Annotated in this window: 50 protein-coding genes and 1 tRNA gene (2 of these 51 cut by a window edge); 17 read left to right on the forward strand and 34 right to left on the reverse strand. The window is 67.0% G+C overall.

All coding sequences use genetic code 11. From position 1 onward, the window contains the following. On the forward strand, positions 1–4 hold the 3' portion of the coding sequence (locus tag HCU76_RS13730) for a DNA topoisomerase III (protein ID WP_218509631.1). 2,954 nt of this gene lie to the left of the window's left edge; only the last 4 of its 2,958 coding nucleotides appear in the window; its start codon lies beyond the left edge, outside the window; it ends in the stop codon at positions 2–4. A gap of 81 nt (positions 5–85) precedes the next feature. On the opposite strand, the gene phaZ is transcribed toward HCU76_RS13730, so the two are convergent. The 4 genes from phaZ to HCU76_RS13750 all read right to left on the reverse strand — a co-directional run bounded on the left by phaZ (position 86) and on the right by HCU76_RS13750 (position 4,349). Beyond that, positions 86–976 carry a poly(3-hydroxyalkanoate) depolymerase gene (gene phaZ, locus HCU76_RS13735; RefSeq protein WP_256354165.1) on the reverse strand — a complete coding sequence of 297 codons (891 nt, stop codon included), beginning with the start codon at positions 974–976 and terminating at the stop codon, positions 86–88. Positions 977–1,035: 59 nt separating this feature from the next. After that, entirely contained in the window at positions 1,036–2,973 is a 1,938-nt protein-coding gene (locus tag HCU76_RS13740; protein WP_218509632.1) for an alpha/beta fold hydrolase, read from the reverse strand. A 53-nt stretch (positions 2,974–3,026) separates the two neighbouring features. Next, positions 3,027–3,281 (reverse strand): hypothetical protein, encoded by a 255-nt coding sequence (locus HCU76_RS13745; protein WP_218509633.1) that lies wholly within the window; start codon positions 3,279–3,281, stop codon positions 3,027–3,029. 180 nt (positions 3,282–3,461) lie between these two features. Next, positions 3,462–4,349 (reverse strand): gamma-glutamyl-gamma-aminobutyrate hydrolase family protein, encoded by an 888-nt coding sequence (locus HCU76_RS13750; protein WP_213957214.1) that lies wholly within the window; start codon positions 4,347–4,349, stop codon positions 3,462–3,464. 119 nt (positions 4,350–4,468) lie between these two features. Between HCU76_RS13750 and HCU76_RS13755 the strand changes: the two genes are divergently transcribed. The 4 genes from HCU76_RS13755 (at position 4,469) to dbpA (ending at position 8,166) form a co-directional block, all read left to right on the forward strand. Next, the gene (locus HCU76_RS13755) at positions 4,469–5,575 is read left to right on the forward strand and encodes a TonB C-terminal domain-containing protein (RefSeq protein WP_218509634.1); all 1,107 of its coding nucleotides are present in this window, start codon (positions 4,469–4,471) and stop codon (positions 5,573–5,575) included. 312 nt (positions 5,576–5,887) lie between these two features. After that, positions 5,888–6,133 carry a hypothetical protein gene (locus tag HCU76_RS13760; protein WP_218509706.1) on the forward strand — a complete coding sequence of 82 codons (246 nt, stop codon included), beginning with the start codon at positions 5,888–5,890 and terminating at the stop codon, positions 6,131–6,133. A 58-nt stretch (positions 6,134–6,191) separates the two neighbouring features. Next, positions 6,192–6,455 (forward strand): translation initiation factor IF-1, encoded by a 264-nt coding sequence (gene infA / locus HCU76_RS13765; RefSeq protein ID WP_213957216.1) that lies wholly within the window; start codon positions 6,192–6,194, stop codon positions 6,453–6,455. 325 nt (positions 6,456–6,780) lie between these two features. Next, positions 6,781–8,166, forward strand: coding sequence for an ATP-dependent RNA helicase DbpA (gene dbpA, locus HCU76_RS13770; RefSeq protein ID WP_218509635.1), 1,386 nt, complete (start codon positions 6,781–6,783; stop codon positions 8,164–8,166). A gap of 19 nt (positions 8,167–8,185) precedes the next feature. Here dbpA and HCU76_RS13775 read toward each other — a convergent pair whose 3' ends face one another. Continuing rightward, a complete protein-coding gene (locus HCU76_RS13775) occupies positions 8,186–8,326 on the reverse strand; it encodes a hypothetical protein (RefSeq protein ID WP_213957218.1) in 141 nt (46 codons plus the stop codon). A gap of 336 nt (positions 8,327–8,662) precedes the next feature. Between HCU76_RS13775 and HCU76_RS13780 the strand changes: the two genes are divergently transcribed. Next, positions 8,663–8,977, forward strand: coding sequence for a hypothetical protein (locus tag HCU76_RS13780; protein ID WP_218509636.1), 315 nt, complete (start codon positions 8,663–8,665; stop codon positions 8,975–8,977). A 25-nt stretch (positions 8,978–9,002) separates the two neighbouring features. On the opposite strand, the gene HCU76_RS13785 is transcribed toward HCU76_RS13780, so the two are convergent. The 6 genes from HCU76_RS13785 to HCU76_RS13810 form a co-directional block, all read right to left on the reverse strand. Then, positions 9,003–9,344, reverse strand: coding sequence for a DUF6176 family protein (locus tag HCU76_RS13785; RefSeq protein ID WP_218509637.1), 342 nt, complete (start codon positions 9,342–9,344; stop codon positions 9,003–9,005). A gap of 140 nt (positions 9,345–9,484) precedes the next feature. After that, positions 9,485–10,525, reverse strand: a complete 1,041-nt coding sequence (locus HCU76_RS13790) for a phosphotransferase enzyme family protein (RefSeq protein WP_218509638.1) — start codon at positions 10,523–10,525, stop codon at positions 9,485–9,487. A 65-nt stretch (positions 10,526–10,590) separates the two neighbouring features. Then, positions 10,591–11,469 carry a carbohydrate ABC transporter permease gene (locus HCU76_RS13795; RefSeq protein WP_213957222.1) on the reverse strand — a complete coding sequence of 293 codons (879 nt, stop codon included), beginning with the start codon at positions 11,467–11,469 and terminating at the stop codon, positions 10,591–10,593. Next, positions 11,466–12,374, reverse strand: a complete 909-nt coding sequence (locus HCU76_RS13800; protein WP_371319820.1) for a carbohydrate ABC transporter permease — start codon at positions 12,372–12,374, stop codon at positions 11,466–11,468. Before HCU76_RS13800 ends, HCU76_RS13795 begins: the two co-directional genes overlap by 4 nt. A 215-nt stretch (positions 12,375–12,589) precedes the next feature. Then, positions 12,590–13,921, reverse strand: a complete 1,332-nt coding sequence (locus tag HCU76_RS13805; RefSeq protein ID WP_218509708.1) for an ABC transporter substrate-binding protein — start codon at positions 13,919–13,921, stop codon at positions 12,590–12,592. 60 nt (positions 13,922–13,981) lie between these two features. Then, complete coding sequence (locus tag HCU76_RS13810) at positions 13,982–15,055, reverse strand: ABC transporter ATP-binding protein (protein WP_213957223.1); 1,074 nt, start codon at positions 15,053–15,055, stop codon at positions 13,982–13,984. A gap of 169 nt (positions 15,056–15,224) precedes the next feature. On the opposite strand from HCU76_RS13810, the gene HCU76_RS13815 reads away from it, so the two are divergent. From HCU76_RS13815 to HCU76_RS13825, 3 genes are read left to right on the forward strand one after another with little or no spacing between them, the layout of a single operon-like run. Further along, positions 15,225–16,007: a FadR/GntR family transcriptional regulator gene (locus tag HCU76_RS13815; protein WP_213957224.1), complete on the forward strand. Its 783-nt coding sequence runs from the start codon at positions 15,225–15,227 to the stop codon at positions 16,005–16,007. Continuing rightward, complete coding sequence (gene denD, locus HCU76_RS13820) at positions 16,004–17,020, forward strand: D-erythronate dehydrogenase (RefSeq protein WP_218509639.1); 1,017 nt, start codon at positions 16,004–16,006, stop codon at positions 17,018–17,020. The genes HCU76_RS13815 and denD overlap by 4 nt, the downstream gene beginning before the upstream one ends. Continuing rightward, entirely contained in the window at positions 17,020–18,885 is a 1,866-nt protein-coding gene (locus tag HCU76_RS13825) for an IlvD/Edd family dehydratase (protein ID WP_218509640.1), read from the forward strand. Before denD ends, HCU76_RS13825 begins: the two co-directional genes overlap by 1 nt. A gap of 169 nt (positions 18,886–19,054) precedes the next feature. Here the strand turns inward: HCU76_RS13825 and HCU76_RS13830 are convergent, their stop codons facing one another. The 4 genes from HCU76_RS13830 to HCU76_RS13845 form a co-directional block, all read right to left on the reverse strand. Then, positions 19,055–20,083, reverse strand: a complete 1,029-nt coding sequence (locus HCU76_RS13830; RefSeq protein ID WP_218509641.1) for a hypothetical protein — start codon at positions 20,081–20,083, stop codon at positions 19,055–19,057. Between the two features lie 212 nt (positions 20,084–20,295). Continuing rightward, positions 20,296–20,685: a hypothetical protein gene (locus HCU76_RS13835; RefSeq protein WP_213957228.1), complete on the reverse strand. Its 390-nt coding sequence runs from the start codon at positions 20,683–20,685 to the stop codon at positions 20,296–20,298. 7 nt (positions 20,686–20,692) lie between these two features. Beyond that, positions 20,693–21,268 carry a GAF domain-containing protein gene (locus tag HCU76_RS13840; RefSeq protein WP_213957229.1) on the reverse strand — a complete coding sequence of 192 codons (576 nt, stop codon included), beginning with the start codon at positions 21,266–21,268 and terminating at the stop codon, positions 20,693–20,695. 124 nt (positions 21,269–21,392) lie between these two features. Beyond that, positions 21,393–21,701 (reverse strand): UBP-type zinc finger domain-containing protein, encoded by a 309-nt coding sequence (locus tag HCU76_RS13845; RefSeq protein WP_213957230.1) that lies wholly within the window; start codon positions 21,699–21,701, stop codon positions 21,393–21,395. Between the two features lie 176 nt (positions 21,702–21,877). Here HCU76_RS13845 and glgX point away from each other — a divergent pair, with 176 nt between their 5' ends. Next, positions 21,878–24,019, forward strand: coding sequence for a glycogen debranching protein GlgX (gene glgX, locus HCU76_RS13850; protein WP_218509642.1), 2,142 nt, complete (start codon positions 21,878–21,880; stop codon positions 24,017–24,019). Between the two features lie 19 nt (positions 24,020–24,038). On the opposite strand, the gene HCU76_RS13855 is transcribed toward glgX, so the two are convergent. From HCU76_RS13855 to HCU76_RS13870, 4 genes are all read right to left on the reverse strand, one after another. Then, positions 24,039–28,178, reverse strand: coding sequence for a chemotaxis protein CheB (locus tag HCU76_RS13855; RefSeq protein ID WP_218509643.1), 4,140 nt, complete (start codon positions 28,176–28,178; stop codon positions 24,039–24,041). Positions 28,179–28,300: 122 nt separating this feature from the next. Further along, a complete protein-coding gene (locus HCU76_RS13860) occupies positions 28,301–29,263 on the reverse strand; it encodes a tripartite tricarboxylate transporter substrate-binding protein (RefSeq protein WP_218509709.1) in 963 nt (320 codons plus the stop codon). Between the two features lie 38 nt (positions 29,264–29,301). Further along, complete coding sequence (locus HCU76_RS13865; protein WP_218509644.1) at positions 29,302–30,504, reverse strand: M20 aminoacylase family protein; 1,203 nt, start codon at positions 30,502–30,504, stop codon at positions 29,302–29,304. Positions 30,505–30,693: 189 nt separating this feature from the next. After that, the gene (locus tag HCU76_RS13870) at positions 30,694–31,452 is read right to left on the reverse strand and encodes a hypothetical protein (protein WP_218509645.1); all 759 of its coding nucleotides are present in this window, start codon (positions 31,450–31,452) and stop codon (positions 30,694–30,696) included. A 201-nt stretch (positions 31,453–31,653) separates the two neighbouring features. On the opposite strand from HCU76_RS13870, the gene HCU76_RS13875 reads away from it, so the two are divergent. The 3 genes from HCU76_RS13875 to HCU76_RS13885 are packed head-to-tail and all read left to right on the forward strand — an operon-like array spanning position 31,654 to position 37,863. Next, entirely contained in the window at positions 31,654–33,258 is a 1,605-nt protein-coding gene (locus HCU76_RS13875; RefSeq protein WP_256354167.1) for an efflux RND transporter periplasmic adaptor subunit, read from the forward strand. Beyond that, on the forward strand, positions 33,255–36,437 hold the full coding sequence (locus HCU76_RS13880) for an efflux RND transporter permease subunit (RefSeq protein ID WP_218509646.1): 3,183 nt from the start codon (positions 33,255–33,257) through the stop codon (positions 36,435–36,437). Before HCU76_RS13875 ends, HCU76_RS13880 begins: the two co-directional genes overlap by 4 nt. Next, a complete protein-coding gene (locus tag HCU76_RS13885) occupies positions 36,424–37,863 on the forward strand; it encodes an efflux transporter outer membrane subunit (RefSeq protein ID WP_256354168.1) in 1,440 nt (479 codons plus the stop codon). The genes HCU76_RS13880 and HCU76_RS13885 overlap by 14 nt, the downstream gene beginning before the upstream one ends. A gap of 91 nt (positions 37,864–37,954) precedes the next feature. Here the strand turns inward: HCU76_RS13885 and HCU76_RS13890 are convergent, their stop codons facing one another. The 14 genes from HCU76_RS13890 to mnmH all read right to left on the reverse strand — a co-directional run bounded on the left by HCU76_RS13890 (position 37,955) and on the right by mnmH (position 52,945). Continuing rightward, positions 37,955–38,350 (reverse strand): DsrE family protein, encoded by a 396-nt coding sequence (locus HCU76_RS13890; RefSeq protein ID WP_218509647.1) that lies wholly within the window; start codon positions 38,348–38,350, stop codon positions 37,955–37,957. Further along, the gene (locus tag HCU76_RS13895) at positions 38,347–38,784 is read right to left on the reverse strand and encodes a glycine cleavage system protein H (RefSeq protein WP_218509648.1); all 438 of its coding nucleotides are present in this window, start codon (positions 38,782–38,784) and stop codon (positions 38,347–38,349) included. The genes HCU76_RS13890 and HCU76_RS13895 overlap by 4 nt, the downstream gene beginning before the upstream one ends. A 145-nt stretch (positions 38,785–38,929) precedes the next feature. After that, positions 38,930–39,025 (reverse strand) — tRNA-Sec (locus HCU76_RS13900). A gap of 43 nt (positions 39,026–39,068) precedes the next feature. After that, positions 39,069–41,033 (reverse strand): selenocysteine-specific translation elongation factor, encoded by a 1,965-nt coding sequence (selB, locus tag HCU76_RS13905; protein ID WP_218509649.1) that lies wholly within the window; start codon positions 41,031–41,033, stop codon positions 39,069–39,071. A 2-nt stretch (positions 41,034–41,035) separates the two neighbouring features. Beyond that, positions 41,036–42,253: a ferritin-like domain-containing protein gene (locus HCU76_RS13910; RefSeq protein WP_218509650.1), complete on the reverse strand. Its 1,218-nt coding sequence runs from the start codon at positions 42,251–42,253 to the stop codon at positions 41,036–41,038. Beyond that, complete coding sequence (locus tag HCU76_RS13915) at positions 42,219–43,079, reverse strand: phosphate/phosphite/phosphonate ABC transporter substrate-binding protein (RefSeq protein ID WP_218509651.1); 861 nt, start codon at positions 43,077–43,079, stop codon at positions 42,219–42,221. The genes HCU76_RS13910 and HCU76_RS13915 overlap by 35 nt, the downstream gene beginning before the upstream one ends. A gap of 11 nt (positions 43,080–43,090) precedes the next feature. Continuing rightward, a complete protein-coding gene (locus tag HCU76_RS13920) occupies positions 43,091–44,206 on the reverse strand; it encodes an acyl-CoA dehydrogenase family protein (protein WP_218509652.1) in 1,116 nt (371 codons plus the stop codon). 24 nt (positions 44,207–44,230) lie between these two features. Continuing rightward, a complete protein-coding gene (gene selA, locus HCU76_RS13925) occupies positions 44,231–45,679 on the reverse strand; it encodes an L-seryl-tRNA(Sec) selenium transferase (RefSeq protein WP_218509653.1) in 1,449 nt (482 codons plus the stop codon). Next, positions 45,679–46,701 carry a formate dehydrogenase accessory protein FdhE gene (gene fdhE / locus HCU76_RS13930; RefSeq protein ID WP_218509654.1) on the reverse strand — a complete coding sequence of 341 codons (1,023 nt, stop codon included), beginning with the start codon at positions 46,699–46,701 and terminating at the stop codon, positions 45,679–45,681. The genes selA and fdhE overlap by 1 nt, the downstream gene beginning before the upstream one ends. Further along, the gene (locus tag HCU76_RS13935; protein ID WP_218509655.1) at positions 46,698–47,348 is read right to left on the reverse strand and encodes a formate dehydrogenase subunit gamma; all 651 of its coding nucleotides are present in this window, start codon (positions 47,346–47,348) and stop codon (positions 46,698–46,700) included. The genes fdhE and HCU76_RS13935 overlap by 4 nt, the downstream gene beginning before the upstream one ends. A gap of 11 nt (positions 47,349–47,359) precedes the next feature. Further along, positions 47,360–48,301 carry a formate dehydrogenase subunit beta gene (fdxH, locus tag HCU76_RS13940; RefSeq protein WP_218509656.1) on the reverse strand — a complete coding sequence of 314 codons (942 nt, stop codon included), beginning with the start codon at positions 48,299–48,301 and terminating at the stop codon, positions 47,360–47,362. A gap of 14 nt (positions 48,302–48,315) precedes the next feature. After that, a complete protein-coding gene (gene fdnG / locus HCU76_RS13945) occupies positions 48,316–51,387 on the reverse strand; it encodes a formate dehydrogenase-N subunit alpha (RefSeq protein ID WP_218509657.1) in 3,072 nt (1,023 codons plus the stop codon). An 81-nt stretch (positions 51,388–51,468) separates the two neighbouring features. Further along, complete coding sequence (locus tag HCU76_RS13950) at positions 51,469–51,771, reverse strand: hypothetical protein (protein ID WP_218509658.1); 303 nt, start codon at positions 51,769–51,771, stop codon at positions 51,469–51,471. 115 nt (positions 51,772–51,886) lie between these two features. After that, positions 51,887–52,945, reverse strand: a complete 1,059-nt coding sequence (mnmH, locus tag HCU76_RS13955) for a tRNA 2-selenouridine(34) synthase MnmH (protein WP_218509659.1) — start codon at positions 52,943–52,945, stop codon at positions 51,887–51,889. Between the two features lie 18 nt (positions 52,946–52,963). On the opposite strand from mnmH, the gene selD reads away from it, so the two are divergent. Genes selD through HCU76_RS13975 form a run of 4 tightly spaced genes read left to right on the forward strand, consistent with a single transcriptional unit; the run spans position 52,964 to position 55,349 of the window. Next, a complete protein-coding gene (gene selD, locus HCU76_RS13960) occupies positions 52,964–54,019 on the forward strand; it encodes a selenide, water dikinase SelD (protein WP_256354169.1) in 1,056 nt (351 codons plus the stop codon). Positions 54,020–54,077: 58 nt separating this feature from the next. After that, a complete protein-coding gene (locus HCU76_RS13965) occupies positions 54,078–54,554 on the forward strand; it encodes a peptidylprolyl isomerase (protein WP_218509661.1) in 477 nt (158 codons plus the stop codon). A gap of 23 nt (positions 54,555–54,577) precedes the next feature. After that, entirely contained in the window at positions 54,578–54,841 is a 264-nt protein-coding gene (locus HCU76_RS13970) for a hypothetical protein (RefSeq protein ID WP_218509662.1), read from the forward strand. 25 nt (positions 54,842–54,866) lie between these two features. Next, complete coding sequence (locus HCU76_RS13975) at positions 54,867–55,349, forward strand: GNAT family N-acetyltransferase (RefSeq protein ID WP_218509663.1); 483 nt, start codon at positions 54,867–54,869, stop codon at positions 55,347–55,349. Between the two features lie 130 nt (positions 55,350–55,479). Here HCU76_RS13975 and HCU76_RS13980 read toward each other — a convergent pair whose 3' ends face one another. Beyond that, positions 55,480–55,880, reverse strand: partial view of an aspartate dehydrogenase gene (locus HCU76_RS13980; protein WP_213957253.1) — the 3' portion only. The gene runs 379 nt beyond the window's last position; only the last 401 of its 780 coding nucleotides appear in the window; the start codon falls outside the window, past its right edge; its stop codon occupies positions 55,480–55,482.

The following is a 55,880-nucleotide window of genomic DNA, read 5'->3' on the forward strand; positions in this document are numbered from 1 at the left end:
CTGACGCGCCAGGGCGCACAAGGCAAACGGGCCCCGATCGCGCTGATCGGGGCCCGTTGTTCTTTGCGGGTCTGCCTGGTCGCCGCTACCGAAGGAACTCGCGAACCACCGGTGCCACCTCGGTCGCCTTGTTCATCAGGAACAGGTGGCCGTCATCCACGATGTGCAGTCTTGCATTGCGCATGAGCGAGGCCTGCAGGCGCGCATTGACCAGCGGCACCAGCGGATCGTCGCTCCCTGCCATCAACAACGTCGGATGGTGGATGCGCCACAGGAACGGCAGGCTGCTCCACGCTGCCATGGCCAGCAGCTGGTAGCGATAGCCCTTGGAGTCGCCGCCGCGCGCATGGTCGGTGAAAAGCTTGATGGCATCGGGGTCGGCGCGCAACGAGCCACCGTAGATGTCGGGCGCGATGCTCTTCATGTAGCCCTTGTCCCGGTAGCGCTTCGGATTGATCATTTTCCAGAGCACGCTGGGCTTGCCGGGCAGCATGGTTTGCCCGCCCATGGTCGTCGCCGCGAGCACCAGCCTGCGCACGCGCGCCGGAAACTGGATGGCGAACTGCTGTGCGAGCCCGCCGCCCCATGAAACCCCCAGCACATCGACCTGGTCGTAGCCCAGTTCGTCCAGCACATTCGCGGCGAGGCGCGCCATCATGAACAGGCGGTACGGCCCCTTGGGTGCCGGCGACTTGCCGGCGCCGGGCACGTCGAAGATCACCGTCTCGGTGTCGCCGAGTTCGGCGATGAAGGGGCTGACCAGTTCGAGATTGGCGCCGATCCCGTTGAACATCAGCAACGGCTTGCCTGTGAGCGCGCCACCGACGCGCGCGCCGGGCCGGATGCCCACGCGCAGCAGCTGTTCGCCGATCGTCAGGGTGCCGATGTACATCCCCGATTTGGGATCGAACTGCACGTCCTTGAGCCGATCCTGGGGCGCTGCGACCGCAACGCTGGTTTTCTTGGCGGTGCCCATGAGTGATGTAGCCCAGTTCGCGAGGCGGAGCGGCGCACAGAGGCGCAAGACGGCGGCGCTCACTTTTGCATGACGTATTCGCCCGGCGCAGCAACGCCCGGCTTGTTCTTCGCGCTGCCAAGCTTGGCGGGCGCCCGCACCTTGTCGCCGGAGCGCCGGTGCATCCAGTCCATCCAGTTCGGCCACCAGCTTCCGTCGATGCGCGTCGCACCCGCCGTCCACGCCTCGGCGTCCGGTCCGCCGACCTTGCCGGTCAGAAAGAAGGACTTGGCCGCGCCGGGCGGATTGAGCAGGCTCTGCAGGTGGCCGGCATTGACCAGCGTGAACGTGCTCTTGTCGCCGTAGATGCGCGCCGTCGGGTAGCACGCCTTCCAGGGCGTGATGTGGTCGGTGATGCCGGCCACGATGTAGGCGTCGACCTTGACCTTGCGCATGTCGATGGGCTCACCCAGCACCTTCAGCTTGTTGGCATGGATGAACGGGCTCTCCTGCATGATGTCCAGCAGGTCGGCATGGAACGCGGCCGGCAGGCGGGTCGTGTCGGCATTCCAGTACAGGATGTCGAAGGCGGGTGGGTCGTTGCCCAGCAGGTAGTTGTTGACCCAATAGCTCCAGATCAGGTCGTTGGGGCGCAGCCAGGCAAACACGCGCGCCAGCGCCTCACCGTCGATGTAGCCCTTGGCCTTGGTCGCGGCCTTGATGGTGGCCACGCTTTCGGGCGTCATGAACAAGCCCATGCTGGTGTCCGACACGTTTTCCGGATCCAGCGTGCACACCGGGCTGACCACGTTCGCGACCTTGCTTTGCCCGGTGGCGGCGAGCCAGCCGACATAGGAAGCCGCGGTCATGCCGCCCGAGCAGGCGCCCCACAGGGTGATGTCGGGACTGCCGGTGATGTCGCGCGCGGCATCCACCGCTTCGTCGAGTGCCTTGCAATAGGTCGACATGTCCCAGTCGCGCTGCTTTTCGCCGGGATTGAACCAGCTCACGCAGAAGATCTGGACACCCTGCTCGACGACGAACTTGACCAGGCTCTTCTCCGGCGAGAGGTCCATGGCGTAGAACTTGTTGACCTGCGGCGGGCAGATCACGAGCGGACGGGTGTAGACCTCGGCGGTTTGCGGCTTGTACTGGATCAACTCGAGCACGTCGTTCCTGAACACTACCTGGCCCGGCGTCAGGCACAGGTTCTTGCCGAGTTCGAACTTCGACTTGTCTACCGACGATGGCAAGCCACCGTTGTCGCGCCAGTCGCCCACGAGGTTCTTCATGCCCTTGACCAGGCTCTGGCCGCGCGTTTCCTTGGCGCGCTTGATTGCGGCAGGATTGATCAGGGCGTTGCTCGGCGCGATCGCGTCGATGTAGATGGAGGCCACCAGCTGGGCACGTGCCTTGTCGCGCGGGTCCATCTCGATGGCATCGAGGTAGTTGTTGATGACGCTGCCGGTGGCCGCATGCGCCTGGAGCAGGCGCTTGAGCAGGCCACTGCTGCGCCAGGCCGGATCCGCGAAGCGCTTGTCCTTGGGATAGGGCTCCGCGTCGGATGCGCCGGAAACGACCTTGCCCAGTTCGAGCGCATAGGCAGCCCAGTGCTGCGCGACCTTTGCCGGCTGCTGGACGGCCGAGCCGAACAAGGCCTTGACGCCTTCGCCGAGGTCCTCGAAGCGCAGCCCGATGAACGGGTTCACGGCCAGGGTGTTGTTGGCAGCGTCTTCGGTCAGCCGGCTGACCAGTTCTGCGGAGTTCGCTGCTTCGGCAGGCGCGGCTGGCTTGGCACGCGTGTCTGGCTTGGCTGCCTTCGGCTTTGCGACGGCCGGCCGCTTCGCCACCGCCTTCGGCGCCACAGGCGCGGCCCTGGCCACCTTGGTCGCTTTCACAGCGGCCTTCTTCACAGGCTTGGCTGACTTCGCGGCCACTTTCTTGACCGGGACAGTGGTCGTGGCCTTGGCACGCTTGGTTGCCGCAGCCTGCCTCTTCGGATTTGTCTCTTCGCTCATCAGGTTCTCCGCGCTTTGCGCACCGTTGAATGCTTTCGTATCGACAGGGTCGCTCATGCCGCCCCCGCCAGTACAACCAGCGTCTCGGCGATCAAGGCAGGCTTTGCCTCGCCCTCGATCTCCACCGTGTTAACCATCGTGACCGGATGCCTTCCTTTGCCCTGGTCCACGACGGATCCCATTGTCACCCGAGCCCGCACACGCGAACTCACCTTGACCGGTGCGATGAATCGGACCTTGTTCAAGCCATGGTTGAAAGAGGCGAACGACGGCAACGTCGCGATCGAAAACTCTGTCCCTGTTGTCATCTGGTATCCCTGTACCTGCGTGAAGTCACTATGCCACCCGGGCCTGCGCGATGCGGCCAGCGCGCCCCGACGTTTGACGCCCATTTCGAGAATAGCGACCGATTTGCAGCCCCCGTCTACGGAAAACCCTGTTCCCGATGCGCAAGGACGGGGCGGTGTCGCCAAGGCGTCTGCATGGGGCTATCGGCGCAGCAGCGCCTGACGCAGCAACCGCGCGGCGCGGTCGCGGATCTGCCCCGGCATGCGATGGCGCCAACGTTGCGGCTGACGCCTGCCGGCCGCGCATGCATTGAGGAAGTCGTTGAGGATCGGCGTGTCGTCGACCGTGGTGATCACGCTGCCGCTGCCATGGAACTCCGGATGCCATTGCGTCGCCGCGATGTAGCCATGGCCGCCGCGGGTGGTCGTGCGGCGAATGGCTTCGGGCACGTGGTCCGGATAGCTCCAGGCCTCGATCTCGAAACCGGGCGCCAGGTCCTTGATGCCCTGGTGGTGGATGCTGTTGACGCGCGTGTGCGTGACGCCGGGGTACATGCCGGCCAGCCGCGTGCCCTCGACCAGCACCAGGTCGTGGTAGTTCTTGTCGTAGCTCACCGCATCGCGGTGCGTGAGCGCGCCGGCATGCTGGGTCTCGATGTCCTGGTAGAGCGTGCCGCCGAAGGCCACGTTGATGAGTTGCAGGCCGCGGCATACGCCGAAGATCGGCTTGCCGACCTGCTCGAAGGCCTCGACCAAGGCCAGGTCATAAAGATCGCGGATGCGGTCGCCGATCCAGGCCTCCTTCAGCGGCGTTTCGCCATAGCTGCCTGGCCACACGTCGGCGCCACCGTGCATCACGACGCCGTCGAGCCACTCGGCGTAGTGCGAGAGCCGGGTGTCGCCGCGCGCCGTCTCGCCGGTAGGGCACGGCACCATGACCACCATCGCCCCGGCCGACATGAGCCAGTGCGCGATCGACTGCTCCACGTACTGCAGCGTCTTGTTGGTGAACAGCGAGCGCGTGGGGTCCGCATGCTGGAAACAGGCGGAGAGGCCGATCTTGAGGCGGCCGGCAACGGTCTTGGGCATGGCGGGTCGATACCTGCAGGGCGAGGAAGTTCATTGTGCACACTCACTTCACCGATGGCGACCCGCCAGCCGATAAGCTTTGCGTTTCTCGCGCACATGGCCGCCTGCCTCACGAATTCATGAAGACCTTGGTATTGCTTCTGGCGCTCTGGAGCGCGACCACGTGCGCCATCGCGCAAGAATCGACCGAAGCGAAGGCGCAGGAACTGGCTCGATTGCGAGCGCAGATCCAGGAAAGGCTCCAGGAACCACTCGACAAGGCGCCCGGGCCGCGGCGACGAGGCAAGTACGTCGTGTATGGCGGCACGGCCGCCGACACGTCCTACGCGGCATGGCTGCGGGGCACGTATTGCCGCATCGTCGCCGTGCACGCGAGCCTGAACGCGCCGGGGTCGCTGCCGAAGGGCCCCGGGCGCGGACGGCTGATGCTGACTGTGGAGCGTTCCGGGGACCTGCAGGCGGCGAGCATGCCGGTGTCGTTGGGCGACGCGCGGCTGGATGACTCGGTCATTGCAGCGGCGTCGCGGGCAGCGCCCTTTCCACCGCCGCCGCCGGAATCCGACGGCAAGGTCGATCTGCTCTGGACCGATGCAGTGATCGTCTACGGCAATGACGGGCTGGGGGCTCCCGACGAATGTGCTGCGGAAGTCCAGCCCGGTGCGCTTCGCTTCGCGGACCGGGATTCCAGGAGTGCAGGCGCCTGCTATGCCAAGGGGTTGCCGGCCGCGCGCACCGACGAAGACCTGCGCAGCCTGGTCTCCCGCTGCGGCGACGAACGCGGCTACTTCGCGGCGCTGCGCCAACTCAACGCATTGCCGCTCCCCAAGGCTGCCACCCTCCGGCTTCGGCCTGCCGGCCAGGAGCAGAACACGGTGCGCGTCAGCCTCGAGGCCGACGTGTTCTTCAACCTGCACCAGACCCGCACCCTGCCGATCGGTTTCGAGAAACTGGACCAGCTGATCGCACGCCTTGGCAAGGAGACGCGCGTCGAAGCGATCCGGATCGCCGGCGGCAGCGACAGCTACGAAGCCGCGTTGGGCGACGGCGAACACCTGGCTCGCGCCCGGGCCGAAATGGTCCGCGCCTACCTCGCATCCGCGGGCCTGGACTCCGCGACACCCGTGGCGGTCACCCGGCGCGAGGGCTACGGCCCGTTCACGGCCGAGGGCCGTGCCCGCGACCGCTCGGCGCGCATCACGGTGCAAGCCATCGGCGAGCGGCCCTGAGGACACGTTTTGCACGTGTTCTAGCAACCATTGTGCCTATCAGGCTATAATCGAGGGTTCGCTGACACGACGAAGCACTTTTCGTCATACCGCCGGTTGGCCCGCATCCCGGGCCTCTGACTTCCCTGAAGCCGGCCCTCACAGTGCGTTGGAGCGCCAGACCGGGCGCCCATGATTGCCACCACTGCCTTCTGTCTTGTAAAGCGAATTTCGCGCCTTGTCGGCCGACCTTTCGTCGGCAACGCCGCGCGCCGTTTTCAAACATTTTTCAGGGTGCGTCACGCAAAGCGTGGCCATCGGGCATTGCAATTCATGGATCTCATTCACACCACTGTCGCAGTGGGCAAGTACCTTATCTCGCCGCTGATCCGGCACACGGCTGACGGCGATTACGCCGCGTCCGTCTCCATCAGCTCCGGCCGTGGCCGGGGCATGCACGACCGCGTGATGCGGTTCACACCACGCTTCGACAGCCATGCACAGGCGCAGCGCTACGCAACCGAACAAGGCCTGGGCTGGGTACGCGAACGCACGGCCTCGCGCGTTGTAGTGGCGTGACACCGGTCTAAGCCTTTTTCAGCACAATTCACGATAATCACGCAGAGGTAAATCATTCATGGCCAAGGAAGAACTGATTGAAATGAACGGTGCAGTCACGGAAGTGCTGCCCGATTCACGCTATCGCGTCACGCTCGACAACGGGCACCAGCTCATCGCCTACAGCGGCGGCAAGATGCGCAAGCACCACATCCGCATCCTGGCGGGTGACAAGGTGTCGCTGGAGCTGTCGCCCTACGATCTGACCAAGGGCCGCATCACGTTCCGCCACCTGAACGGTCGCGGCCCGATGCCGCCGTCGAACACGACTCCCCGTCGCTGAAGCGTGCCGCCAGCCCCCGTGCTGGCGCGCGTCGAACCGGCCTCCGGGCTCCCGTTGCTATCCGCGGATAGCTCCTGCACAAGCAGCACGGGCGCCGGGGGCTTTTTATTTTCCTGAGGCAGCCCTCCCGCACGCGCCGTGACCCGCAGCGCCGCGACCCGGCGAGGCCCTCGACAAGTCCCGCGCGATGCGCACCGTGAAGACTTGCCCAGCGCCGCCCACAGGGCTCCGATTCCTGCAGCGCACTGTTCGCCGCCATGACGCCGCTGCCGGGTCGGGGCGCATTGACCCGCTACGCCGCCTCGACCCCACACTTCGCTCCATCATGACGACAGACACCCACGACTTCAGCACGTTGCCGCTTTCCCCGCAGGCACTGGCCAACCTCACGCAGCTCGGCTACACGCGCATGACGCCGATCCAGGCCGCCGCGTTGCCGCTGGCATTGCTCGGCAAGGACCTGATCGCGCAAGCCAAGACCGGCAGCGGCAAGACCGCCGCGTTTGCGCTGGCGCTGCTGGCCAACCTGAATGCGCGCCGTTTCGCGGTGCAGGCGATGGTGCTGTGCCCGACGCGCGAATTGGCCGACCAGGTGACGACCGAGATCCGCCGCCTGGCGCGGGCCGAGGAAAACATCAAGGTCGTCACGCTGTGCGGCGGCGTCGCGCTGCGCGGGCAGACCGCCAGCCTGGAGCACGGCGCGCACGTCGTGGTGGGCACGCCGGGCCGCATCATGGACCACCTGGAGCGCGGCAATCTCGACCTGGAAGCACTCAACACGCTGGTGCTCGACGAAGCCGATCGCATGCTCGACATGGGCTTCTTCGACGACATCGCCAAGGTGGCGCGCCAGTGTCCCGCCAATCGCCAGACGCTGCTGTTCTCGGCCACCTACCCGGAAGGCATCGCGAAGCTCAGCCAGCAGTTCATGAAGGCCCCGCAGCAGGTGACGGTGCAGGCCCAGCACGAGGCCGGCAAGATCCGCCAGCTCTGGTGGCAGGTCAAGGAGAGCGAGCGGTTGCATGCGGTGAGCCTGCTGCTGAACCACTACCGGCCCGAGAGCACGCTGGCCTTCTGCAACACCAAGCAGCAGTGCCGCGAGCTGGTCGAGGTGCTGCAGGCGCAGGGCTTCAGCGCGATGGCGCTGTTCGGCGAGCTGGAGCAGCGCGAGCGCGACCAGGTGCTGGTGCAGTTCGCCAATCGCAGCTGCTCGGTGCTGGTGGCGACCGACGTGGCCTCGCGCGGGCTCGACATCGCCCAGCTCGAAGCGGTGATCAACGTCGACGTGACGCCCGACCCCGAACTGCACATCCACCGCATCGGCCGCACCGGCCGGGGCGATGCCGACGGGCTGGCGCTGAATCTCGCCAGCATGGACGAGATGGGCTACGTCGGGAAGATCGAGCAGTTGCAGGGCCGCGAGTCGGACTGGCAGGCGCTGTCGAACCTCACGCCCGCGGGCGGCGGCCCGCTGCAGCCGCCAATGGCCACGCTGCAGATCGTCGGCGGACGCAAGGAGAAGATCCGCGCCGGCGACGTGCTGGGTGCGCTCACCGGCGAGGCCGGCTTCACGCGCGAGCAGGTCGGCAAGATCAACGTGAACGAGTTCTCGACCTATGTGGCGGTGGATCGGCGCATCGCGGAGCAGGCGCTGCGCAAGCTGTCGATCGGACGGGTCAAGGGCAAGAGCGTGAAGGTGCGGCTGCTCTGATGCAGGGCGCTGGACGGGTTCAGAGTGTTCCGGCGATGGTGGTCGGGCCGAAATCCATGGCGGCATGCTCCGAGATCCGGCCCTGGCGACCGGACGTGACGCCGGCGCGCTGTTCGAGCGCGGCAATGCCGGCCATCACGGCCAGTCCGTAACTCGGCATGGGGCGCTCCGCCCGATCCAGCTGGGCGTCCCGCGCAGCGCGGACCTGCTGTTCTTCCAGGACCCAGTAAAACTGACCGGGAGACGGTTCTTCCACGATCAAAGCAATGCCATTCGCGACCAAAGTAATTCTTTCAAAATGCAAACTGTAGGCGCCATTTGTAAGCGAACGTCGCCTTTCAGCCCGTGCACAAAGTCACGACTGCACCAAGCCTGCACGGCAGCCACGAATGTTCGTGCGATTTCACCGGAATGACGCGGCGCGCTTGCGACGCGGCGCACCGGCCGGGAACTTTCCCTTTGCAACCTTTGTTGAATTTCCTCTGAAGCAGGCCTCATGTCGGACGACAACCAGATCGAAGTCCCCCCGTCCTTCCTGGCGGTCTATGCCGACGCGCGCCAGCGGCTGAGCGAACCGATCGGCATCGTGCGTGCGCGCTACGAGTTGTGCGAGGACCTCGCCACGCTCCTCGTCGAGCAGGCGCAGAGGCTGCACCACATGGCCGTGCCGTCCGAGGACGAGATCCTGCATCGCTGCCGCGACGGGCTGCTCACGGCCGAATCGGGGGTGTCCGCGGTGGAGGCGACGTGGATCGTGCGGCGGCTGGCGGAGTTGCTGAACTGGCGTTGTCCGACGTTCGAGGACGCGTAGAAGACGAGCCGGCGCGGCGCGGCCGTCAACCCGTATCGCGGCGCAGGTCCAGCAGCAGTTCGAGCCGTTGCGCGGCCCCCCAGGTCTCGCGCTGGAAGAGCTTGTGATACCGGTCGAGTTCGGCCGCGGATTGCGCGGCGACCCGGTGCGCCTCCTCGTGCGAGGCGGCGCGCATGTAGTAGACAAGATATTCGCCCTCGGTCGTGACGTCGAGGAACACCGACTCGATCGACACCCCCTCGGCGACCAGACGCTGCAAGGCATCGGCACGGTGCGCCGACATGTGCGCTGCCCATTCGCGCACGCGGGGCAGCACGCCGTTCTTCAGGCGGATCCGTGCACAGACTGGGACGTGGGTCGAATTCATGGAGTGCATCGCTGCTTGGGCCCGTCTATGGGCCTGTGGCTCCCTGCGCATCCCGAAAGTGTCGGAAGGTGTGGATGAATCCGGCGTGGCCGAGCGGGCATGGCGGGTTCGTCTACACCTTCTCAGTGCAGTGTTCCACGTCAAGCCGGTGTCTGCAACGACTCCCAGGCGATCATCTGGTCGACCTGCTTGCGCAGCCACGAGGATGGCATCGTCTGCGTACCCCATTCAGCCATGCGGCTCGCGTATTCGCCCATGAACCAGGTATGGCGCACGGGGACGAAGCGTGCGATGGCGTCGAACTCCTGCGCATCGATTTCGCGAACGCTCTGGTAGCCGTGCAGGAAGCGGCGCCATCGCTCCAGCGCGGCAGCGTCCGGGCCCGCCGGGCCGGCGCGCAGCAGCAGGCTCCAGAGCCATGTGGCCAGGTCGTAGGCCAGGCAGCCCGGCCCTGCGTCGTCGAAGTCGAAGAAAGAGGCGACGCGCCCGCCCGCGGGGTCGTCGGCGAGGTGCATGTTGCCGGCGTGCGCGTCGCCGTGGCAGGCACCCTCGGGGAGCCGCGCGAGGCCGTCGATGCGCGCGCGCAAGCGCTCGCCGATGGCGGTGAAATCCGCGCGCAGGCCGGCGTCCAGCGTCGGCGCCGCGAGCAGCCAGCGCAGGGGTTGGTCCAGCAGGTGCGGCAAGGCGAGTGCGTAGAGGCTGGGCGGGCCGCTGTAGTGCTGGCTGGCGACGTGGATGCGGGCGAGGTCGCGGCCGGTCGCCTCGATGTCGGCCAATACATCGCCGGGCGGTTCGCCGGGCAGGAAGTCGAACAGCATCAAGGTTCGCATGCCTTCCGGCGCCGCGAGTTCCCCGGCGCTGGCGCCTGCGCACGTGCGCAGGCTGGCCGCCACGGACGCGCCCGCGCGCTGAAGGTGCGACAGCAGCCCGGCCTCGTAGTCGACGTTGGCCGGGCCACGGGCGCGCCTTGCGCTCAGCCGCGCCACCCGTTGGCCGCCAGCCTTGAACTGCACAGCGTAGACGTCGTTGAATCCGCGCCGCAGCAGGCGGCAGCCTTCAACCGGGCCGAGCGCTGGCCAGTGCTGCGCCACGGCCTGCGCGATGGCCGTGCCAGTGGGCGTGGAGTAGACCGTGCTCGCGGGCGGTTGCGGCTGCGGCTCGACGATGGTCGACGGGTCCATGACGTTCGGGGTGATGCGTGACGGCCGCGATTGTGCCGGGGGCGCCGTCCGCGAGCTGGGCAGCGCTATTCCTTCACCGACCCCGTCATCCCCGACACGTAGTACTCGACGAAGAACGAGTAGATGAACGCCACCGGCAGCGAGCCCAGCAAGGCACCGGCCATCAGCGGCCCCCACTGGTAGACGTCGCCCTGCACCAGCTCCGTGACGACGCCGACCGGAAGCGTCTTCACCTCGGAGGAGGAGATGAAGGTCAGCGCATAGATGAACTCGTTCCACGACAGCGTGAACGCGAAGATGCCGGCGGAGATGAGCCCCGGCACCGCCAGCGGCAGCACGATCTTCACGAGGATCTGCCAGCGGTTGGCGCCGTCGATCAGCGCGCACTCCTCCAGCTCCGCCGGGATGGAGCGGAAGTAGCCCATCAGCAGCCATGTGCAGAACGGGATCAGGAAGGTCGGATAGGTGAGGATCAGCGCCCAGCGCGTGTCGAACAGGCCGAGGCTGAACACCACGTTGGCCAGCGGAATGAACAGGATCGACGGCGGCACCAGGTAGGCCAGGAAGATCGACAGGCCGACATGCTTCGCACCCTTGAAGCGCAGCCGCTCGATGGCATAGGCGGCGAACACCGAAGCCGCCAGCGAGGCGAAGGTCGAGACCACCGACACCAGCACCGTGTTCCACAGCCATTGGGGATACGAGGTCTCGAACAGCAGCTTGTGGAAGTGCGCCAACGTCGGGTGGATGACCCAGAACGGATTGCCCTCGCGCGAGAGCAGTTCGGCCTCCGGCTTCACCGAGGTGATGGCCATCCAGTAGAACGGGAACAGCAGCACGACCAGGAATACGAGCAGCGGCACGTACACCGTCACCACCTTGCGCGGCAGCGAGTCGAGGAAGCTCATGCCGACCGTGTCGACCTGGCCTGGATTGCTGCTCATTTGTCGGACCCTCCCTGTTGCCACGCGCGGCGCTGCAGGCCGAAGAAACTGAACATCACGCAGGCCAGCAGGAAAGGCACCATCGCGATGGCGATGGCCGCGCCTTCGCCGAGCGCACCGCCCGAGATCGCGCGCTGGAACGAGAGCGTCGCCATCAGGTGCGTGGCGTTCAGCGGGCCGCCGCGCGTGATGACGTAGATGAGCTGGAAGTCGGTGAAGGTGAACAGCACCGAGAAGGTCATGACCACCGCGATGATCGGCGTCAGCAGCGGCATCGTCACGTGGCGGAACTGCTGCCACGGCGTGGCGCCGTCGATCGCCGAGGCTTCGTAATAGGAGGGCGAGATGGTCTGCAGGCCGGCCAGCAGCGTGATCGCCACGAAGGGCACGCCGCGCCAGACGTTGGCGATGATCACCGCGATGCGCGCGTTCCACGGCGAGCCGAGGAAGTCGATGTAGGTGTCGATCAGCCCCATCTTCACCAGCGCCCAGCTGATGATCGAGAACTGCGAGTCGTAGATCCACCAGAAGGCGATGGCCGACAGCGCCGTCGGCACGATGTAGGGCAGCAGGATGACGGCGCGGAAGAAGGTCTTGAAGCGGATGTTCTTGTTGAGCAGCAATGCGAGCCACAGGCCCAGGAAGAACTTGAAGACGCTCGCCACCGCCGTGTAGAAGATCGTGTTGAACAGGGCCAGCCGCGTGACCGCGTCGCCCCACAGGAACTCGTAGTTCTCCAGCCCGATCCACTCGCCCGGGCGGCCGACCTTGGCGTCCGTGAAGCCGAGGTAGGTGCCCAGGCCGAGGGGATAGGTCAGGAACAGCAGCAGCAACACCGCCGCCGGCAACATGAACATGAGGCCGAGGGCGTTGCGACTGTTCTGGATTCGCTGAATCAGTGTCATGAAGCCTCGTTAAATGCCAGTGAGATCACCAACTCTTTTCCAGAAACTCCGCGAATCTGACAGGCGAGCGGCGCGGGCTCGGAAGTGCCGCGCAGAAGGCGTGAAGCTTTCGTAGCGAGGGCATCGAGGTCGGGTTGAGGAGCGGAGCCGTACTCCCGTACGGCGAGCACCGCAGACCCGAGATCGGTGGCCGCAGTAGAAAGATTCACACCTTCTTAGACCTTGTAGTAACGCTCGGCGCGCTTCTGCGCACGCTCGGCGGCTTCCTTCGGCGTCTTCGAACCGCTCGCTGCTTCCGCCACCATGTTCGGAATGATGAAGTCCGCCGCGACGCCGGCCGAGGCATAGCCCAGCTTGCCGTCGTAACCGGCCGGGCGCAGGTTCTTGACCGAGTCGCGGTAGGGCGTGTTCTTCGGGTCGGAGGTCCAGATCGAATTGGCCTCGTAGGCGCGCAGCGGTTGCGCGACGTAGCCGCCGGCGCCGATCAGCCAGGCGTCGAACTGCTCCTTCTCCATCATGAAGCGCAGGAACTCCTTGGAGGCCTGCGGGTACTTGGTGTACTTCATGATCATCTGGTTGAAGAACAGGTGCGACTCGGTCGGCACGCCCACCGGCCCGACCGGGAAGACGGCATGGTTGATGTCGGCCGCCATTTCCTTGACCTTCGGGTCCGGCGAGTTCTTGGCCGCGTAGTAGACCGAGATGCCGTTGTTGGTGACGCTGATCTGCCCGTCGAGGAAGGCCTTGTTGTTGTTCGGGTCCAGCCAGGACAGCGTGCCGGGGATGAAGTTGGCGTAGAGCTCCTTGGCGTACTCCAGCGCCTTCAGGGTCTCGGGGCTGTCGAGGACGACCTTGTTGCTCTTGTCCACCAGCTTGCCGCCGAAGGCCCAGGTGAGCCAGTTGCACCAGGTACTGTCGCCGGTGGCGTTGCCGAGCGCCATGCCGCCCGGCGTGCCCTTTTCCTTCAGGGCCTTGTACATCTTCAGGAAGTCGTCGGTGTTCTTGGGGAAGGCGTCGTAGCCGGCGGCCTTGAGCATGCTCTCGCGATACACCATGAGCGAGCCCGAGGCGCCCAACGGCAGGCCCAGCCACTTCTTGCCGTCGGGGCGCATGAAGGCCTCCGCGGCGGGATACCAGCCGCCGTATTTCTTGCCGAGGTATTCGGCCAGATCGGTGCAGTCGAGCAGCTTGTCGGGGTAGAGGTTGGCGTCGTCGTTGGTCGACAGGATGATGTCCGGGCCGGCGCCGGTGTTGGCGGCCACCGCTGCCTTGGGGCGCACGTCTTCCCAGCCTTCGTTGTCGACGCGCACCTCGATGCCGGTGGCGTCCTGGAACTTCTTGACGTTGGCCATGTAGGTGTCGATGTCGCCCTGCACGAAGCGGCTCCACCGCAGCACGCGCAACTTGGCGCCCTTCTCGGGCTTGAAGGTCATGTTCTGCGCCTGCGCCAGCGACGAGAACAGCACGGAGCCGGTGCCGACAGTGGCTGCGGCAGCGAAGCCGGCCGAGCCTTTGAGGATCTTGCGGCGGTTGTTGAAGTCACTCATGGATGTCATGTCGTCTCCTGGGGGTTTGACGTGCCGGTGGAAGTGGAACTGTCGTGGTGATCAAGCCACGAGCCTGTGCCCGTTGCTCGCGTCGAAAAGGTGTGCGCGCTGCAGGTCCGGCTGCAGCAGGATGGTGCTGCCGGGTGCGAAGTCGTATCGCTCGCGGAACACGGCGGAGAGGTCGGCGCCTTCATGCCGGCAGGCGACGAATGTGTCCATGCCGGTCGGCTCCATCACCACCACCTGCGATGGAATGCCGCCCGAATCCGCCAGCGACAGGTGTTCCGGCCGCGTGCCGTAGACGACCGGCTGGCCGTCGATGCCACCCGCGCGAACCGGTGCGTCGAGCCGCGTGCCGTCGTTCAGTTCCACATACGCGCCGCTGCCATTGCGATGCAAGGTGCCCGGCAGGAAGTTCATCGCCGGCGAGCCGATGAAGCCCGCCACGAACTGGTTGGCCGGGTTGTCGTAGAGGTCGAGCGGACTGCCGGTCTGCTCGATGCGGCCGTCGCGCATGACGACGATCTTGTCGCCCATGGTCATGGCCTCGATCTGGTCGTGCGTGACGTAGATCGAGGTGGTCTTCAGGCGCTGGTGCAGTTCCTTGATCTCGCTGCGCATGGCCACGCGCAGCTTGGCGTCGAGGTTGGACAGGGGCTCGTCGAACAGGAACACCTGCGGGTCGCGCACGATGGCCCGGCCCATGGCGACGCGCTGGCGCTGGCCGCCCGACAACTGGCGCGGATAGCGATCGAGCAAGGGCGTGAGCGCGAGGATCTCGGCGGCGCGCTTCACCTTGGATTCGATGGTCGGCTTGTCGGTCTTGGCCAGCGCGAGCGCGAAGGCCATGTTGTCGCGCACCGTCATGTGCGGATAGAGCGCGTAGTTCTGGAACACCATTGCGATGTCGCGTTCCTTGGGCGGCAGATCGTTGACGCGCTTGTCGCCGATACGGATCTCGCCGCCGTTGATCTGCTCCAGCCCCGCGATCATGCGCAGCAGCGTGGACTTGCCGCAGCCCGACGGGCCCACGAGCACGGTGAAGGAGCCGTCCTGGATATCGATGTCCACGCCATGGAGGATGGGCACCTCTCCGAAGTTCTTCTTCACCGACTGGATCGTGACACTGGCCATGCACTGGGTCCTGAAAGTTCGCAAGTCAATCGTCGGCAACCGATAACGGGTTGGCAGCCGCGCAGTATTCGCGGTGCGACTTGGCAGCGCTATCAGGGCAAACCGTTACGCACTAACCCCCGGAAATTTGTATGATGACCACATAACTACGTCCATTTCCTCCGCGCCCATGCGGACCTCTGCTCTTTCCGCCCCTCCCCCGCTCACCGTCGATCGCCTGTCAGACCGGCTGGCCGCGCGCCTGAGCGCGCAGATCGATACGGGTGTGCTGCGCCCCGGCGACCGGCTGCCGACCGAGCAGCAACTCGCGCTGGCGCACGGCGTGTCGCGCACGGTGGTGCGCGAGGCAGTGCACCAGCTCAAGTCCCGCGCCCTGGTGCAATCGCGCCAGGGCTCGGGCGTGTTCGTGGCGCCGAGCCCCGTCAACCAGCCCCTGATGTTCGACCCGACCGTGCTCGACTCGGTGCAGTCGGTGGTGCATGTGGTGGAAGTGCGGCGCGTGCTGGAGGGCGAGATTGCCGCGCTGGCGGCCGAGCGCGCCACGCGCAGCCAGATCGCCGCCCTGCGCCGTGCGCTCAAGGGCATCGACGACGCCGTGGCCGCGGGGCAGGATGGCGTGGCGGAAGACCTTGAATTCCATCGGGTCATTGGCGAATCGACCGGCAACCCGCAGTTCCGGCTGCTGCTCGGCTTCCTGGAGCAATACCTGCGCGAGGGCATGCGCATCACGCGCGGCAACGAGGCGCGGCGGTCCGACTTCATGGTGGCCGTGCAGGCCGAGCACCGGGCCATCTACGAGGCCATTGCGGCGCGCGACCCGGTGGCCGCACGCCACCACGCAAACGAACACCTGATCCGCGGCGAGCAACGGCTCGTCGAGGGCGGAATCATCCACGGCAGGCGCCGGCAGGCCGCCGCCAAGGCAACCCATCAACACAAGGAAATCCCATGAAACTGATGATCACCGGAGGCGGTGGCTTCGTCGGCGCACGGCTTGCGCGCACGCTGCTGCAACGCGGCACGCTGGCCGGCCAACCCGTCGACCGCATCGTGCTGACGGACATCGCCCCGCCACCGGCCGACCTGCTGGCCGATGCCCGGGTCGAGGCCCGCACCGGTCCGTTGCTCACGCAAACCGACGCGCTGCGCACGGAGTCCTTCGATGGGATCTTCCACCTGGCGTCGGCCGTGTCGGGCGAGTGCGAACTGGACTTCGACCTCGGCATGCGGTCCAACCTCGACAGCACGCGCGCCCTGCTCGACGCGATCCGCGCCAACGTCACCGCGGGCGGCAAGGTGCCGCGCTTCCTGTTCTCCAGCTCGGTGGCGGTGTTCGGGCCGGACGCGGCCGTGCCGATGCCCAAGCTCGTGGCCGACGACACGCTGCCGGCGCCGCAGACCTCCTATGGCGTGCAGAAGCTGATCTGCGAACACCTGATTGCCGACTACACGCGCAAGGGTTATGTCGACGGCCGCGCCGCGCGACTCATGACCGTGACGGTGCGTCCGGGCCGGCCAAATGGCGCGGCCTCCTCCTTCTTCAGCGGCATCATCCGCGAGCCGCTGGCCGGTGTGGAAGCTATCTGCCCGGTGTCGGCCGACGTGTCGCATCCGATGTCCTCGCCGGGCCGCACCATCGATGGATTGATTGCCGTCTACGAAGCCAGCCGCGAGGCCTTCGAGGGCCGGCTCGCGCTCAACCTGCCGTCGATCAACGTGCGCGTGGGCGACATGCTCGACGCACTCGAGGAAGTGGCGGGCGCCAAGGTGCGCGGGCTGGTGCGCTTCGAACGCGACGAGCGCATCGCCGGCATCGTGGCCAACTGGCCCACGGGCGCGACCGCCGCGCGCGCGGGCAAGCTGGGCCTGCATCCGCACGACAACTTCGCCGACATCATCCGGCAGTACGTGGCCGACTGCGCGGCACTACCCAACGCGAACGAAACCCTGAAGGGAATGAACTGATGAAAACCGACAAGTCCGACAAGAAGGCCAAGGCCACCGCCAAGGGCGCCTCCAAGACCTCGAAGGCCAAGGCCGTCAAGGGCAAGCCCACCGGCCTGCGCTCGCAAGCCTGGTTCGACAACCCCAACAACGCGGACATGACCGCGCTCTACCTCGAGCGCACGATGAACTTCGGCCTGAGCTTCGACGAGTTGCAGTCGGGCCGGCCGATCATCGGCATCGCGCAGACCGGCTCCGATATCGCGCCGTGCAACCGCCATCACATCGTGCTGGCCGAGCGCGTGCGCGAGGGCATCCGCGACGCGGGTGGCATCGCCTTCGAATTCCCGATCCATCCCATTCAAGAGACTTGCAAGCGCCCGACCGCCTCGCTCGACCGCAACCTGCAATACCTCTCGCTGGTCGAGATCCTGTACGGCTATCCGATTGACGGCGTGGTGCTGACCACCGGCTGCGACAAGACCACGCCGGCGCAGATCATGGCCGCGGCCACGGTCGACATCCCGGCGATCGCACTGAACGCCGGGCCGATGCTCAACGGCTGGTTCAATGGTGAGCGCACCGGCTCGGGCACCATCGTCTGGCGTGCGCGCGAGATGATGGCCGCAGGGGAGATCGGCTACGAAGGCTTCCTGAAACTGGTGGCTTCGTCCGCGCCGTCGACCGGCCACTGCAACACCATGGGCACGGCCTCGACGATGAATTCGCTGGCCGAGGCACTGGGGCTGACATTGCCGGGCAGCGCCGCCATTCCCGCGCCGTACCGCGACCGGCAGGAGATGGCGTACATGACCGGCAAGCGCATCGTCGAGATGGTGCGCGAGGACCTCAAGCCGTCCGACATCCTCACGCGCGAAGCCTTCGAGAACGCGATCATCGTGAACTCGGCGATCGGCGGCTCGACCAACGCACCGATCCACCTGAACGCGATCGCGCGGCACATCGGCGTGGAGCTGAGCACGGACGACTGGGAAAAGCACGGCTACAAGGTGCCGTTGCTGGTGAACCTGCAGCCCGCAGGCGAGTACCTCGGCGAAGACTTCTATCGTGCCGGCGGCGTGCCCGCCGTGGTGGCCGAACTCGTTGCCAAGGACAAGATCAAGCCCGCGATGACGGCCAACGGCAAGACGCTCAAGGACAACTGCGAAGGCCAATTCACCAGCGACCGCAAGGTGATCTTTGCCTACAACAAGCCGATGAAGAAGGATGCCGGCTTCCTCAACCTCAAGGGCAACCTGTTCGACTCCGCGATCATGAAGACCAGCGTGATCACCGACGAATTCAGGAAGCGCTACCTCGAGGACGAGAAGGACCCGATGGCTTTCGAGGGCACCGCCGTCGTGTTCGACGGCCCGGAGGACTACCACCACCGCATCGACGACCCGAAGATGAAGATCGACGCGCACAGCGTGCTGTTCATGCGCGGCGTGGGGCCGGTCGGCTATCCGGGCGCGGCGGAAGTGGTCAACATGCGCGCGCCGGACTACCTGCTGAAGAAGGGCATCACCGCATTGCCTTGCATCGGCGACGGTCGGCAGTCGGGCACCTCGGGTTCGCCGTCGATCCTCAATGCCTCACCCGAAGCGGCGACCGGCGGCAACCTGGCGCTGGTGCAGACCGGCGACCGCATCCGCATCGACCTGAAGAAGCGCACGGCCAACATGCTGGTGTCGGACGAGGAACTGAAGTTGCGCCGGGAGAAGCTCGACGCGGCCGGCGGCTACAAGTACCCGCCGAGCCAGACGCCGTGGCAGGAGATCCAGCGCAGCGTCGTGGCCGAGTTGTCGGAGGGCATGGTGCTGAAGCCGGCGGTGAAGTACCAGCGCATCCACGCCACGTTTGGCGTGCCTCGAGACAACCACTGATGAAGGCGTGAAGATTTCGTAGCGAGGGCGCCGAGGTCGGGTCTGCGGCGCGGAACCGCACTCTCGGCGGTGACAACGCAGTTGCGGCATAGGCTGACAACTGCGCAAAGCGCTTGTCACGCCGGAGCCAACACTGCGGACCCGAGATCGGCGGCCGCAGTAGAAATATTCACATCTTCTTCGGGCGCAGCAGCGCTTCGATCGGATCGCAGGTCGCCGCGATGCTGTGCCCCTGGTACCAGTCGAAGGCCGCCCGCGACATGCGCGCGACCTCGGCGGGGGACTGATCGGCAGGCGGGATGCCCTTGAGGTACTGCACGCCGGGCGCCAGGCCGTCGTAGGCACCGGTGTTGGGCGACAGCAGCACGGGCACCGCGCCGTGCGCGCAATAGGACCCGAAGATGCCGCTCTTGGCCACGTCGTGTGGCGAGTAGGCGACCACGCCGTAGGTTGCGGTGCGCATCAGCGCGGATATCGCCTCGACCGACAGCCGACCATGCTCGATGACGCCATGCGACTTCAACAAGGCTGCGATTTCCGGGTCTTTCACCGGCGATCCGATGTCATGGATTTCCAGCCCGCTCGCGGCGGCCCAGCGAAACAGCGCCTCGCCACCCGCGCGCCAGGTGTTGACGCGCACGGGCGCCGTGCCGAACACGATCAGTTTCTTCTCGCGCACCGCCGGCAACCCGGAAAGCTCGCCGACCGTGGAATAGATCGGCATCCACAGATGCGGCAGGTGACCGGCCTGCGTCTCCAGCCAGTCGTGGATGTAGTGGGTGTTCGAGATCCAGAACTCGGATTCCCTGGCCAGTTGGCTCGCGATGTAGCGCTGCGCGCGCCAGACCCAGAACACGGACGAAGTGATGCGGTTGCTGACGGCGTAGGCCTCGTGCATGAAGACGCCGAAGCGCTTCATGCGCGGCTTGTTGCGCTTGACCCAGTTCAACAGGTGGAAGGGGGCGCCGTAGCGCGAGTAGCCGTACCCGCTGACATGCAGCAGCACGGCGTCGCCGTCGACCTCGAGGTCCTTGCGGTACCCGAGCACGCGGGCATTGCCCATGCGCTCGGCCATCGCGTGGGCATAGTCCATCACCCCGCCGGCCTCGTCGGGGATGACCATCGAGATGCGGTCAGCGGTACTGTCGTGCGTGGGCATGCCGGTGAGTGAAAAGTGGGGGTTCTGAAGGTCGGGCACGTTTACCGGGGGTGTTCTGCGCATCCGGGGCACGGACATGCGGCTGGGGCACCGTCGGCCGTGGCTGCGTGCTCCCTTGGGAAGCGGGAAATGATAGCCGCAGCCCCCGTCTGCCGACCACCATGGCCCGCAGCCCGGACCCCGGTTCATGACAAAAGTTTGGCCTGCAACGGGCGCGTGGATCCGGCGGACCCAATGGGCTGGGCACGCCGTTATTCCGCCGCACCCAATTGCCCCACCACCCCTTGCAGTTCCTGCGAGAAAGCCACCACCTGCCGGGCATCCAGCGAATAGGCCATCGTGGTCGCGCCGACCTGCAGCAGCACCAGCGCGCGCCCGGGTTCGCCTTTCATCACGGCCATCGCGCTGGCGTCGACCGGGCGCAAGGTCAGTGTGCCGTCCCCGCCAAAGTGCCGCGGCAGCGCCCGGATCTCGCCGGAGGCAATCGACACCTTCGCCAGCATGTGCGTGAGCTTGCTGATTTCAGCCACAGGCACTTCGAGCGGGACCGCGCCATCCTCCGTATCGATGGTGATGTTGAAGGTCAGCCCATCGTCATGCAGCGAGGCATTGCTGAGGCCGGTGTACTTGCGAGTTTGCATTGAGCAATCAATGGTCGCGCCGCGGCGCCGGCGTTGCGGCCGCGGCCGCCGCGTCTCGCTCGCGAACCTCGTCGATGCGGCGTGCCGTGAACTGCGCCGACATCTCCAGCTTCTTGAGGTCCCGCTGCGTGAGCGCATCGTTCTCTGCGAAGCTGAAGCAGCAGAGCGTGCCGTAGACGTTCCCGTCGCGCAACACCACCGGCACGCTGAGATAGCTGCCGATCGGGAAAGGCAGCTTGGGCATGCCCTGCGTGGCCGGATCGGTCGACCAGTGCTTGACCATCTGCGGCAGCCTGCCGTCGACCACGCGCTGGCAGAAGGTGTATTCGAGCGGATGCGACTGCCCCTCCTCGAACACGCGCTTGCCGGCATCGGCCTCGACGCGGCGGAACACGCGGTGACCGTCGACGAACTCGGAGACGAACACCACGTCCATGTTGAGTTTCTCGCGCAACAGTTGCAGCACCTCGGTGACGGCGCTGCTGATGAGCGCGTCGCCACCCTCGGCGGTGGCAACGAGCAACTCGGAAACCCGGACCTCGAAGGCATCGGGCGCGTAGTCTGCAGAATGTAATGCGTACATATTGATTTTCGGGTTGACCACCAGTGGCAAACGCTCAGCCAGCCCTTTTGTTCCTCCCTTGAATCCCACGTTTGCCGAACAAGCACTGTAGCCTGACCAGCGCAGATGCGCGCATGCCCCTGACTCACACGTAACGCGGAATCGGCCCGTTCTGCGGCGTAGTGTCCTCGCCCAGGTCCAGCGCCACGCGGTCGACGAAGCACCATCCCCAGCCCTCGGGCGGGTCATAGCCTTCGATGATCGGATGCTGTGTTGCGTGAAAGTGCGCAGTGGCGTGGCGATGGGGCGAGTCGTCGCAACAGCCGACGTGTCCACATGTGCGACACAGGCGCAAGTGCACCCAGCGGCTGCCGGCCTTCAGGCATTCCTCGCAACCCGGGGCGCTCGGCACCACGCGCGTGATGCTGCCGGTGTGCGTACAGTGCTTGCTCATGACGTTTCTCCCGTGCGTCGGAGGCGACATGTTCCCATGGAGACCGCGACCCTGCCAGTCAATTCGGGCGGGCACGCGCCTTGCAGATGGCTGTTGGCCTACGTAAAGTCCGGCGGGCCGTCCATTCCGGCTTTTGCCGCAATACTGCAAAGTACTGCTCTTTGCCTGGAGCCTCGATGCCAGACCCCGGTTACCGCCACGCGCTCGAAGAAGGCGCACCGCACCCGCTTGGCGCCACGTACACCGGGCGGGGCGTCAACTTCGCCGTGTTCTCCGCGCACGCGACCAAGGTACAGGTTTGCCTCTACGACGAGTCGGGCACCAACGAGACGGAATGCATCACGCTGCCCGAATACACGGACGAGGTCTGGCACGGCTTCGTGCCGGGCCTGTTGCCGGGCACGCGCTACGGCCTGCGCGTGCACGGCCCGTATGAACCCGCGAAGGGCCACCGTTTCAACCACCACAAGCTGCTACTCGACCCCTATGCCAAGGCGCACATGGGCGAGCTCAAGTGGGGCCCCGAGGTGTTCGGCTACACCGTCGGCCATCCGGACGGCGACCTGAGCTTCGACGAGCGCGACAGCGCACCCTTCATGCCCAAGTGCGTGGTGGTGGATTCGCGCTTCAAGTGGACGCAGACGGATGCGGTGCGCGTGCCGTGGAACCAGACCGTGTTCTACGAGACGCATGTGCGCGGCTTCACGATGAAGCATCCCGGCGTGCCGGAGCACATGCGCGGCACCTTCGCCGGACTGGCACGCGACGAGGTCCTCGGCCCGATCCGCGAGCTGGGCGTGACCAGCGTGGAACTGCTGCCGATCCAGATGTTCCTGAACCAGCCCTTCCTCACCGAAAAGGGACTGATCAACTTCTGGGGCTACGACACCATCGGCTTCTTCGCGCTCGACCAGCGCTACCTGGACGGCCCGAACATCGACGAGTTCAAGCACATGGTCGACCGCTTCCATGCGCACGGGCTGGAGGTGATCCTCGACGTGGTCTACAACCACACGCCCGAGGGCAACGAACTCGGCCCGACGCTGTCCTTCAAGGGCATCGACAACGCGAGCTACTACCGCCTGATGCCCAACCACGACGGCCCCGGCCCGCGCTACTACATCAACGACACCGGCACCGGCAACACCGTCAACCTGAGTCATCCGCGCGTGCTGCAGATGGTGACCGACAGCCTGCGCTACTGGGTGACCGAGATGCGCGTCGACGGCTTCCGCTTCGACCTGGCCACGATCCTCGCGCGCGAACCGCATGGCTTCGACGAGGGCGGCGGCTTCCTGGACAGTTGCCGGCAGGACCCGGTGCTCTCCAGCGTCAAGCTCATCGCCGAGCCGTGGGACATCGGGCCCGGCGGCTACCAGGTCGGCCGCTTTCCGCCGGGCTGGGCCGAATGGAACGACAAGTTCCGCGACAACGTGCGCGCCTTCTGGAAGGGCGACGAGGGCATGGCGCCAGCGCTCGCGCAATGCCTCACCGCCAGCGGCGACTGCTTCAACCACCGCGGCCGCAGGCCGTGGGCCAGCGTCAACTTCATCACCGCGCACGACGGCTTCACGCTAGCCGACACTGTGAGCTACAACGACAAGCACAACGAGGCCAACGGCGAGGACAACCGCGACGGCCACTCGCACAACCGCTCCTGGAACTGTGGTGCCGAAGGCGTCACCGACGACGAAGAAGTGCTCACGCTGCGCGCGCGCCAGCAACGCAACCTGCTGGCCACGCTGCTGCTCTCGCAGGGCACGCCGATGCTGCTCGCCGGCGACGAGTTCGGCCGCACGCAGCAGGGCAACAACAACGCCTATTGCCAGGACAACTTCATCAGCTGGGTCGACTGGGACGCGGCCGGCGAGGCGCCCAGCAGGGCGTTGAGGCAGTTCGTGCAGCACCTCATGCATCTGCGGAAGACGCTGCCGGTGCTGCGCCGCAACCGCTTCCTGACCGGCAAGACCGTCGAAGGCACCCGCCTGCGAGACGCGACCTGGCGCCTGCCCAGCGGCGCCGAGATGCACGCGAGCCACTGGCACGATCCTCAGACCCGTTGCTTCGGCTTGCTGCTGGAAGGCAGCGTGCCGGGCTCGTCGCTGCCCCAGCCAGTGGCCGATGCGAGCGTGCTGATGGTGTTCAACGCGTGGGAAGGCGCGCTCGAATTCAGGCTGCCGTCACGCGGCAGGGCCAGGGGCAAGGTCTGGACGCGCGTGGTCGATACGGCGCTGGAGGTGCAGGAAGAGGATGTGTTCCGGCCGGGGCATCGCTACATGGTGACCGGGCGGTCGATGCTGGTGTTCCACTCGCCCTGAGCCCGCCGGGCCGGGGGCGTCAGAGCCGGCCCAGCACCGCCTTCAGTTCCTCGACCGAAGCCGGCTTCGGCACGTGCGCGTTGAAGCCGGCGTTCAGCGCCCGCCGCGCATCGGCGCGGCGACCGTAACCGGACATCGCAATGGCGGGAATATCGGCGCTGGCCGGCCGACGACGGACCTCGGCGATGAGTTCGTAGCCGTCCATGCCCGGCATGCCGAGATCGGAGATCAGCAAGTCGTACTTGTTGGCTTCGAGCATGGCGAGCGCACTCTGGCCGCTTTGGGCAACGTCGACGATCGCGCCTTCGAGGCGCAGCACTTCCGCGAACGGCATGAGGCCTTCGGCGTAATCGTCGACGGCGAGCACGCGCCAATGGGCGAAGCTCACGGCCTTCGCGGGCTGCTCCGGCGTGGCTTGCGCCAATCCCTCCTGCAATGGAAAACGCACCGTGAAGGTGGCGCCCTTGCCCAGGCCATCGGACGCCACCGCAACCTCACCGCCATGCGCGTGCGTCAGTTCCTGCACCAGCGCCAGCCCGATGCCCAGCCCCGTATTGGCCGCCGTGTCCTCGCCGCCTGCCTGGTTGAACATGCCGAACACATGCGGCACGAACTCCGGCGCAATGCCGGAGCCGGTGTCGGACACCGAGATCCGCGCCATGTCGCCCTCGCGTACCGCCTCGACGGTGATGCGGCCGCCTTCGGGCGTGAACTTGACCGCGTTGTTGATCAGGTTCCACACCACCTGTTCGATACGCACCCGGTCACCGTGGCAGACCAGGCCTTCCTCCGCATTCACTTCCAGCGCCAGCTTCTTGCGTTCGAGGTCGGCCGACCCGGCATGCGCCAGCGTGTGCGCCACCTCGTCGAGTGCCACCGCCGTGCGGTTCAGGCGCAGCTTGCCGGTGCGGATGCGCGACAGGTCGAGCAGGTCGAGCAGGTCGTTGATGATCTTGCTCTGGCTGCCGACGGCGCGCTTGATGGTCTCGCCGATGCGCCGTACGCCCGGATGCCCGGCGACCTCGGGCAGCCGCGTGAGCAACTCGGCATTCATCTGGATCAGGTTGAGCGGCTGCTTGAGTTCGTGCGACATCACGGCCAGGAACTTGTCCTTCAGCTCGTTGGCGGTCTGCGCGTTGAGGCTGGCGCGCTGCTCCTTGTACAGCAGGTGCTCCTGCGCCATCTCCTGCTGCTTGGTGCCGGTCATGTCGCGCGCGATCTTGGCGAAGCCCTTGCCGACATCGCTCTCCAGCGGCGTGGTGACGCCACTGCAGAACAGGCGGCTGCCGTCCTTGCGTTGATGCCAGCGCTCGTCTTCCGAGCGGCCTTCCTCGCGGGCCTTGCGCAGCTCCGCTTCGGGCACGCCCTTGGCCCGGTCTTCCGGCGTGAAGATGGCCGCGAACGGGCGGCCGATCATCTCGTCGTCGCGGTAGCCGAAGATGCGTTGCGCACCCGCATTCCAGGTGACGATGGCGCCGCCCTCGTCGGTGGTGATGATCGCGAAGTCGCGCGTCGTCGATGCGGCCACGCGCAGGCGTTCCTCGCCGGCGCGCACCTGCTCCTCGGCCCGGCGCAACTCCGTCACGTCGAAGAAGTTGAGCACGGCACCGTCGATCTTGTCGCCGGCGGTGCGGTACGGCAGGATGCGCGCGACGAAGTGCCGGCCATCGGTGCTCTGGACGCGCCGCTCGATGGCGCGCAGCTTCTGGAAGGCTGCCTCGGCGTCTTGCGCCAGGTCGGGATAGTCGAGGCGGCTCGTCATGTCGAACAACGGCCGGCCGAGGTCCGATGGAATGAGGTTGAAGAGGGTGCTCGCATGCGGCGTGTAGCGCTTGATGCGCATCGCCTGGTCGACGAACACGGTGGCGACTTCCGACGATGCGATCAGGTTCTGCAGGTCGTCGTTGATGTTGCCGCGCTCCTCGACCTTGACCTTGAGCTCGTAGTTGACGGTGATGAGTTCCTCGTTGATCGACTGCAGCTCTTCCTTGCTGGTTTCCAGTTCCTCGGTTGCGGAGCGCAACTCTTCGTTGATGGCCTGCAGTTCCTCGTTGGACGCCTTGAGTTCCTCGGTCGAGCTTTCGGAACTTTCGAGCGTGTTCTGGAGATGCAGCTTGAGTTGGCGGATCTCTTCCTCGAGCTGGCTGACCATGAGCTCGCGCGCGACGTCTGGCGCGGCGTCCTTGTCGACGCCCAGGCTCTCATCGACCTCGTCGAACACCACCAGCATCAGCGGCGGACGACCTTCATCCTGCTCGAGAGGACGCACCGTGAGATTGAGATAGACCTTGCGGCCATCGCCGCGCTTCTGGGCGATGCGCGTCTCGACGCTGCGGTTGGTCTGCGCGGCGCGGAACAGCGCGGTGCGCAGTTCGAGCCGGATGTCCGGGCGGACGTTGTGAAGCAGGTTGTGCGACGGCTCGCCGCCCGCGCGTTCGAGGAAGCGGCCGACGCCGTCGGAAAGATGCAGCACGTTGTGATCGGCATCCAGCAGCACGCTCGGCGGCGACAGTTGCTCCAATGCGCGCAGGTGGAGCTCCGCAAAACCCGGACGCTCGTGGCGCACCGCATTCGGATGCAGGCCCGTGCGTGCGACCTTGGGCCGGTCGCCGGGCAGGTCGCTGATCAGCGGCAGATGGCGCGCATGCGTCGCCTGCGGATTGGCGCGGAAGATGCGGTGCTTCTTGTCGACCGCGGTGAACAGGTTGCCTGCCGCGTCGGCCGATTCGGATGAGCCGAGGAACAGGTAGCCGCCCGGGCGAAGCGCCACGCGGAATATCTCGAGTGCACGCGCCTGCGCCTCGCGATCGAGGTAGATCAGCAGGTTGCGGCAGCAGATCAGGTCGAGCCGCGAGAACGGCGGGTCGCGCAGCAGGTCGTGCACTGCGAAGAGCACCTGCTCGCGCACCATGCCGGCGACGCGGAAGCGGTCCTGGTCCTTCAGGAAGTACTGGCGCAGCCGTGCCGGCGAGATGTCCGCGACGATGCCTTCGGGGTAGCTGCCCTTGCGCGCGACTGCAATCGCACGCTCGTCGATATCGGTGGCGAATACCTGCACCTCGACCGGCTTGTCGTGCAGCTCGGCCGCCTCGCGCAGCAGCACGCTGAGCGAGTAGGCCTCTTCGCCGGTGGCGCAGCCGGCGGCCCAGGCGCGCACCTGCTCGCCCGGCTCCTTGTCCGTGAACAGCGCGGGAATCGCCTCGCGCTCCAGCGCCTCGAAAGCGTCGCGGTCGCGGAAGAAGTTGGTGACGCTGATCAGCATGTCCTGCAGCAGCGGGACGGCTTCTTCGGGGTGGTCGCGCAGGTGGTCGCGGTAGGCGGGCAGGTCGGCGAGGCGGTTGACCTGCAGCCGCCGCTCGATGCGGCGCAGCACGGTGGCGCGCTTGTAGTGGCGAAAGTCGTGCCGCGTATAGCCACGCAGCAAGCCCATCACTTCCTGCAAGGCCTGCTCGGCCTGCTGGGCGGCGGCGGGGCCGGCGGGCGGTTCGATGAAGGGCGCGATGTCCTCCGCGTCAGGCAGGCGGATATTTCGCGCGTTCTGCCACAGGTCGACCAGGCGCTGCGGCATGTCCACCGCCGGCAGCACGATGTCGACCATGCCGGTGGAGATGGCCGCGCGCGGCATGCCTTCATGGGCCGCGTCGTCGGGCGTCTGCGCCATCGCGATGCCGCCGTGCTCCTTGATGCGCGTGAGGCCGACGGATCCGTCGCTGCCCGTGCCCGAGAGCACGATGCACACTGCGCGCTCGCGATGGACCTGCGCCAGCGTGCGGAAGAACACATCGATGGCCATGCGAGGTCCGCCCGTGCCCTGGCTGGGCTTGGGCTGCAGGTAGCCGTCGTTCATGAGCAGGTCGACGCCCGGGGGGATCACGTACACGTGGTCGGACTCGATCTTCGTCGGCTCGGTGACCTGGCGCACCGGCATCCGGGTGGCGCGCTGCAGGATCGCCGCGGCGCTGCTTTCGTGCTTGGGCGAGAGATGCATGATCGCCACGAAGGCCATGCCGGCGTGGGCGGGCATCTGTTCGAAGAATCGCAGCAGGGCTTCCAGCCCGCCGGCGGAAGCGCCGATGCCGACCACGGGGAAATTCAGCGAACTGCGGGCCGGGCCTGCCGCGGCGGGCGCGTCGGATGAAGAGGGTGTCGTTGTCGACATGTGATGTATGGCGTTGGCCCGGCGTTGTTGTCCGGCGGCTGCCGCCCGGATTCTGCCCACGAATCGCGTGCGAGTGTGTCGGACGGGGACGCTCGTTCCAGACCGCCCCGTGGCCGCCCTCTTCAGTCCACCTTCGCGCCGGACGCCTTCACCACCACGCCCATCGCATCCCAGTCGCTGCGCAGCAGTTGCTGGAACTCGGCCGCCGTCTGCGTGCGCGGCTCGACGCCGAGGCGCGCGAAGCGCTCCTGGATCGCCGGATCGGCCAGCACCTTGTTGACGGCGGCGTTGAGCCTCTCGACCTCGGCCTTGGGCGTGGCCGCTGGCGCGAGCAGGCCGATCCACGAGTCGAAGGAATAGCCGGGCAGGCCGCTCTCCGCCACGGTCGGCAGGTTGGGCAGGAAGGGGCTGCGCCGGATGCCGGTTGTCGCCAGCAGCTTGATGCGCGCATCGGTCTGGAAGCCGATCACGCCGATGCTCGACGAGATCACCGCCTGCACGCGGCCGGCCAGCAACTCGTTGACGGCCTCGCCGGTGGACTTGGTCGGGATGTGCGTCATCTGCAGGCCGGCCCTGGCAAGGAAGGACGCCATCGCCAGGTGCGTGGCGCTGCCGTTGCCGGCCGAGGCGTAGTTGTACTTGCCCGGGTTGGCCTTGACCTCCTTGATGAAGTCCGCCGTGGTGCCGACGTTCATCGCGCTCGACACCGCCAGCGCATAGCCCGCATTGCCGAGGTTGGCGACGCCGACGAAGTCCTTCAGCGGGTCGTAGCCGAGCTTGCTGTAGAGGTGGCCGGCGATGTGATGGCTGGCAGCGGCGAGGACCAGCGTATTGCCGTCGGCAGGGGCCTTGGCCACGAGGGCCGCGCCCACGCTGCCGCCTGCGCCTGCGCGGTTCTCCACGATGGTCGTTGCGCCCAGCGCCACGCCCAGTTCGCTGTTGAAGGCGCGCGCCACGGTGTCCTGCACGGCGCCGGTGGCGAAGGGCACGATGATGTGGATCACGCGCTGCTGGGCCATGGCGGGAAGGGCGGCAGCTGCTGCGGCGGCGGCGATGAAGGAACGGCGGTCGAGCGCGAAGGACATGGCGGGAGGGCTTTTTTCTTCCAGGGGGTTGAACGGATTCATGCGGCGACCGGCAGCCAACGCTGCGCCAGTTTCACGAAGTAGCTGGCGCCGATCGGGATGATCTCGTCGTTGAAGTCGAACGAGGTGTTGTGGATGATGCAAGGCCCGGGCCCGTGGCCGTCCAGGCGGTGGTCGCCATCGCCGTTGCCGAGGAAGGCATAGCAGCCCGGCCGCACCATCAGCATGTGGGCGAAGTCCTCGGCGCCCATCACGGCGGGCCAGTCGTCGGTGACCATGTCGTCGCCGACCACCTCGCGCATCACGCTGGCGGCGAAGCGCGCCTCGTCCTTGTGGTTGACCACCGGCGGCGAGGCGCGGATGAAGCTCACCTCTGCCGTGCAGCCATGCGCCTCGGCCACGCCTTTGGCCACGGTGCGCAGGCGCTCCTCGATCTTGTCGAGCGCGTCGATGGAGAAGGTGCGCACCGTGCCGCCGACCGTGGCCACGTCGGGGATCACGTTGGGTGCATCGGAGCCCTGCAACTGCGTGACCGCGAGCAGGGCGCGCTCGGTGCTGGCGATGGTGCGCGGCACGATGGTCTGCAGCTGCTGCGCCAGCGTGACCACCGCCGCCACCGGGTCGATGCCGGTGTGGGGCATCGAGGCATGCGTGCCTCGGCCGCGCATCGTGACCTTCCAGGTGTTGCTCGACGCCATCAGCGCACCCTCGTTGAGCGCGAAACGGCCTACCTCGCCGACCGGGAAGTTGTGCAGCGCGAACACCGCGTCGCAGGGGAAGCGCTCGAACAGGCCGTCCTGGATCATCTTCTTCGCGCCGGCCTTGCCCATCTCCTCGGCAGGCTGGAAGATGAAGTGGACCGTCCCGTCGAAGTCATCCGGGCCTTGCCGGGACAGGTGCCATGCGGCGGCGAGCAGCATCGTCGTGTGGCCATCGTGGCCGCAGGCATGCATGCGACCGGCGTGGGTGGACTTGTGCGGGAACTCGTTGGCCTCGTGCAGGGGCAGGGCGTCCATGTCGGCGCGCAGGCCGATGGTGCGTTTGCTCGTGCCCTTGCGCAGCACGCCGACCAGGCCGGTGCCGGCGATGCCGCGGTGGACTTCGATGCCCCATTCGGTCAACAGTGAAGCGACCTTCTCGGAGGTGCGGTGCTCCTCGAAGCCGAGTTCGGGATGGGCGTGGATGTCGCGGCGGATGTCGATGAAGCGGGCGACGTTGGCGAAGGAGTCGACGATGTTCATGGGTGCAAGAGCGGGTTGGGTCGGGGTGATTCTCGGACGCCCGGCGTTCCCGTTCAGGCCTGTGGATTCACCGATGTACAGCCATCAGGACTTTTGTAAGCTTCTGCGACGCGTGCGCCCGGGCGCATGACGTGCGGGCGCAGCGCCCTTCACGTTGGCCATTTCCCGTCAGGTTTTCGCCTTGCGTCTTCAATTCGCGATGCGAGCCAGACCTTGAACAATGAGGTGCGAATACGTTTCCACGGCCGCGGGCCATGCCCGATGCGCGGCAAGCCACAACCAGAAGAAGCACAGCGCCGCAAACGACAGTTGTATCGCGGCGGCGCCATCCAGGAAGGACCGGCGATCTCCAAAAGGCTTGGGCCACTTGTTGTCGCGCGCAAAGTCATCGACATCCTCCGCATACTGCCCACGCAGATACCTGAGTTGACGATCGGCTGCCCGAACCCCGAGCCATCCGGCCACGGTGATGCCCAGGCCCGCGAGCGGGAGCGCAGCAAGGAGAAAGTCGACCAGCCATGGCGCGATGACGGCGGCGTTCCCGGCTTCGCTTGCCGCAGATGCCTGGATGAGCGCGAGCGCGACGAACAGCAAGCCGTTGAGCTGGAACGCCCAGGTCATGCGCTGATGGACGAGTCCATCCTCACGCGAAATCTGTGCCGAGATGAATTCGTACTGCTGCCTGCGCGCTGCGGCGAGCTCCGAGTGACTGGACGAAGTCGCCTTGGCCTTCAAGTCGTCTTCCAGGCGAATGCTGATCGCATTGGTCAGCCGGACGATCGACGCGGCTACGCCGGGGCCTGCCACATTCAGCGTGACTTCGGCTTCGCGAGAGTCCGCTGCTTCGCCTCGCTGCCCATCCATGCGCGTTGCGCCGCCGATCTTTTCCTCGCCGCCAACGTTTCTCATCGATGCCTCCGATCTGGACAGCTGCTTGCCATTGGCCAATTTGCCGCCTGACGCTCTCCAAGGCAACGCCGTCTATCGATCCAGGCGCGGCAGATTTCTGCCCTTCGGGGCAATCGGAAGCGCATGGGAGGGCAATTGATGCAGCCCGCGAGGCAGGCAAGAATCCGTCTTTGCCTCCCGGCAGCGGGACGCCGAGCGACCTGAACGTCTGGAGAGTGCTGCGATGAGGGACCGCCTCTGATGCCTGCCATGGCAAGTACCGGCAATTCACTGCGCACACTGCAGGCCGGTGCGCTGATCGCCTGCGCGCTGCTGGCGGCATGCTCCAGGAAAGAGGCCGAGAAGCCGGCGCCAGCACCGACGGAAGTCTCGGTGCAGACGGTCAAGGCGCAGCTGGTCCCGATCACCTACGACTTCGTCGGCCAGACCGAAAGCTCGCAGCAGGTCGAGATCCGCGCGCGGGTCGACGGCTTCCTGGAAAAGCGCGTGTACACCGAAGGCAGCTTCGTGAAGGCCGGGCAGGTGCTGTTCCAGATCGACCCGAAGCCCTTCAATTCGGACCTGAAGGCCGCGCAGGCCGAACTGGCGCAGCAGCAGGCGCGGCTCTCCACGGCGCGCGCCAACCTCCGGCGCGTGAAGCCGTTGGTCGCCGACAACGCGCTGGCGGCGAAGGACCTGGACGATGCCACCGGCAGCGAGCAGGCCGCCGCCGCGGCGGTGGAGGCCGCCAGGGCCAAGGTCACGGATGCGTCCCTGAACGTCGGCTATGCCACGATCACTTCGCCCCTCGACGGACTCTCGTCCTTCGCGAAGGTGCAGGACGGCGCCTATGTCAACGGACAGAACAGCCTGCTGACTTATGTGGCGAAGCTGGACCCGATGCGCGTCAATTTCAGCTTGTCGGAGAACGAATCGCTGCGCATGCACGACGAAGTGGCCAGCGGCAAGCTGCTGCGGACGCCGCGCAACGACTATGCGGTGGAACTGCTGATGGCCGACGGGACCAGCTACCCGGCGCAAGGGCGCATCACCTTCTTCGATGCCGCGTTCAGCCAGGACACGGGCACCTTCCTGCTGCGCGCCGAAGTGCCCAACCGCGAGGGCGTGCTGCGGCCGGGCCAGTTCGTGCGCGTCAGGGTCCACGGCCTCCAGCGTCCCAATGCGATCGTGGTGCCGCAGCGCGCCGTGCAGCAGGGCCCGCGCGGCGCCTTCGTCTGGACGGTGGACGCGGAGAACAAGGTCCTGCAGCAGCCGGTCACGGCCGGCGACTGGCTGGGCGACCAGTGGCTGGTGAGCCGAGGGCTGAAGGATGGCGACCGCGTGGTGGTCGATGGGTTCATGCGGCTCGGACCCGGCGCGCCGGTGCGCGTGAAGGAGGTCGCGGCCGAGCCCTTGCCCGTTGCCGCTTTCGCTGCGACGCCGGTTGCGCGCGCTGCCGGGCAATCGGCCGCAGCGGCTGCGGGCGCCGGTGCCACACCCAGCGGTGCGGCCGGCGCCATCGCCGCCCCGGCTCCTGCAGCGACCCTCGGCACCGAGGCCGTCTACTTCGACCCGGCACGGACCACGCTCGATGCCACCGGCCGCGCGCACCTGCTCGGCGTTGCGGCCACGCTGAAGGCCAGGCCCGATGCACGTGTCGCGCTGCACGGCTTCGTCGACGCAAGCGGCAATCCACAGGCCAACGCGCAACTGGCCAAGGCGCGCGCGCAGGCGGTGCGCGATGCGCTGGTCGCCGCCGGCGTGCCGCGCGAACGCATCGACATGCAGGCGCCGGCCGACATCGTCGGCGACCAGTCACCCGCACTCGCGCGTCGCGTCGACGTCGTGGTGGCGGGGGCGCGATGAAGTTCTCGCACTTCTTCATCGACCGCCCCATCTTCGCCTCCGTCATCTCGATCGTGCTGGTGCTGGCCGGTGCGGTGGCGATGCTGAACCTGCCGATCGCGCAGTTCCCGGAGATCACGCCGCCGCAGATTTCCGTTACCGCGACCTACCCCGGCGCGAGTTCCGAGGTGGTGTCGCAGAACATCGCCGCGCCGATCGAGCAGCAGGTCAACGGCGCCGACCACATGATGTACATGAACTCGACGTCGAGTTCGACCGGCAACATGACGCTGTCGGTGTACTTCGAGATCGGCACCGACCCCTCGCTGGCGCAGGTGGACGTGCAGAACCGCGTGAACCTCGCGCTGCCGACGCTGCCATCCGCGGTGAGTTCGCAGGGCGTGTCGGTGGCGAAGAAGTCGCAGGCCTTCATGATGATCGTGGCGATCTATTCGCCGGACAACAGCAACGATCCGACCTTCATCGCGAACTACGCCAACATCAGCGTGCTCGACGCGATCAAGCGCGTGCCGGGCGCCAACCAGAGCTCGATCTTCGGTTCGCCGGACTACGCGATGCGGCTGTGGCTCAAGCCCGACCGCATGGCCTCGCTCGGCCTCACCGCCACCGACGTGCAGCAGGCCGTGGCGGCGCAGAACCAGCAGTACGCCGCCGGCCGCCTCGGCGCATCGCCCACCGCCGGGCCGGTGCAGCAGACGATCCCGGTCGCGACCTCGGGGCGCATGACCGAGCCCTCGGAGTTCGAGAACATCATCCTGCGCGCGTCGCGCGACAGCAATGGCGCGATCGTGCGGGTCAAGGACATCGGCCGCGCCGAACTCGGCGCCAAGGACTATTCGATCCGCTCCAAGTACAACGGCAAGACCGCCACGCTGATCGCCATCTACCAGCAGCCCGGGGCCAATGCGCTGCAGGTGGCGAAGGACGTGAAGGTGCTGCTGGCCGAGATGAAGAAGAGCTTCCCGCCGGGACTGGACTACGACATCGCGCTGGACACCACCGAGTTCGTGCAGGAGTCGATCAAGGAGGTGGTGCACACCTTCGTCGAGGCGCTGGTGCTGGTGGTGCTGGTGGTGTTCCTCTTCCTGCAGAGCTTTCGCGCGACGCTGGTGCCGATCCTCGCGGTGCCGGTGTCGATCCTGGGTGCCTTCATCGGCATGACGGCGATGGGCTTCTCGATCAACATGCTGACGCTGTTCGGCATGGTGCTGGCGATCGGCATCGTGGTCGACGACGCGATCGTGGTGGTGGAGAACGTCGAGCGCAACATGGCCGAGTTCGGGCTGCCGCCCAAGGAGGCGGCCAAGCACGCGATGGACGAGGTCAGCGGGCCGGTGGTCGCGATCGTGCTGGTGCTGTGCGCCGTGTTCATCCCCGTGGCCTTTCTCTCGGGCATCACAGGGCAGCTCTACAAGCAGTTCGCGATCACCATCGCGGTGTCGGTGGTGCTGTCGGGGCTGGTGGCATTGACGCTGTCGCCGGCCCTGGCGGCGATCCTGCTGAAGCCGCAGGCGCATGGCGAGAAGAAGGGCTTCTTCGGCTGGTTCAACAAGAAGTTCGATCGGCTGACCGACGGCTACGGCCGCAGTGTGCAGCTGGCGATCAAGCGGGTGGGCATCGCGGCGATCCTGATCGTCGGCATGGTGGCGATCATGATGGGCTTGTTCAGGAAGGTGCCATCGTCCTTCCTGCCGGTGGAGGACCAGGGCTACATCTTCACCGCGGCGATCATGCCGGACGCCGCCAGCCTCGACCGCACCGAGCTCGCGACCGATCGCGCCCAAGCCTGGTTCAGCAAGCAGCCGGCGGTGAAGTCGGTGGCCTCCGTGCCCGGCTTCAGCCTCATCGATTCGCAGCTCAAGTCGAACGCCGGCGTGCTGTTCGTCTCGCTCAAGGGTTTCGCGGAACGGCAGGCGCCGGGCGACAAGGCCGACGCGCTGATCCACGAGGCCGGCAAGGAATTCGCGTCGTACCAGGACGCGGTGATGATCCCGGTGAACCCGCCGTCGATCCCCGGCCTCGGCACCACGGGCGGCTTCGAATTCTGGGTGCAGAGCGAGGGCGATGCCACGCTGCAGCGCGTCGAGCAGGTGACGCGCGAGCTCATCGCCAAGTCGCGCGAGCGGCCCGAACTGCGCGGCGTCACCTCGACCATCAACACGCGCTCGCGCCAGCTGATGGTCGACGTCGACCGCGACAAGGCGGAGAGCCTGGGCGTGCCGGTCGAGGCCGTCTACACCACGCTGCAGACGCTGTTCGGCTCGCTCTACGTGAGCCAGTTCCCGAAGAACAGCCGGCTGTTCCAAGTGATCCTGCAGGCCGAGCCCGACTACCGCACCAAGCCCGACGACCTGCAGAACATGTACGTGCGCAACCGCGACGGCAAGATGGTGCCGCTGAAGGCGCTGGCCACCACGCGCTACGTGGCGGGTGGCGACATCGTCACGCGCTTCAACAACTTCACCGCGGCCAAGATCACCGGCGATGCGGCCGTCGGCTACAGCTCGGGACAGGCCCTCGACGCGATGGAGGAACTGGCGCGCGAGGTGCTGCCCGCAGGCTTCTCGTATGCGTGGTCGGGGCAGTCGTACGAGGAGCGCAAGGCGGGCTCGACCGCGGGGCTGGTGTTCGGCTTCGCGCTGGTGATGGTGTTCCTGATCCTCGCGGCGCAGTACGAGAAGTGGACGCTGCCGATCGGCGTGCTGCTGGCCGTGCCCTTCGCGCTGTTCGGCGCCATCGCGGCCATCTGGATGCGCGGCATCCAGAACGACGTGTACTTCCAGATCGGGCTGACGGTGCTGATCGCGCTGGCCGCGAAGAACGCGATCCTGATCTTCGAGTTCGCGATCGAGGAGCGCGCGAAAGGCAAGTCGCCCTACGAGTCCGCGCTGAGCGCCGCCCGGCTGCGGCTGCGGCCGATCATCATGACCTCGCTCGCCTTCATCCTCGGCTGCATTCCGCTGGCGATCGCCAGCGGCGCCTCGTCCGCGAGCCGGCGGTCGCTGGGCACCGGCGTGATCGGCGGCATGCTGGGCGCGACGCTGATCGCGATCTTCTTCATCCCGATGTTCTTCTGGGGCTTCGAGACGCTGGCCGAACGATTCGCGAAGAAGAAGACGCCGCCGCAGGAGGCGGAGCCCGCGCCCGGCGCCGAGGACGTGCCCGATGCGCCGCATTGAACGTTGCGCGCCGGCACTCGCGGCCGCGATGGCCGCCCTGCTCACGGGCTGCATGCTGGGCCCGGACTACCAGCGCCCGGCCATCGAGGTGCCGGCGCAATTCCGGGGTGCCGCAACGCAGGCCAACGCCGTCGCGAACGCCAGCGACACGGCCTGGTGGCGGCAGTTCGGCGACCCGAAGCTCGATGCGCTGGTCGACGAAGGCCTGCGCAGCAACGACGACCTGGTGGCCGCCGCCGCGCGTGTCGACCGCTACTACGGCGTGCTCGGCACCACCCGCGCACCGCTCTTTCCGCAACTCGGCGCCGACGCCGCGGGCAGCCGCACGCGTGCCAGCGAACAGACCATCTCGCCCGCTCCCGCGACCAACCCCTACAACGCCGTGCAGGCGACGCTGCTGGCCAGCTGGGAGATCGACCTGTTCGGCCGCACGCGCCGGCTCAGCGAGGCGGTCGCCGCCGACCTGCAGGGCAGCGAAGCCTTCCGCCGCGGCACGGTGCTGTCGCTCGTGGCCGCCGTGGTCACAGGCTACGTGCGCCTGCTCGACCTGGACCGGGAGCTGGAAGTGACGCGTGAAACGCTGCGCATCCGCCAGGATGCGCTGACGCTGTTCGAGAAGCGATTCAAGGGCGGCGTGGTGTCCGAGGTCGAGGTGAGCCAGGCGCGTTCGGACTACGCCACGGCGCTGCGCAACATCCCGCTGCTGGAGCAATCCATCGCGGAACTGGAGAACGCGTTGTGCCTGCTGCTCGGGCGCAATCCCGGCCCGATCGCGCGCGGCGGCCCCCTCAGCGCGCTGACGGCGCCGGCGGTGCCAGCCGGCCTGCCATCGGACTTGCTGGACCGCCGGCCCGACATCCTGCAGGCCGAACAGGCGCTGGTCGCGGCCAATGCGCGTATCGGCGCGGCGAAGGCGGCGTATTTCCCGAGCATCTCGCTGACCGGGGCGTTCGGGCAGTCGAGCCGTTCGCTGTCGGACCTCTGGGGTGGCGCGGCGCGCGTGTGGACCTATGGCGCGGATGTCAGCGTGCCGATCTTCACCGCGGGTGCCATCGCGGGCCAGGTGCGCAGCGCCGAGGCGGCGCAGCGAGAGGCGCTTGCGCAATACCGCAAGAGCGTGCAGACGGCGTTCGGCGAAACGGAGAACGCGCTCTCCGGCATCGTCACCAGCCGCAAGGCGCTCGACGCCCAGAAGCTGGCGGTGAGTTCGCTCGACCGCTACCTGCGCCTCGCATGGCGCCGCTACGAAGGCGGCTACACCAGCTACCTGGAGGTGACCGATGCCGAGCGCAGCCTCTTCGCGGCCCGCATCCAGCTCGCGCAATCGGAAGGCGAGGTGCTGCTGCAGAGCATTGCGCTCTACAAGGCGCTGGGCGGCGGCTGGATCGACATCGCGGTGAAGGAGGCGCCGCAGCCGCAGCGGTAGTTGGCTGGAGTCGGTTGGTGGCTTCCGGCTGCCGGCGCTTCGACGGCGCGTGTGACGCCATGCGAGACGGGCGCCCGCGCATGGATGAACGCTAAAAAACCAGCGTGCGCCAGCGCAGGTCGCTTGCACGCGCCATGAACTGCACCGCGCCGCCGCGCCGCGTGCATTCCGGCACCAGCGTCGCGGCTGACAGCCCGTGCGCCTGCAACGCATCGGAACAGGCGAAGAACACCGCGCCGTGGCTGGCGGCCTCCTGCATCGCGTCGTACACCGTCTTGGGATGGCTCGAAGGCCGCAGCGACGCGGCCACGCCCGGCTGCAACAGCAGCACGCTGCGCGCCGTGAAGTAGATCTCCACCGGCATGTCCAGCGCGGCCGCGGCGGCCGCGTGGAAGAAGGGCGTGGCGAGTCGATGCGGCGCCTCGGGCTCGCTTGCCCACAAGAGGATCGCGATGCCTGCCGCTGTGGGGTCGACAGCGACATTCATTCCAGATCCTTTATCACCTGGGCCGCATGTTGTGCCATCGCCTCGGCCACCGCGTCGCCCTGCATCAGTTGCGGCCGGTCGGCCTCGAAGTCGCGCAGCGTCAGCCGTGCCAGCCATCCTTCGCCGTATGGATCACGATGCACCAGTTCCGGCGTCTCCTCTAGCCGCGGATTGACTTCCACCACCGTCCCCGTCACCGCGCTCTTCACCGACACGATGGCCTTCGCCAGCTCCACCACCGCGACCGCGCGTCCCTGCTCGATCTCCGTGCCGACGGGCTTGGCGCGGCACATGTAGATCTCGCCCGACAGCTTGATTCCCAGCGCCGTGATGCCGACCGTCGCCGTCCCGTCGCCATGCACGCGCGCCCAGACGTCATGCTCGACAAGGTAGAGCAGGCCCGATGGAAACTGCAATGACAAATCAACCGGCATTCATCAACCTCAAAATGCGACAGACAAAGGCGTTGTATCGCCGTAGCGAGCGACTGGAGGTTGCGCCGGGAAGCGCAGCCGTACACGCGTACGGCGAGCATCGCAGGTGCAAGATCCGGCCGCGCAGTAGGCGAGACAATGCCTTTGGCGGAGGGGGGAAAGAGTCGAACTTTCGCGGCGACGCATGGCGCCACCCACCGGGTTTGAAGCCCGGCCGTCCCACCAGGGACGCTCCCCCTCCATGATCCACAAAACCAATTTGCCGCCAGGCCGTGCGCATGCCGTCATGCCGCCACCTGCCCCAGGAACAGTTGCGTGTCGCTGCGCAGCCGGTGCACGTCGCCCACACGTCGCAGCAGTCCCACGCGATCGAAGTATTCCAGCACCTGGATGGCGCGCTTGCGACCCAGCCCGGTCGCGTCGCGGAAGCGGGCCGCCGTCACTTCGCCGGGTGTCCCTGCGGCGACCGATCGCAGGATCTCCGCCATGCGCACCACGCAGTCCTGCGAGTAGTAGAGGTCCTTGATGACCTGATGCAGCTCACCTTGCTGCGCCAGGCGGGCCAGCGTGGTGCGCATCAGCGTCTCGCTCTCGCGCGTGTCGGCCGCCAGGTCACGCACCCAGCAGCCTTCGAAGCCGGTGGTGGACATCAAAGGCTTGACCTTTTGCGCCAGCCGTTCGTCGGTTGCAGACAGCCGCAGCCCATGCTCCGGCAGATGCACGAACGTCCCGCGCAGCACCACCTTGCCCTCGGCGCGCAGCGACGACAGCAGCGCGCGCCAGAGCGGTTCAGCCAGGCGGGGCGCCGCGAGCCGGCGCAAGCGTCCCGCGTCGGGGCCCAGCGCGTTGGGCTCGCGTGCATGGAACGTTGCCAGCGCCGCCAGCACCGCTTCCTGTGCAGCATGTGCAAACGCCTCGCCAAGCGCCCAGTCGCCCTGCGCCGCGTCGACTACATGCAGCGTCCCGTACGGCAGCGCTGGCAGCTCATTCGCCGGCATCCCTTCCGCCAGGGCCCAGCGCCGGAGCGACACGCCGGAGGGCGCGGCACCGATGAGTGCAGCGAGGCGCGAGCCCGCATCCGGCTGTGACCACGCATGCAATTCAGCCAGGCGCTGCGGCGTGCGGCGATAGCGCACGGGGGCAAAAGGATCGAGCACCCGCCCGCCCGCGAGCGTGCGACTGGCCGAGTTGTCACGCAGTACCACGCGGTCGCCATGCCACGCGCCGATGGGCTGGCGCAGCACCAGTTGGACGAGCGCCGACGAACCCGGCGCGATGGATGACGCGGCGCCATCGCTCTCGTCGCCCTGCACCTGCAACACCGCGACGGTGCCCAGCACATCGACCGAACCGATGTGCGCATGCACGGGCGTGCCGGACCGCAAGGCCTTCGCCTCGTCATGCCACAACGTGAGCGACGCATCGATCCGGTCCGTGGCCGATGCGCAGCCCAGCGCCACCAGCCACTGGCCCCGCGCCACCTGGTCCTTGCCGATGCCCGCCAGTGACACCGCACAGCGCTGCCCGGCGTGCGCGCGCGTCACCGTGCGGTTCTGTGCGTGCAGGCTGCGAACGCGTGCGTGCAGCTGTGTCGCGCTGGGCGTCAACACCACTTCGTCGCCGACCGCCACTTGCCCCGCATGCACCGTGCCCGTGACGACGGTGCCGACGCCATCGAGCGTGAACGCACGGTCGATGGCCAGTCGGAACGACGACGCGTCCTGCAACCGAAGGGGCACGGCGCGGGCCGCCTCGAAGAGCAACGCACGCAGCGTCTCCACGCCTTCACCACTGTGCGCAGACACCGCGATGACGGGCGCGCGCGAGAGCGGCGAGCCCGCCAGCAACGCGCCCACCTCGGCACGCACTTGGTCCACCCGCTGCGCATCAACCCGATCGACCTTCGTGATCGCAACTGCTCCACGCGCGAGCCCGAGCAGCGACAGCACCGCCAGGTGTTCGCGCGTCTGCGGCATCACGCCGTCGTCGGCCGCGACCAGCAGCAGCGCGAAGTCGATGCCGGTCGCACCCGCGAGCATGGTGTGCACCAGCCGCTCATGCCCGGGGACATCGATGAAGCCGATGCGCTCGTCCTGCGGGTGGCCGGGCACGTCGAGGAAGGCATAGCCCAGCTCGATGGAAATGCCGCGCTTCTTTTCTTCCGGCAGGCGATCGGTGTCCACGCCGGTGAGCGCGCGCACCAGCGTGGTCTTGCCGTGGTCGATGTGGCCTGCGGTTCCGACGATCATGGCTACATGAAGTTCCGTGTGTGCAGATTGGCCAGACGCTCGGCTTCGGCGCGCGAGAAGCCCAGCCGGGCGAGGCGTGCACGGCGGCCGGCCGCCATGTCGCGCTTGAGCCCCTGCACCGCCTGGTGACCGCGCGCGATGGCGCCCGGCGCCAGCTCGCCCGCCGCCAGCAGCACCAATGCGTCGAAGACCTCCTCATTCAGTCCCGCCGTGCCCGCCAGCATGTCGTAGCGAACTTCCACCGCGTTGCGCAGTCGCGGCTGAAAGTCGGGCTGTGCCGCAAGCCGGTGCTCCAGATGCGCCATGCCAAAGGCGACGTGACGCGCCTCGTCACGGGCCGTCAGGCGCGCGATCTGACGCGTCACCGGATCAGGCGCATGCTCTTGCAGGAAGTTCAGCAGGTTCACGAAGCTGCCTTCGCCGAGCACCGCCAGAAGAAAGGTGGACACGGAGAAGTCGGGTGCGTCGAACAGGGTGCGCAACGATGCCTGTCCACCGGCCGTCGACAGCGCAGGCTCGTGGCCGCGCAGCGTCGCGCGGCGGGTGAACACCTCGACATGCCGTGCCTCGTCGGCGCACTGCAACGCGAGCAATTGCAGCACCTCGCGGTAGTGTGGATGGATCTGTCCGAGGTGCCGCGCCGGCACGAGCAACGCCGCGTTCTCGTTCTCGATCAGGTAGGTCATGACCTGCACGACCGCCGCCTCGATCGCCGCAGGCAGCTCGAAATCCGCATGCCAGTCGATGGCCGTTTCGGGGTCCCACTGCGCCGCGGCGCCCTGGCGGTAAAGCTCGCCCGCAGTGGCGGCCCAGATCTCGTCACGGCGACGCAGGCCGAAGTGGAATGGCGTACTGCCCGCCTCGACCACGGCGCCGCGCGCCGCCAGGCCCCATGCCGGCGACGCTTCTTCCGCAGGCATGCCGGGCGCGTCCGACGCCGCGTGCCCGGTCGACAACGCGCCGCGCCAGCGGCCTTCGACCTGCCCCCCGTTCGTCACCCACGCCTCGACGCGGCCCGCAGCCCCATCGTCGAGGCGCATCGCGTGCCCCTGCTGACGACACCATGCCGCCAGATGCATCTCCCACGCGGGCGCATGTCCGCACACGCGCAACTGCCCGCCCGCCGGCACTTCGGCGAGCGCGCGGCGGATCAGCAGCAGGGCGCCCTGGTCCAGTCCGAGCGACTCAATATCGATAGTCGGCGGCGGTGATGCGTCCATCGGGGCTGTAGAAGTGTTCGTCGTCGATGGCGCGCTCCAGCAGCGCGTAGCCGCTGGTGCGGCCGACCCGCCATTCCCGAAGTCCTTCCAGTTCGAGCAAGGGCCGGACTTGCGGATCGTCCCAGCGCATGGCCATCAGCAGCGACAGGAAGCGCTCGACCAGGGCAGCCGGTGCATCAGGACTGGTGGTGAAGTTGCAGTGGTCGAAGGGCTGCGTGGTGGCGATGACGCGCGTGCTGCCGGCCGGCAAGGTGCCGTCTAAACCGAAGGCCAGGTGGTTGCCATCGATCAGGCAACACGCCTGGATCTCGCTCGCCATCAGCGCCAGTGCGGCATCGCGTTCGCCGCCGATATGGTCGCCATGCTTGCCGCCGAGCACATCGAAATAGCGCGCCGTGAAGTCGCGCTCCTTCACCAGGCCATTGCCGCGCAGATGGTCCAGCGGGATCAGCGTGGCCTGCGGTGAATCGACGGCTCCAAGGCCCACCGTCTTGCCGCGCAGGTCCGCCAGCGTGCGCAGCTCGCTGTCGGCACGAACGACGATGACCGAGCGCAGGTCGCAGTCGGTGTCGCGCATGGCCACCGCCTGCACGGCCTGCCCGCGGCTGCGCGCCATGCGGTCCGCGCGCACCCAGGCCAGCGGCGAATTCCATGCAAGGTGGATCGTGCCGTCGAACTGCGCTTCGACCTGGCGTTCGTAGTTCGAATACAGCACGTAGTCGAAGGCCAGGCCGTTCTGCGCAAAGAAGGCCTTGAAGCCTTCCCAGATGGTGACGACCTTCGGGGCATAGGCCACCGCACCCATGATCAGCGTCGGTTCGGACATCGCCGGCTCCCTCAGAACAATGGCAGGCCGGTGATGGCCTTGCCGATGAAGTCGTAGAGCACGTCGGATGTCGGCGCCATCACGCTCGCGGCGCGTGCGTCGCGGAACAGCCGCTCGATGCCGACCTCCTTGCGGAAGGCGGCGCCACCGCACACGCGCATCGCGATGTCGGTGACTTCCAATGCGGTTTCGCCGGCGGCGGCCTTGACTTCGAGCACGCGCAACATGGTGTCGGCGCGACCGGCGCCGATGGCCGCGACGGTGTCGTCCAGAAGGGCCTGCGCCATGTCGGTCTTGATGCGCGCGCGGGCCAGGTAGGCGCGGATGGTCGGAAGGTCTGCCAGCGACGAGCCGAGGTGCAGGTGCTTCGTCTGGCTGACGTGGGACACGGCCCGCGACAGCGCGCCATCCATGAGGCCTACCGAGCAGGCCGCGCTCAGCACGGAGAACCACGGCAGCACCACGCCCATCATGACGTCGAAGCCCTTGCCGTCTTCGCCCAGTCGATCGGCCGCGGCGACGCGAACACCCTGCGCCGTGATCGGTGTCGAGGCATTGCCGCGCAGGCCGAGGCCGTCGAAGCTGCCGGGTTGCGACAGGCCATCGGCTTTGGCATCCACGTACCAGAGCGTGCTTGCGCCCTCGGCCGCGAGCGGCTTGCTCGACCAGACGTAGCTGTCCGCCTCGAAGGCCGAGGTCACCCAGCTCTTGCGCGCGTCGAGCAAGATCTGCTCTGCGTCTGCGCGCGCGGTGCCGGTCGGTGCCCAGAAGTGGCTGCGCGAATCCGCTTCGGAGAAGGCCAGCGTGCTCAGGTGCTGGCCCTGCGCGATGGCCTTTCGCACAGTCTCCTTGCCGAACTGTTCGATCACCGCGGTGGCGCAATAGTGCATGCAGAGCACCATGGCGGTGGAGGGGCAGTCTTGCGCGATGCGCGACACGACCTGCGCGGCTTCCTTCATGCCAAGCCCCATGCCGCCCACGGCCGCCGCCGACGTCATGCCAAGCAGGCCTGCCTTGCCCAAGGCCTCGATCACCTCTCGCGGAAAGCGTCCCTCTCGGTCGGTGCGCAAGGCCAGCGGCGCCAGTGTTTCGGCAAGGATGGGGGCGAGTGCGGAGAGATGGTCCATGGTGGTTCTTCTGGTGGAAAAATCTTAGGCCAGCATTTCGTGGAGAAGGGGCAACTGCTCCTCGAAGGCGGCACTGTCTTCGAGGCAGCGCAGGTCGAGCAACAGCCGATCCTCAGCGACCCGGCCGATCACGGGCAACGGCAAGGCGCGCAGCGCAGTGGCGATGGCATCGAGCGCGGTGCCGAGGCCTTTCTTCGCCGTGCCGGCTGGCGCCAGCGCGAGGCCGGCCGACGGCAGCCGCGCCACCGGCAAGGAGCCCGAGCCGATCTGCCCCAGCAACTCGACGACCCCGACCGTGAAGCGCGGTGCCACCGCTGCCGCAACCTTCGGCTGCAACGCCTGCGCCATCGAACGGATCGCATCGGCAGGCCGCGTGAGCATGCGCAGCGTGGGCAAATCTTTGGCGAGCCGCTCGGGCCGCAGATAGAGCATCAACGTCGCCTCGAGCGCGGCCAGCGGCAGCTTGCTCATGCGCAGCGCACGCTTCATCGGGAACTTGCGGATGCGCCCCACGGCCTCCTTGCTGCCGACGATGAGTCCCGCCTGCGGGCCGCCGAGCAGCTTGTCGCCGGAAAAGGTGACGACGTCGCAACCGGCCGCGAGCATCTCCTGGGGCAGGGGCTCGCGCGGCAGGCCGTAGTGCGCCAAGTCGACCAGCGAGCCGCTGCCCAGGTCCGTGGCCAGCGGCACCCCGCGGGCGTGCGCGATGCCGGCGAGCGTGGCCTCGTCGACCGCCGCGGTGAAACCCTGCACCGCGTAGTTGCTGGTGTGCACCTTCATCAGCAGCGCGGTGTTGGCGTTGATGGCGCGTTCGTAGTCCTGCGGATGGGTGCGGTTGGTGGTGCCGACCTCGACCATGCGCGCACCCGCGCTCGCCATCACGTCCGGCATGCGGAAGGCACCGCCGATCTCGACGAGTTCGCCGCGCGAGATGATGACTTCGCGCTCGCGCGCCAACGCGGCAATGCTGAGCAGCACGGCCGCCGCATTGTTGTTGACGACAGTGGCGGCCTGCGCGCCGGTGATGGTGCACAGCAAGTCTTCGACGAGCGAATCGCGGTCGCCACGACCACCCGAGGCCAGGTCGTATTCGAGGTTGTTGGGCGCGGCCATCACCGCGAGCAGGCGCTGCATCGCCGCATCGGCCAGCACCGCGCGACCGAGGTTGGTGTGGATGACGGTGCCGGTCAGGTTCAGCACCGGGCGCATGCGCGGCGCGAGGCGAGCCTGCACGCGCGACGCCAGCGCATCCGCCAACGCATCCGCTTCGATGTGCGCCTTGTTCAAGCTGCCTGCCAGAGCCTGCGCACGCAAGCTGTCCAGCAAGGCACGCGCCTCGTTGGCCACCAGCGTGTGGCCATGTTCATCGAGCAACGCACGCGCCGCTTCCAGCCGAAGCAGCTTGTCCACAGAAGGCAGATCCTGGGGCCTGGCCTTCGAACCGTGAACCACGGATTCGTCGGTCGCAGCCATCAGCCGCCTCCGCCGTCGTCGGGAATGTCGGGCTCGCCGAACAGCAGCATCAGGTTGACGCCGTGGCGCTGGAAGCCCGCTTCGGACACCAGCAGGTCGAGGGTCACGCTGGCCAGGTCGTCGGCCACCGGTTCGACCTGCGCGTCGCGCTCCATGTGCACGATCTTCAGGTAGTGGCCGCATTCATCGCAGGTCTCGGCCTCGACCGGGTGCTTGACGGCCCTGTTGCCCTCCGCGGTTGCGGCGCCGACGGGCTCCAGCGATTGGTACTGGATACCCTTGGTGCCCTCGCAGTGGCTGCACTTGATGCGCACCATGTGCCATTGCGTCGAGCACAGCGAGCAATGCAGGTAGCGGTAGTTGCCGGCCGTCGCATTGACGCGCGAGACGCTGGCGGTCGGATGGCTGCCGCAGCAGGGGCAGGCCGTCGCGTCGTCGGTGCGGCCGAAGGGCGCAAGCCGGCTCTTCTCGCCCGCGGCCTGTGTGGACAACACCAGGTGCGTCCAGTACACCTGCAAGGCCGCGCCGATGAGAGGGGCGGGGCCAAGCTCCAGGCCCAGCATGAGGTTGTGCAGCAGGAGGTCGGCCTGCGCGTCGAGCCATTCGTCGTCGACTTCGCGCAGGGCCTGGACCGTCGCCAGCGCCGGACTGCCGGCCAAGCGCGGCACCAGGCTGTCGAGCAGCGACCGGAAGACCGCCCGCCATGCCGGATCGCGCGGCCAGTCGGTGGCCGGCACGGCAGGCATCCCGAGGCGCGCGGCCGATTCCAGCGCCGCGTCGTCCGGCACCTCCACGGCGGGGCAGTCCTGCAACGCACGGTGCTGCGCATGCACGACCTCGGCCATGAAGATGAGGAAGTCGCGCATCGGATGGCCGGCCGCCAGCTGCCGCAAGCGGATTTCCCTCTCGGCAAAGACGCTGGCACGCTGGGGCAGGACCAGGAAAGGAACCTGCTGCTGTCCGCCCGCGCGAATGGCGATCTCCTCGGGCGTCAGCAGGGGTGCAGCCTGGGTCAAGCTCATCCCTTCATTCTGCGCTCGGCCGCCGATTCCTCCGCGACGATTTCGCGGTACCAGAGCAGGTGGTGCTTGCGCGCCCAGTTGTAGGTGACGGTGCCGCGCATCATGGCGTGGACCGAGCCCTTGACCCAGATCGCCGCATACACGTGCGTGATCACGCCGAGGATCAACGCGATCGCCGACAGCGAATGCACCAGCACGGCGATGCGCCGCAAGGTGATGGGGAAATAGTCGACGAACCACGGCCGCCAGAACATGAAGCCGGTGACGAGCAACAGCAGCAGGCAGATGGTGAAGAGCCAGAACACGCCCTTCTGGCCGGCGTTGTACTTGCCGACCGGCGGCATCGCGTCCTCGTCGCCCTTGATGATCAGGTCCGGGGCCTTGCGCACCCATTGCGTATCGATGGGCTTCCAGAGGTTCTCATGCCAGAACTGGATGAACAGCAAGGCGAAGCCGAACACCATCAGCAGCCCGAAGAAGGGATGCAGGATGCGCGTCCACTGACCGCCACCGAACAGGTTGCTGAAGAAGAACAACGCCGGATGGAAGATCGCCAGGCCCGACAGACCGGCGCAGATGAAGAGCCCCGCCACGAACCAGTGGTTGGCGCGGGTGAGGTCGGTGTAGCGCCGGATGATGTGCTTCATGTCGGCGCTCCTCAGGTATCGGTCTTGTTGCGGGCCGGTGCCTCGTCGATGACGGCATTGGCCAGGGCATCGTCCGGCTCGTCTTCCTCCACTTCCAGCGGGCCGACCTTGTTGTAGTGGAAGAAGCTGACCACCGCCGCGCCGACCATCGCGGCCAGCGCCAGCGGCTTCACGGCGCCCTTCCACAACGAGACCAGCGGGCTGATCGTCGGGTTGTTCGGCAGGCCGTGGTACAGCTCGGGCTTGTCGCCATGCTGGAGCACGTACATCACATGCGTGCCGCCCACGCCCGACGGGTTGTAGACGGCCGCTTGCGCATAGCCGCGCTCCTTCAGGTCCGCGACCCGCTCGCCGCCGTAGTCGAGCATGTCGCTCTTGGTGCCGAAGTGGATGGCACCCGTCGGGCAGGCCTTCACGCAGGCCGGCTCCAGCCCGACCGTGACGCGGTCGGAGCACAGCGAGCACTTGTAGGCCCGGTCGTCCTTCTTGCTGATGCGCGGCACGTCGAAGGGGCAACCCGTGACGCAGTTGCCGCAGCCGATGCAGTTCTCGCTGATGAAGTCGACGATGCCGTTGGTGTACTTGACGATGGCGCCGGGCGCCGGGCACGCCTTGAGGCAGCCGGGGTCTTCGCAGTGCATGCAGCCGTCCTTGCGGATCAGCCATTCGAGCCGCGTCTCCTCGGTGCCGGAGACTTTCATCTCCACCTCGGAGTAGCGCATGACCGTCCACGACTCCGGCGACAGGTCGGCCGGGTTGTCATAGACGCCGACGTTGTTGCCGATGGTGTCGCGCAGGTCGTTCCATTGCATGCAGGCCACCTGGCACGCCTTGCAGCCGATGCAGCTGCTGACATCGATGAGCTTGGCGACTTCCGCCGTGTTGCGCGCGTGCGGCGGTTGCGTGGTGGTGGCCGAGCGGGCGGCGATGTCCAGTGATTGCAGGGATGACATTTTTCTTTTCTCCCTCAGGCCTTCTCGATGTTCACGAGGAAGGACTTGAACTCGGGCGTCTGCGTGTTCGCGTCGCCGACGAAGGGCGTCAGCGTGTTCACCAGGTAGCCGGGCTTGGCCAGTCCGACGAATCCCCAGTGGTTGGGCAGGCCCACCGTGTCGACCTTGTGGCCATCGCAGTCCAGTTGCGGGATGCGCTTGGTCACCAGTGCCACGGCCTTGATGTAGCCGCGGTTGGAAGAGACCTTGACGGTTTCGCCGTTGGCGATGCCCTTGGCCTTGGCCAGTTCCTCGCCGATCTCCACGAACTGCTGCGGCTGGATGATGGCCGAGGTGCGGACGTGCTTGGTCCAGTAGTGGAAGTGCTCCGTCAAGCGGTAGCTGGTGGCCACGTACGGGAAGTCCTTGGCCGTGCCGAAGGCCTCCAGGTCGCCCTTGAAGACACGCGCGGCGGGATTGGACCGCGCCTTCATGTTCTCCGGGTGCATCAGGTTCGTGGCCATCGGCGACTCGAAGGGTTCATAGTGAACCGGCAGCGGGCCTTCGGCCATGCCGGTGGGCGCGAACAGGCGCGAGACACCTTCGGCCGTCATGATGAACGGCTGCACCCGGTCCGGATCGCCCGGGTTCGCGTTGGTGCCGATGTCCGGTACGTCGGATCCACTCCAGGCCTTGCCGTCCCATTGCACCAGGCGCCGGGTGGCATCCCAGGGCTTGCCATCAGGCGCGCTGGAGGCAGCGTTGTAGAGGATGCGCCGGTTGGCCGGCCAGGCCCAGGCCCAGCCCAGCGTCTGGCCGAGGCCCCACGGGTCGGCGTTGTCCCGCCGCGCCATCTGGTTGCCCGCCTGCGTCCATGCGCCCGCGAAGATCCAGCAGCCGGAGGCGGTCGAGCCATCGTCGCGCAGCAGGCCGAAACCCGACAGCTGCTCGCCGGCCTTCGCCAGCACCTTGGTCTTGTCGGCGGGGTCGAGCACGTCGGTGAGCGCCTTGCCGTTGTATTCCATCGCCAGTTCCTCGGGCGAGGGGCTGTGCGGGATCTTGTAAGGCCAGGTGAGGTTGACGATCGGGTCCGGGAAGGCCCCGCCATCCTTCTCGTAGGCGGTCTTCATCCGGTGGAAGATGTCCGCCATGATCTCCGGATCGCCGCGTGCCTCGCCGGGCGGGCTCGCGCCCTTCCAGTGCCACTGGAGCCAGCGGCTCGAATTGGTGGCCGAGCCATCTTCTTCCGCAAAGCAGGTGCACGGCAGGCGGAAGACCGTGGTCTGGATCTCGGCCGTCTTCACGTCGTTGTGATCGCCGAAGTTCTTCCAGAACTCCGAAGTCTCGGTGTTCAGCGGATCGATGGTCACCAGGCACTTGAGCTTCGACAACCCCGCGATGATCTTCTTCTTGTTGGGAAACGACCCCACCGGGTTGAAGCCCTGGCAGATGTAGTTGTTGAGCTTGCCCTGGTTCATCAACTCGAAGGCTTGCAGCACGTCGTACAGCTTGTCGATCTTGGGCAGGTAGTGGAAGGCCCAGTCGTTCTCGGCGGTCGCGGCCTTGCCCCACCACGACTTTTGCAGGCTGACGAAGAATTTCGGATAGTTCTGCCAGTAGCTCATCTGGTTGGGACGCAGCGGCTTCAGGGCGCGGGTCTTGTAGTAGGTGTCGAGGTCCTGTTCCTTGTCGAGCGCCAGCGACATGTAGCCCGGCAACGAGTTCGACAGCAGGCCCAGGTCGGTCAGCCCCTGGATGTTGCTGTGGCCGCGCAGTGCGTTCATGCCGCCGCCGGCAATGCCCATGTTGCCGAGCAGCAACTGCATGATGGCGCCGGTGCGGATGATCTGCGAACCCTGGCTGTGCTGCGTCCAGCCGAGGGCATACATGACCGTCATGGCCCGGTCGGGCACCGCGGTCGAGGCGATCATCTCGCAGACCTTCAGGAACTTGTCCTTCGGCGTGCCGGTGATGCGGGTCACCAGCTCTGGTGTGTAGCGCCCGAAGTGCTTCTTCATGACCTGGAGCACGCAGCGCGGGTGCTCCATCGTCGGGTCGACCTTGGCGAAGCCCTGCTCGTCGAGCTCGTAGCCCCAGCTCGTGTTGTCGTAGCGGCGCTTGGCTTCGTCGTAGCCCGTGAACAGGCCGTCGTTGAAGCCATAGGCCTCGCCGACGATGAAGGGCGCGTTCGTGTAGCTCCTGACGTACTCCTGCTGGATCTTGTTATTGGTGAGCAGGTAATTGATCACGCCGGCGAGGAAGGCGATGTCGCTCCCCGCGCGGATCGGCGCGTAGTAGTCGCTCATGGCCGCAGACCGCGTGAAGCGCGGATCGACGACGACGAGCTTGGCCTTGTTGTTGTGCTTGGCCTCGATCACCCACTTGAAGCCGCACGGGTGCGCCTCGGCGGCATTGCCACCCATGATCAAAACCAGGTTCGCGTTCTTGATGTCCACCCAATGGTTGGTCATCGCACCGCGGCCAAACGTCGGGGCCAGACCGGCCACCGTCGGGCCGTGTCAAACACGCGCCTGGTTGTCGAATACGAGCATCCCCATCGAGCGCATCACCTTGTGCGTGATGTAGCCCGATTCGTTGGACGATGCGGATGCGGCCAGCATGCCGCTGGAAGTCCAGCGGTTGACGACCTGGCCGTCGGCGTTCTTGGCGATGAAGTTGGCATCGCGGTCGGCCTTCAGCAGCTTGGCGATGCGCGACATGGCCTCGTCCCACGAGATGCGCTTCCATTCGCTGCCACCGGGCTCGCGCACCTCGGGGTACTTCAGGCGGCTCGGGCTGTGCACGAAGTCCAGCAGCCCCGCGCCCTTGGGGCACAGCGTGCCGCGGTTGACCGGATGATCGGGGTCGCCCTCGATGTGGATGATGCTGCCGATCACGTTCTTCGCCTTGTCGCCAAGGCTGTACATGATGATGCCGCAACCGACCGAGCAGTACGGGCAGGTGTTGCGCGTTTCCGTGGTGCGCGCGAGCTTGAAGTTGCGCGTCTCGGCCAGGGCCTGCGTGGGCGAGAAGCCCAGCGCGACCAGGCTCGAGGCGGCAAGCCCCGCGCCACTCACACGAAAGAACTGCCGTCGATTCATGTCCATCGATGACCCTCCAGCGGCAACGCGGCCGCGTTGATATCGATCCTCACGGCCAGCTGCTTCCTGCGCTGACCGCCCCCTGTCCTATGGCTTCGCATTCGTGCCGTCGCCGCCAGTCGATTCGGGCGCGCCGCCCTTCGCAGCCCCGCCGTCCTGCTTGCCGCCCGTCATGCCGCCGATGGCGGTCGTGCCTTCGGCGGGACCGGCCGGTGCCGCCGAGGCGGGAAGCTCGCCGCCCGTGTGCGGCTTGATCTCAGACGCTGCCGCGCCGGGAAGCGGCGCGCTGTCCGCCTTGGGTGCAGGCACCGCCGGTGCATTGCGATCGCACGCTGACACGGCCAAGACTGCACCGAGCAAGACCACGACGCGCGCGTATCGGGAGTACATGGCTGCTTTCCTCGAACAAGATGGAGTGGACGCCTGCTGGAGGCGCGCAGCAAGCACGGAAAACCCCTAAAAACAGTGAACTATGGTTGCGTACAACAAGGCGCAACCGAATGCTTCAGTGTGGCGGCGGCAAGGCCAGGACCGCGTCAGCCAAGGCCTCGATCCCCGCGTCGGAAAGGTCCGACGCAACCACGGCGCGGCGCGCCTTCCAGTGGGCGAAGTGGCGTTCCTGCGAGCGCGCGTAATGCGGGTCGTAGTGCCTGCGCATCAGTTCGTCGAACAGCGGCGAGAGCGCATGCTCGCGCGCCCAGGCTTGCCACCGGCCGACCGTTTCCTTGCCCTGCATTTCCTTGAGCAGCCCGAGTTGTCTTGCGAGCGCCTCGGGGTCGTCGCCGAGGTAGGCGTAGTCGCGCAGCAGGTAGGCCAGCCGCGCCTCGGGCGTTGCAACGATCTCGATGCAGTCGCTGGCGCGCATGCGTTCGACCAGCGGGATCGGCAATGTGATCCGGCCGATGCGCGCGCTCTCGCCCTCGACATACACCGTGCGCCCCAGATCGAAGCGCTCCAGCGCCGTGGCCAGCTGCGTCTCGAAGGCCTTCTGCGAGGGCTGCGGCACGCCCGGCAATGCACCCAGCAGCGAACCCTTGTGCCGCGCCATGCCTTCGAGGTCCAGCACCTGTGCGCCGCGTTTCTCCAGCGCCTGGAGCACGCGCGTCTTGGCGCTGCCGGTGGCACCGCAGACGACATGCAATCTCAGTTGCGGAATGAACGCCGCCAGCTCATCGAGCACGTGGTGCCTGAAGCTCTTGTAGCCGCCGGCCAACTGCTGCGCATCCCAGCCGACTAGGCGCAGCCACGTGACCATCGAGCCGCTGCGCAGCCCGCCGCGCCAGCAATACACCAGCGGCTTCCAGCCGGCCGGCTTGTCCGCGAAGCTTTCGTTGAGGTGACGCGCCAGGTTGGCGGCGACCATCGCGCCGCCCACGCGCCGCGCCTCGAAGGCGCCGGTCTGCTTGTAGAGGGTGCCGACGATGCGGCGCTCGTCGTCGTCGAGCACCGGGCAGTTGATGGCGCCGGGGATGTGGTCGAGCGCGAACTCGGCGGGCGAGCGCGCGTCGATCAGCGCGTCGAATTCGTGGATGTCCGCGACGCGAACGGGGCCGCGATGGGTCATGGGCTTATTCTCATGGGCATGGAACCAATCGCTCTCACACGTTTCTCGCACGGCGGCGGTTGCGGCTGCAAGATCGCCCCCGGCTTGCTGGCGGAGATTCTGGCACGCGCACCGCAGGGCCTGGTGCCGCCGGAACTGCTGGTCGGCACGGAGACCAGCGACGACGCGGCCGTCTACCGCCTCAACGACACGCAGGCGCTGGTCGCCACTACCGACTTCTTCACGCCGATCGTCGACGACCCGTTCGACTTCGGCCGCATCGCCGCGACCAACGCGCTGTCCGACATCTACGCGATGGGCGGCACGCCGATCATGGCGCTGGCGCTGGTCGGCATGCCGATCGACAAGCTGCCGCCCGAGGTGATCGGGCGGGTGCTCGAAGGCGGCGCGAGCATCTGCCGCGAGGCCGGCATCCCGATCGCGGGCGGCCACAGCATCGACGTGCTGGAGCCGATCTACGGGCTGGTCGGGCTAGGTCTGGTGCATCCGGACCGCGTGCGGCGCAACTCGGCGGCCGAGGCGGGCGACGTGCTGGTGCTGGGCAAGCCGCTGGGCGTGGGCATCCTGTCGGCGGCGCTCAAGAAGGGGCTGCTGGATGCGGCGGGCTACGCGGAGATGATCCGGCACACCACGCAGCTCAACCGCGTCGGCACAGCACTCGCCGGCCTCGACGGACTGCATGCGATGACCGACGTGACCGGCTTCGGCCTGGCCGGCCATCTGCTGGAGATCTGCCGCGGCTCGGGGCTCGCGGCCGATGTTTCGCTCAGTGCGCTGCCGCTGATCGAGAGCGCCGTGCCGTTCGCGCGGCAGGGCATCGTCACGGGTGCGTCGGGGCGCAACTGGGCCGGCTACGGCGGGCAGATCGCCTGGCCGGAAGCGGCCGCGGACTGGCAGCGCGCGCTGGTGTCGGATCCGCAGACCAGCGGCGGCCTGCTCGTCAGCTGCAGTCCTAACAGCGCGCCTGCCGTGCTCGATGCGTTCCGCAAGGCGGGGTTCATGCAGGCGGCCGCTGTCGGCGCCATGCGGGCCGTGGCGCCAGGCAATGCACCGAGCGTGTCGTTCGCAGCCTGAAACCTTTGCGTGTGCAGGTCGCAAGCTCACCGGGGCACCTGCGAGAGAATCACCCCCCATGCAAATCACCAAAGACACCGTCGTCACCCTGCGCTACAAGGTCGCGGATGCCAAGGGCAAGCTCATCGAGGAGAGCAAGGACCCGATGGTCTATCTCCACGGCGGCTACGGCAACACTCTGCCCAAGATCGAGGCCGCGCTCGACGGGCGCATGCCCGGCTACCAGGTCACGCTGGAGCTGAAGCCCGAGGACGGCTTCGGCGAGCGCGACGAATCGCTGGTGCGCACCATCCCCAAGTCGGAATTCCCGCCCGGCGTGAAGGTCGGCGGCCAACTCGAAGGGCGCAACGACAAGGGCGAGCAGCAGATCTTCAACGTCGTGAAGATCAAGGGCCCTGTCGTGATGCTCGACGGCAACCATCCGCTGGCCGGCATGGAGCTTCGCTTCAGCCTCAAGGTCACCGAGGTGCGCCCAGCTTCCGAGGAAGAGATCGCGCATCGCCACGTGCATGGCGAGCACGGCCATCACCATTGAACGCCACCACGATCGGGCACTCCATGACCACCGTCGACCCCAAGCGCTCAGCCCGCGCCGCTGACCAGAAGAAGATGCCGCTGTGCGCGAGCTGCGCCGGCATCCAGCGCAACTGGCGCAAGGCCCCGGGCCATGCCGAGCTGGTGCAGCAGTCCACCCGCAAGGAAGAGCGCGAGGGGCATTCGGTGAACGTCACCACCTACCGCTGCGACGCCTGCGGCACCAAGTGGGAATACGAGAACGACAAGACCAACCAGAAGGCGGGTTGGTCGGTGGTCGGGCAATAGCGATCCGTCGCGCGGCGCCGGTCCCATGCGCATCCGCGACTTCCGACCCGGCGCCGACGAAGCCGCGCTGCGCGCCGTCTTCCGCGCCTCCGTCCACCAGATGGGCACGGCCTGGTACACCCCGGCGCAACTCGAAGCCTGGGCGCCGCGCGACTACGACGCCGCCGCGTGGGCCGAAGGGCTGCGCAGCAACCGGCCCTTCGTCGCCGAATTCGAAGGCCGTATCGCCGGCTTTGCCGACCTGCAGGACGCGGGCCTCATCGATCATTTCTTCGTCGACGGCGCATTCGGCGGCCGCGGCGTCGGCACCGCGCTGATGGCGCATCTGCACCAGTCGGCTCATGCACGCGGCATCGGCCAACTGCACGCGGACGTCAGCCTTTCCGCCGAAGGCTTCTTCTTCCGCTGCGGCTTCGTCGTCGAACAGCGCCAGCAGGTCGACGTGCGTGGCGAACGCCTGCGCAACGCGCGCATGCGCAAGATGCTGGGCACCACAGCCGGCGACTGAGAAGGTGTGAATATTTCTACTGCGGCCACCGATCTCGGGCCTGCGGTCCTCACCGCACGAGAGTGCGGCTCCGGTCCTCAACCCGACCTCGGCGCCCTCGCTACGAAATCTTCACACCTTCTGAGCGTTGCTACGACCTGAATGCGCTCACCCTGTCGAGCACCGCGCGCACCACGCTCCAGGCCGCGAGCGCTGAGGTCTTGGGGTTGTCCGGCGAGGGCAGGTTGTGCGAGCAGAAATCGAGCCGGCCGAAGGCACCCGATGCCTCGATGTGATGCACGTTGCACTGCACGCAGGGGTCGGCGATGAGGGTGACGCGGGTCTTGTCCAGCCCCACGCCGGACAACGCGATGGTGGCCGCGACGTTGGCGTTCTGCGGGTACTTGAGCGCCGCGTCTCGCGCGCTGCCTTCGAAGATGACGGTGGGCTGCGTCAACGCGTCCAGCGCCCCTGGCGCATCGGCGGGCGTGCCCTCCCAGGCGGCCGGTGGCTTGCGGCCGGTGTAGTGCACGCGGTCGAGTCCGCCGATGG

It is taken from the genome of Variovorax sp. dw_308 (assembly GCF_019207085.1).
Taxonomy (GTDB): Bacteria; Pseudomonadota; Gammaproteobacteria; order Burkholderiales; family Burkholderiaceae_C; genus Variovorax.

What these genes read in the sequence shown, in the direction of transcription:
- phaZ (WP_256354165.1), bottom strand. Translation starts at nt 976, where the DNA reads ATGGGCACCGCCAAGAAAACCAGCGTTGCGGTCGCAGCGCCCCAGGAT.
- HCU76_RS13740 (WP_218509632.1), bottom strand. Translation starts at nt 2,973, where the DNA reads ATGAGCGAAGAGACAAATCCGAAGAGGCAGGCTGCGGCAACCAAGCGT.
- HCU76_RS13745 (WP_218509633.1), bottom strand. Translation starts at nt 3,281, where the DNA reads ATGACAACAGGGACAGAGTTTTCGATCGCGACGTTGCCGTCGTTCGCC.
- HCU76_RS13750 (WP_213957214.1), bottom strand. Translation starts at nt 4,349, where the DNA reads ATGCCCAAGACCGTTGCCGGCCGCCTCAAGATCGGCCTCTCCGCCTGT.
- HCU76_RS13755 (WP_218509634.1), top strand. Translation starts at nt 4,469, where the DNA reads ATGAAGACCTTGGTATTGCTTCTGGCGCTCTGGAGCGCGACCACGTGC.
- HCU76_RS13760 (WP_218509706.1), top strand. Translation starts at nt 5,888, where the DNA reads ATGGATCTCATTCACACCACTGTCGCAGTGGGCAAGTACCTTATCTCG.
- infA (WP_213957216.1), top strand. Translation starts at nt 6,192, where the DNA reads ATGGCCAAGGAAGAACTGATTGAAATGAACGGTGCAGTCACGGAAGTG.
- dbpA (WP_218509635.1), top strand. Translation starts at nt 6,781, where the DNA reads ATGACGACAGACACCCACGACTTCAGCACGTTGCCGCTTTCCCCGCAG.
- HCU76_RS13775 (WP_213957218.1), bottom strand. Translation starts at nt 8,326, where the DNA reads ATGCCGAGTTACGGACTGGCCGTGATGGCCGGCATTGCCGCGCTCGAA.
- HCU76_RS13780 (WP_218509636.1), top strand. Translation starts at nt 8,663, where the DNA reads ATGTCGGACGACAACCAGATCGAAGTCCCCCCGTCCTTCCTGGCGGTC.
- HCU76_RS13785 (WP_218509637.1), bottom strand. Translation starts at nt 9,344, where the DNA reads ATGAATTCGACCCACGTCCCAGTCTGTGCACGGATCCGCCTGAAGAAC.
- HCU76_RS13790 (WP_218509638.1), bottom strand. Translation starts at nt 10,525, where the DNA reads ATGGACCCGTCGACCATCGTCGAGCCGCAGCCGCAACCGCCCGCGAGC.
- HCU76_RS13795 (WP_213957222.1), bottom strand. Translation starts at nt 11,469, where the DNA reads ATGAGCAGCAATCCAGGCCAGGTCGACACGGTCGGCATGAGCTTCCTC.
- HCU76_RS13800 (WP_371319820.1), bottom strand. Translation starts at nt 12,374, where the DNA reads ATGACACTGATTCAGCGAATCCAGAACAGTCGCAACGCCCTCGGCCTC.
- HCU76_RS13805 (WP_218509708.1), bottom strand. Translation starts at nt 13,921, where the DNA reads ATGAGTGACTTCAACAACCGCCGCAAGATCCTCAAAGGCTCGGCCGGC.
- HCU76_RS13810 (WP_213957223.1), bottom strand. Translation starts at nt 15,055, where the DNA reads ATGGCCAGTGTCACGATCCAGTCGGTGAAGAAGAACTTCGGAGAGGTG.
- HCU76_RS13815 (WP_213957224.1), top strand. Translation starts at nt 15,225, where the DNA reads ATGCGGACCTCTGCTCTTTCCGCCCCTCCCCCGCTCACCGTCGATCGC.
- denD (WP_218509639.1), top strand. Translation starts at nt 16,004, where the DNA reads ATGAAACTGATGATCACCGGAGGCGGTGGCTTCGTCGGCGCACGGCTT.
- HCU76_RS13825 (WP_218509640.1), top strand. Translation starts at nt 17,020, where the DNA reads ATGAAAACCGACAAGTCCGACAAGAAGGCCAAGGCCACCGCCAAGGGC.
- HCU76_RS13835 (WP_213957228.1), bottom strand. Translation starts at nt 20,685, where the DNA reads ATGCAAACTCGCAAGTACACCGGCCTCAGCAATGCCTCGCTGCATGAC.
- HCU76_RS13840 (WP_213957229.1), bottom strand. Translation starts at nt 21,268, where the DNA reads ATGTACGCATTACATTCTGCAGACTACGCGCCCGATGCCTTCGAGGTC.
- HCU76_RS13845 (WP_213957230.1), bottom strand. Translation starts at nt 21,701, where the DNA reads ATGAGCAAGCACTGTACGCACACCGGCAGCATCACGCGCGTGGTGCCG.
- glgX (WP_218509642.1), top strand. Translation starts at nt 21,878, where the DNA reads ATGCCAGACCCCGGTTACCGCCACGCGCTCGAAGAAGGCGCACCGCAC.
- HCU76_RS13855 (WP_218509643.1), bottom strand. Translation starts at nt 28,178, where the DNA reads ATGTCGACAACGACACCCTCTTCATCCGACGCGCCCGCCGCGGCAGGC.
- HCU76_RS13860 (WP_218509709.1), bottom strand. Translation starts at nt 29,263, where the DNA reads ATGTCCTTCGCGCTCGACCGCCGTTCCTTCATCGCCGCCGCCGCAGCA.
- HCU76_RS13865 (WP_218509644.1), bottom strand. Translation starts at nt 30,504, where the DNA reads ATGAACATCGTCGACTCCTTCGCCAACGTCGCCCGCTTCATCGACATC.
- HCU76_RS13875 (WP_256354167.1), top strand. Translation starts at nt 31,654, where the DNA reads ATGCCTGCCATGGCAAGTACCGGCAATTCACTGCGCACACTGCAGGCC.
- HCU76_RS13880 (WP_218509646.1), top strand. Translation starts at nt 33,255, where the DNA reads ATGAAGTTCTCGCACTTCTTCATCGACCGCCCCATCTTCGCCTCCGTC.
- HCU76_RS13885 (WP_256354168.1), top strand. Translation starts at nt 36,424, where the DNA reads ATGCGCCGCATTGAACGTTGCGCGCCGGCACTCGCGGCCGCGATGGCC.
- HCU76_RS13890 (WP_218509647.1), bottom strand. Translation starts at nt 38,350, where the DNA reads ATGAATGTCGCTGTCGACCCCACAGCGGCAGGCATCGCGATCCTCTTG.
- HCU76_RS13895 (WP_218509648.1), bottom strand. Translation starts at nt 38,784, where the DNA reads ATGCCGGTTGATTTGTCATTGCAGTTTCCATCGGGCCTGCTCTACCTT.
- selB (WP_218509649.1), bottom strand. Translation starts at nt 41,033, where the DNA reads ATGATCGTCGGAACCGCAGGCCACATCGACCACGGCAAGACCACGCTG.
- HCU76_RS13910 (WP_218509650.1), bottom strand. Translation starts at nt 42,253, where the DNA reads ATGGACGCATCACCGCCGCCGACTATCGATATTGAGTCGCTCGGACTG.
- HCU76_RS13915 (WP_218509651.1), bottom strand. Translation starts at nt 43,079, where the DNA reads ATGTCCGAACCGACGCTGATCATGGGTGCGGTGGCCTATGCCCCGAAG.
- HCU76_RS13920 (WP_218509652.1), bottom strand. Translation starts at nt 44,206, where the DNA reads ATGGACCATCTCTCCGCACTCGCCCCCATCCTTGCCGAAACACTGGCG.
- selA (WP_218509653.1), bottom strand. Translation starts at nt 45,679, where the DNA reads ATGGCTGCGACCGACGAATCCGTGGTTCACGGTTCGAAGGCCAGGCCC.
- fdhE (WP_218509654.1), bottom strand. Translation starts at nt 46,701, where the DNA reads ATGAGCTTGACCCAGGCTGCACCCCTGCTGACGCCCGAGGAGATCGCC.
- HCU76_RS13935 (WP_218509655.1), bottom strand. Translation starts at nt 47,348, where the DNA reads ATGAAGCACATCATCCGGCGCTACACCGACCTCACCCGCGCCAACCAC.
- fdxH (WP_218509656.1), bottom strand. Translation starts at nt 48,301, where the DNA reads ATGTCATCCCTGCAATCACTGGACATCGCCGCCCGCTCGGCCACCACC.
- HCU76_RS13950 (WP_218509658.1), bottom strand. Translation starts at nt 51,771, where the DNA reads ATGTACTCCCGATACGCGCGCGTCGTGGTCTTGCTCGGTGCAGTCTTG.
- mnmH (WP_218509659.1), bottom strand. Translation starts at nt 52,945, where the DNA reads ATGACCCATCGCGGCCCCGTTCGCGTCGCGGACATCCACGAATTCGAC.
- selD (WP_256354169.1), top strand. Translation starts at nt 52,964, where the DNA reads ATGGAACCAATCGCTCTCACACGTTTCTCGCACGGCGGCGGTTGCGGC.
- HCU76_RS13965 (WP_218509661.1), top strand. Translation starts at nt 54,078, where the DNA reads ATGCAAATCACCAAAGACACCGTCGTCACCCTGCGCTACAAGGTCGCG.
- HCU76_RS13970 (WP_218509662.1), top strand. Translation starts at nt 54,578, where the DNA reads ATGACCACCGTCGACCCCAAGCGCTCAGCCCGCGCCGCTGACCAGAAG.
- HCU76_RS13975 (WP_218509663.1), top strand. Translation starts at nt 54,867, where the DNA reads ATGCGCATCCGCGACTTCCGACCCGGCGCCGACGAAGCCGCGCTGCGC.